This is a genomic window from Bacteroidota bacterium (genome assembly GCA_016720935.1).
Classification (GTDB): Bacteria; Bacteroidota; Bacteroidia; order AKYH767-A; family 2013-40CM-41-45; genus JADKJP01.
In genome coordinates this window covers 461371-519041 of sequence record JADKJP010000002.1, presented here as the reverse complement: position 1 = coordinate 519041, position 57671 = coordinate 461371, and the positions used below count along the sequence as shown (strand labels likewise).

58 protein-coding genes (2 of these 58 only partly in view) are annotated in these 57671 nt (G+C 40.1%); 26 read left to right on the top strand and 32 right to left on the bottom strand.

The features are described 5' to 3' along the window. The 3 genes from IPP86_02375 to IPP86_02365 all read left to right on the top strand — a co-directional run. Positions 1-347, top strand: partial view of an acyltransferase gene (locus IPP86_02375; GenBank protein ID MBL0137362.1) — the 3' end only. It extends 778 nt beyond the left edge of the window; 347 of the gene's 1125 nt are visible here — the last part of the coding sequence; its start codon lies off the left edge, out of view; it ends in the stop codon at positions 345-347. A gap of 233 nt (positions 348-580) precedes the next feature. Continuing rightward, positions 581-1072: a T9SS type A sorting domain-containing protein gene (locus IPP86_02370; GenBank protein MBL0137361.1), complete on the top strand. Its 492-nt coding sequence runs from the start codon at positions 581-583 to the stop codon at positions 1070-1072. A 1-nt stretch (position 1073) separates the two neighbouring features. After that, positions 1074-2126 (top strand): hypothetical protein, encoded by a 1053-nt coding sequence (locus IPP86_02365; GenBank protein MBL0137360.1) that lies wholly within the window; start codon positions 1074-1076, stop codon positions 2124-2126. A 74-nt stretch (positions 2127-2200) separates the two neighbouring features. Here IPP86_02365 and IPP86_02360 read toward each other — a convergent pair whose 3' ends face one another. From IPP86_02360 to IPP86_02305, 12 genes are all read right to left on the bottom strand, one after another. Next, positions 2201-2401 (bottom strand): general stress protein CsbD, encoded by a 201-nt coding sequence (locus IPP86_02360; GenBank protein ID MBL0137359.1) that lies wholly within the window; start codon positions 2399-2401, stop codon positions 2201-2203. Positions 2402-2530: 129 nt separating this feature from the next. Further along, a complete protein-coding gene (locus IPP86_02355) occupies positions 2531-2869 on the bottom strand; it encodes a cupin domain-containing protein (protein MBL0137358.1) in 339 nt (112 codons plus the stop codon). A 76-nt stretch (positions 2870-2945) separates the two neighbouring features. Further along, entirely contained in the window at positions 2946-3410 is a 465-nt protein-coding gene (locus IPP86_02350) for a hypothetical protein (GenBank protein ID MBL0137357.1), read from the bottom strand. Positions 3411-3470: 60 nt separating this feature from the next. Then, positions 3471-3656, bottom strand: a complete 186-nt coding sequence (locus IPP86_02345; GenBank protein MBL0137356.1) for a CsbD family protein — start codon at positions 3654-3656, stop codon at positions 3471-3473. A 274-nt stretch (positions 3657-3930) separates the two neighbouring features. After that, positions 3931-4473 (bottom strand): PorT family protein, encoded by a 543-nt coding sequence (locus IPP86_02340; GenBank protein ID MBL0137355.1) that lies wholly within the window; start codon positions 4471-4473, stop codon positions 3931-3933. Next, entirely contained in the window at positions 4368-4604 is a 237-nt protein-coding gene (locus IPP86_02335) for a hypothetical protein (GenBank protein MBL0137354.1), read from the bottom strand. The genes IPP86_02340 and IPP86_02335 overlap by 106 nt, the downstream gene beginning before the upstream one ends. Positions 4605-4700: 96 nt before the next feature. After that, positions 4701-4919 (bottom strand): hypothetical protein, encoded by a 219-nt coding sequence (locus IPP86_02330; GenBank protein MBL0137353.1) that lies wholly within the window; start codon positions 4917-4919, stop codon positions 4701-4703. Between the two features lie 72 nt (positions 4920-4991). Beyond that, complete coding sequence (locus IPP86_02325; GenBank protein ID MBL0137352.1) at positions 4992-5609, bottom strand: phosphatase PAP2 family protein; 618 nt, start codon at positions 5607-5609, stop codon at positions 4992-4994. A 234-nt stretch (positions 5610-5843) separates the two neighbouring features. Further along, positions 5844-6683: a phosphatase PAP2 family protein gene (locus IPP86_02320; protein ID MBL0137351.1), complete on the bottom strand. Its 840-nt coding sequence runs from the start codon at positions 6681-6683 to the stop codon at positions 5844-5846. Then, complete coding sequence (locus IPP86_02315; GenBank protein ID MBL0137350.1) at positions 6680-8203, bottom strand: DUF3943 domain-containing protein; 1524 nt, start codon at positions 8201-8203, stop codon at positions 6680-6682. The genes IPP86_02320 and IPP86_02315 overlap by 4 nt, the downstream gene beginning before the upstream one ends. 96 nt (positions 8204-8299) lie before the next feature. Then, positions 8300-8455 (bottom strand): lmo0937 family membrane protein, encoded by a 156-nt coding sequence (locus IPP86_02310; GenBank protein MBL0137349.1) that lies wholly within the window; start codon positions 8453-8455, stop codon positions 8300-8302. A gap of 359 nt (positions 8456-8814) precedes the next feature. After that, positions 8815-9375: a helix-turn-helix transcriptional regulator gene (locus tag IPP86_02305; protein MBL0137348.1), complete on the bottom strand. Its 561-nt coding sequence runs from the start codon at positions 9373-9375 to the stop codon at positions 8815-8817. Between the two features lie 274 nt (positions 9376-9649). Between IPP86_02305 and IPP86_02300 the strand changes: the two genes are divergently transcribed. The 9 genes from IPP86_02300 to IPP86_02260 all read left to right on the top strand — a co-directional run bounded on the left by IPP86_02300 (position 9650) and on the right by IPP86_02260 (position 19348). Further along, positions 9650-11104 (top strand): OmpA family protein, encoded by a 1455-nt coding sequence (locus IPP86_02300; protein MBL0137347.1) that lies wholly within the window; start codon positions 9650-9652, stop codon positions 11102-11104. Positions 11105-11328: 224 nt separating this feature from the next. Continuing rightward, positions 11329-12417 (top strand): AI-2E family transporter, encoded by a 1089-nt coding sequence (locus IPP86_02295; protein MBL0137346.1) that lies wholly within the window; start codon positions 11329-11331, stop codon positions 12415-12417. A gap of 1 nt (position 12418) precedes the next feature. Next, positions 12419-12904 (top strand): DNA starvation/stationary phase protection protein, encoded by a 486-nt coding sequence (locus IPP86_02290; protein ID MBL0137345.1) that lies wholly within the window; start codon positions 12419-12421, stop codon positions 12902-12904. A gap of 52 nt (positions 12905-12956) precedes the next feature. After that, a complete protein-coding gene (locus tag IPP86_02285; protein ID MBL0137344.1) occupies positions 12957-13793 on the top strand; it encodes an ABC transporter permease in 837 nt (278 codons plus the stop codon). A 26-nt stretch (positions 13794-13819) separates the two neighbouring features. Continuing rightward, a complete protein-coding gene (locus IPP86_02280; GenBank protein MBL0137343.1) occupies positions 13820-14578 on the top strand; it encodes an ATP-binding cassette domain-containing protein in 759 nt (252 codons plus the stop codon). A gap of 42 nt (positions 14579-14620) precedes the next feature. Continuing rightward, a complete protein-coding gene (locus IPP86_02275; protein ID MBL0137342.1) occupies positions 14621-15358 on the top strand; it encodes an MCE family protein in 738 nt (245 codons plus the stop codon). Between the two features lie 30 nt (positions 15359-15388). Continuing rightward, positions 15389-16228 carry an alpha/beta fold hydrolase gene (locus IPP86_02270; protein ID MBL0137341.1) on the top strand — a complete coding sequence of 280 codons (840 nt, stop codon included), beginning with the start codon at positions 15389-15391 and terminating at the stop codon, positions 16226-16228. A 274-nt stretch (positions 16229-16502) separates the two neighbouring features. Then, the gene (locus IPP86_02265; GenBank protein ID MBL0137340.1) at positions 16503-18344 is read left to right on the top strand and encodes a hypothetical protein; all 1842 of its coding nucleotides are present in this window, start codon (positions 16503-16505) and stop codon (positions 18342-18344) included. Positions 18345-18418: 74 nt separating this feature from the next. Then, complete coding sequence (locus IPP86_02260) at positions 18419-19348, top strand: YihY/virulence factor BrkB family protein (GenBank protein MBL0137339.1); 930 nt, start codon at positions 18419-18421, stop codon at positions 19346-19348. Positions 19349-19389: 41 nt separating this feature from the next. Here the strand turns inward: IPP86_02260 and IPP86_02255 are convergent, their stop codons facing one another. Continuing rightward, positions 19390-19845 (bottom strand): helix-turn-helix transcriptional regulator, encoded by a 456-nt coding sequence (locus tag IPP86_02255; GenBank protein ID MBL0137338.1) that lies wholly within the window; start codon positions 19843-19845, stop codon positions 19390-19392. Between the two features lie 408 nt (positions 19846-20253). On the opposite strand from IPP86_02255, the gene IPP86_02250 reads away from it, so the two are divergent. After that, positions 20254-22590: a DUF748 domain-containing protein gene (locus IPP86_02250; protein MBL0137337.1), complete on the top strand. Its 2337-nt coding sequence runs from the start codon at positions 20254-20256 to the stop codon at positions 22588-22590. Between the two features lie 20 nt (positions 22591-22610). On the opposite strand, the gene IPP86_02245 is transcribed toward IPP86_02250, so the two are convergent. From IPP86_02245 to IPP86_02225, 5 genes are all read right to left on the bottom strand, one after another. Next, positions 22611-24863: a glycosyltransferase gene (locus tag IPP86_02245; GenBank protein MBL0137336.1), complete on the bottom strand. Its 2253-nt coding sequence runs from the start codon at positions 24861-24863 to the stop codon at positions 22611-22613. Between the two features lie 94 nt (positions 24864-24957). Further along, positions 24958-26001, bottom strand: a complete 1044-nt coding sequence (locus IPP86_02240; protein MBL0137335.1) for a pesticidal protein Cry7Aa — start codon at positions 25999-26001, stop codon at positions 24958-24960. Between the two features lie 285 nt (positions 26002-26286). Continuing rightward, complete coding sequence (locus tag IPP86_02235) at positions 26287-27048, bottom strand: SDR family oxidoreductase (protein ID MBL0137334.1); 762 nt, start codon at positions 27046-27048, stop codon at positions 26287-26289. 131 nt (positions 27049-27179) lie between these two features. Further along, entirely contained in the window at positions 27180-27470 is a 291-nt protein-coding gene (locus IPP86_02230; protein MBL0137333.1) for a YtxH domain-containing protein, read from the bottom strand. A gap of 217 nt (positions 27471-27687) precedes the next feature. Then, entirely contained in the window at positions 27688-27927 is a 240-nt protein-coding gene (locus tag IPP86_02225; GenBank protein ID MBL0137332.1) for a hypothetical protein, read from the bottom strand. Positions 27928-28109: 182 nt separating this feature from the next. On the opposite strand from IPP86_02225, the gene IPP86_02220 reads away from it, so the two are divergent. Then, the gene (locus IPP86_02220) at positions 28110-29222 is read left to right on the top strand and encodes an Omp28-related outer membrane protein (protein ID MBL0137331.1); all 1113 of its coding nucleotides are present in this window, start codon (positions 28110-28112) and stop codon (positions 29220-29222) included. A gap of 100 nt (positions 29223-29322) precedes the next feature. Here the strand turns inward: IPP86_02220 and IPP86_02215 are convergent, their stop codons facing one another. From IPP86_02215 to IPP86_02185, 7 genes are all read right to left on the bottom strand, one after another. Next, entirely contained in the window at positions 29323-30243 is a 921-nt protein-coding gene (locus IPP86_02215; protein ID MBL0137330.1) for a TerC family protein, read from the bottom strand. 9 nt (positions 30244-30252) lie between these two features. Beyond that, a complete protein-coding gene (locus tag IPP86_02210) occupies positions 30253-30501 on the bottom strand; it encodes a zf-TFIIB domain-containing protein (GenBank protein ID MBL0137329.1) in 249 nt (82 codons plus the stop codon). An 8-nt stretch (positions 30502-30509) separates the two neighbouring features. Continuing rightward, positions 30510-31217: a carbonic anhydrase gene (locus IPP86_02205; GenBank protein MBL0137328.1), complete on the bottom strand. Its 708-nt coding sequence runs from the start codon at positions 31215-31217 to the stop codon at positions 30510-30512. Between the two features lie 100 nt (positions 31218-31317). Beyond that, on the bottom strand, positions 31318-31575 hold the full coding sequence (locus IPP86_02200; protein ID MBL0137327.1) for a sodium-dependent bicarbonate transport family permease: 258 nt from the start codon (positions 31573-31575) through the stop codon (positions 31318-31320). A 77-nt stretch (positions 31576-31652) separates the two neighbouring features. Next, entirely contained in the window at positions 31653-32405 is a 753-nt protein-coding gene (locus tag IPP86_02195; protein MBL0137326.1) for an Hsp20/alpha crystallin family protein, read from the bottom strand. A 155-nt stretch (positions 32406-32560) separates the two neighbouring features. Then, positions 32561-33928: a HAMP domain-containing histidine kinase gene (locus IPP86_02190; protein ID MBL0137325.1), complete on the bottom strand. Its 1368-nt coding sequence runs from the start codon at positions 33926-33928 to the stop codon at positions 32561-32563. An 80-nt stretch (positions 33929-34008) separates the two neighbouring features. Further along, entirely contained in the window at positions 34009-34701 is a 693-nt protein-coding gene (locus IPP86_02185) for a response regulator transcription factor (GenBank protein ID MBL0137324.1), read from the bottom strand. A 386-nt stretch (positions 34702-35087) separates the two neighbouring features. On the opposite strand from IPP86_02185, the gene IPP86_02180 reads away from it, so the two are divergent. The 12 genes from IPP86_02180 (at position 35088) to IPP86_02125 (ending at position 51546) form a co-directional block, all read left to right on the top strand. Continuing rightward, positions 35088-35735: a DUF47 domain-containing protein gene (locus IPP86_02180; GenBank protein MBL0137323.1), complete on the top strand. Its 648-nt coding sequence runs from the start codon at positions 35088-35090 to the stop codon at positions 35733-35735. Positions 35736-35765: 30 nt separating this feature from the next. Beyond that, entirely contained in the window at positions 35766-36755 is a 990-nt protein-coding gene (locus IPP86_02175) for an inorganic phosphate transporter (GenBank protein MBL0137322.1), read from the top strand. A gap of 281 nt (positions 36756-37036) precedes the next feature. Then, positions 37037-37273, top strand: coding sequence for an acyl carrier protein (locus IPP86_02170; GenBank protein MBL0137321.1), 237 nt, complete (start codon positions 37037-37039; stop codon positions 37271-37273). 116 nt (positions 37274-37389) lie between these two features. Beyond that, positions 37390-38640: a beta-ketoacyl-ACP synthase II gene (gene fabF, locus IPP86_02165; protein ID MBL0137320.1), complete on the top strand. Its 1251-nt coding sequence runs from the start codon at positions 37390-37392 to the stop codon at positions 38638-38640. A 45-nt stretch (positions 38641-38685) separates the two neighbouring features. Further along, on the top strand, positions 38686-39408 hold the full coding sequence (gene rnc / locus IPP86_02160; protein MBL0137319.1) for a ribonuclease III: 723 nt from the start codon (positions 38686-38688) through the stop codon (positions 39406-39408). A gap of 108 nt (positions 39409-39516) precedes the next feature. Further along, positions 39517-39939, top strand: a complete 423-nt coding sequence (locus IPP86_02155) for an IPExxxVDY family protein (GenBank protein ID MBL0137318.1) — start codon at positions 39517-39519, stop codon at positions 39937-39939. A gap of 79 nt (positions 39940-40018) precedes the next feature. Next, positions 40019-41446 (top strand): pyruvate kinase, encoded by a 1428-nt coding sequence (gene pyk, locus IPP86_02150; GenBank protein ID MBL0137317.1) that lies wholly within the window; start codon positions 40019-40021, stop codon positions 41444-41446. 99 nt (positions 41447-41545) lie between these two features. Beyond that, complete coding sequence (locus IPP86_02145) at positions 41546-42595, top strand: M42 family metallopeptidase (protein ID MBL0137316.1); 1050 nt, start codon at positions 41546-41548, stop codon at positions 42593-42595. A gap of 277 nt (positions 42596-42872) precedes the next feature. Further along, positions 42873-43961: a PAS domain S-box protein gene (locus IPP86_02140; GenBank protein MBL0137315.1), complete on the top strand. Its 1089-nt coding sequence runs from the start codon at positions 42873-42875 to the stop codon at positions 43959-43961. A 9-nt stretch (positions 43962-43970) separates the two neighbouring features. After that, entirely contained in the window at positions 43971-45080 is a 1110-nt protein-coding gene (locus tag IPP86_02135; GenBank protein MBL0137314.1) for a PAS domain-containing protein, read from the top strand. 388 nt (positions 45081-45468) lie between these two features. After that, positions 45469-45786, top strand: a complete 318-nt coding sequence (locus IPP86_02130) for a hypothetical protein (GenBank protein MBL0137313.1) — start codon at positions 45469-45471, stop codon at positions 45784-45786. 222 nt (positions 45787-46008) lie between these two features. Further along, a complete protein-coding gene (locus IPP86_02125; protein MBL0137312.1) occupies positions 46009-51546 on the top strand; it encodes a SprB repeat-containing protein in 5538 nt (1845 codons plus the stop codon). 105 nt (positions 51547-51651) lie between these two features. Here IPP86_02125 and IPP86_02120 read toward each other — a convergent pair whose 3' ends face one another. The 7 genes from IPP86_02120 to sufD all read right to left on the bottom strand — a co-directional run. Further along, complete coding sequence (locus IPP86_02120) at positions 51652-53028, bottom strand: iron-sulfur cluster-binding protein (protein ID MBL0137311.1); 1377 nt, start codon at positions 53026-53028, stop codon at positions 51652-51654. Positions 53029-53126: 98 nt separating this feature from the next. Further along, positions 53127-54359 carry a diaminopimelate decarboxylase gene (lysA, locus tag IPP86_02115; protein ID MBL0137310.1) on the bottom strand — a complete coding sequence of 411 codons (1233 nt, stop codon included), beginning with the start codon at positions 54357-54359 and terminating at the stop codon, positions 53127-53129. A gap of 99 nt (positions 54360-54458) precedes the next feature. Then, entirely contained in the window at positions 54459-54968 is a 510-nt protein-coding gene (locus tag IPP86_02110) for a DUF2480 family protein (protein ID MBL0137309.1), read from the bottom strand. A gap of 25 nt (positions 54969-54993) precedes the next feature. Continuing rightward, entirely contained in the window at positions 54994-55341 is a 348-nt protein-coding gene (locus IPP86_02105) for a DUF59 domain-containing protein (protein MBL0137308.1), read from the bottom strand. After that, complete coding sequence (locus tag IPP86_02100) at positions 55338-55763, bottom strand: SufE family protein (GenBank protein MBL0137307.1); 426 nt, start codon at positions 55761-55763, stop codon at positions 55338-55340. Before IPP86_02100 ends, IPP86_02105 begins: the two co-directional genes overlap by 4 nt. Positions 55764-55777: 14 nt before the next feature. After that, the gene (locus IPP86_02095) at positions 55778-57034 is read right to left on the bottom strand and encodes a cysteine desulfurase (GenBank protein ID MBL0137306.1); all 1257 of its coding nucleotides are present in this window, start codon (positions 57032-57034) and stop codon (positions 55778-55780) included. Positions 57035-57036: 2 nt separating this feature from the next. Further along, on the bottom strand, positions 57037-57671 hold the final stretch of the coding sequence (gene sufD / locus IPP86_02090; GenBank protein MBL0137305.1) for a Fe-S cluster assembly protein SufD. 679 nt of this gene lie beyond the right edge of the window; 635 of the gene's 1314 nt are visible here — the last part of the coding sequence; its start codon lies off the right edge, out of view; it ends in the stop codon at positions 57037-57039.

The window sequence follows — 57671 nt, the reverse complement described above, 5'->3', positions numbered from 1 at the left end:
ATTATGTCTTGCGAATTTTTGAAAGAATGTTTCTAGCTTTTGTTATATTACTGATCATCCTCGAGCAAACTTTCGCGCAACGTTCCTTTTTCAAAATGTCAAACTTTAAAGCCATTTCCAAACTTGGTACTCTAACCTACGGGATGTACTGTTTGCACTTTATCGGAATCCTCATCACCATCTCTATCACGAAACAATTATCGATAAACACACACTTATGGCAGGTGTTTTTTCTCGATACGCCCATGGCACTGGTTCTGACAATTATCATTAGCAAGTTGAGCTATACGTATTTTGAATCTCCTTTTTTGAAGCTGAAGGATAGATTTAGTATTATTACAAAATAACCAAATCTTCACAATGGAATTTGGTGACTTAAGCATACAATTTGTATGATTAAATCCAATTCTGAGTTGGCGACTTAGAAAATCATTAAAAAACATGTGTGTATAAGAATAAGGTAAAAGTCTTATATTTCACCATGAATTTCACCAGGCCATTCCTTCTCCTTTTCTATACCTTTCTCGAGCAAGATCGGGACTCTTTTATCAGTTCAAGATTTACTAAATTAAAATTGCGTGTGCATACTAAAGCACTAATTTTTAAAAAACTTGTTCTTCCCGCCTGCACTCTGGTTTTCTTGTCTCCTTGCTTAGCGCAATCCAATACAGTTTCAGCTGGAGGTGAAGCAACAGGAAGTTCCGGCAGCATCAGCTACTCCATCGGACAGGTAAATTATATCAATGTCTCCTCCGGCTCAGGTAAAATTTCGGAAGGCGTTCAACAGCCTATTGAAATATTGACTATCAATATTGAAGAATTGCCTAAGACATTTTCTGCTTCCATCTTTCCAAATCCTGCATCTGATCAGTTGATCATACAAATTAATAGCGAAAAAAATCAGGCATTGCATTCTATGCTCTATGATGTTCATGGCAATCTTTTGCTTAGTGATGTAATCCAAGGAAATCAACACAGCATTTCTCTTTCCGGGCTTTCTCCCGGGATTTACATTCTAAAAATTCGTAATGAAAAAGAGTCAATCACTTCTAAGATCATTAAATCAGAATAAAATGAAATCATTTTGTAAAATCCTCCTGTTCCTTTTGTTTTCCATTCAGCTCTTTGCCCAGGCACCTCAAAAAATGTCTTATCAGGCAGTGATTCGGGACAGCACAAACAGTCTGGTGATCAATCGCGCCATCGGGATGAAAGTTAGTATTCTGCGCGGATCAGCAAGTGGGACACCTGTGTTCGTGGAAACTCAGCATCCAACAACCAATCAAAACGGACTTGCAACATTCGCAATTGGAACCGGCACCGTAGTGACCGGTAATTTTTCAACCATTAATTGGAGTGATGGCCCCTATTTCATTAAAACGCAAAGCGATCTTCAGGGAGGAAATAACTATACAATTAGTGGAACAACCGAACTCTTAAGCGTTCCTTACGCATTGTATTCTGAAAACACGAATGCCAGTAATATTTCAGGATATTCAAATCTCTCTAGCACGAAAAACGGAACGATGATAGTCGTTTACACAAATTCCGATGCATATGGATTTACATTGTCTTCTTCCGGTAACCCAACCTGGTACTCTCAGGGAATGTCAGGGACTCCGCTGGGAGCAATTGCTACGGATAGTGTAATTGTCGTGTACACTTCAAATAATGCTTATGGGTTTTGTCTTTCCAGTTCAGGGGATCCAACATGGTATTCACAGGGCTTGTCGGGAACACCATCAGGTATTACTGCAAGTGGTAATACTATCGTAGTGTATACAACCACCGACACCTATGGTTTTACAAGATCAACTTCAGGCAATCCTACCTGGTATTCACAAGGAATGTCGGGTACTCCCGTAGGCTCAACTGTGAACGGAAAAGATTGTGTTGTTGTTTACACCAGCACAGATGCATATGGCTTTATGACCTCAGCTTCGGGTTCACCCACATGGTATTCACAGGGATTATCGGGTACCACCATTGGAGGTTCAGCGAGTGGAAACATGATTGTTGTTTACACTTCAAATTCGGCCTATGGATTTACAAGATCAGATACAGGCAACCCTACATGGTATTCCCAGGGGATATCCGGTACACCCACCGGTATAGTTCCAAAATAATTTCTTCAGGAAGAAAAAATAAATAAAAGCGCCGTGAATCATAATGATCCACGGCGCTTTAAATTTTCAATGAATTAAAGGGCAGCAATAATGGCAGCCAGTTCTTCTTTGGTTTTACCCAATTTGATTTGGATTTTATCCATCATTTCTTCCTTTTTACCATTCTCGTATTGGAGATCAGCATCGGTGAGTGTCGTAAATTTTGCTTTGAGTTTGGTTTTCTGTTCGCTCCAGTTTCCTTTGATCGGAACAGCTGTGGGTGTGATATTTGTCATTTCTTTAAGTATTAATTGTAATGAAATTATTACACCACAAAGTTCGGCACCTTACCTTTAAAACAATTACATCTAAATAAAAATAATTTACATCATTCACACCTTTTGGTGCATTTTTTCTTAAACGACTTATTCGTACCCGCTTTTAATAATTGTCATGATCATCTTGAACCTTCCGTTCGGAATGACTACATGTGAAGCATGAGCAGGGATAACAATTGATTGACCCGTTTGAAGCAAATGGGGCTCTCCGCTGATTACTAACTTAGCCGCTCCGTCAATTACCTGCACAAATGTGTCGAAGGGAGTTGTCTTTTCCGTCAATCCTTCTCCATTATCAAATGACATCACACTGATATTTCCGGTGGATTTCTTTAAAATAGTTTTTATCACCACAGAATTTGGTATATATTCAATGATCTCCACCGTAATATGCATTTTCGATTTCTCGAGTTCATTAGTATCCATGCCTTTAAGCTTTTCGAATCAGTCTGATACCTGATTTGGTAGGAGGCCGGAATTCATTTCCCTGTAAGGTACTCTATTAATTCTTATTATCTACCGTAAAATCCTTTATAGCCATTCCAAGCTCATCCATATCATGAGAAAATTCTCTTTTAAAAGTTTCCCAATTACTTTGATTTTTCTCGTATGCATCAATTCTGGATTTCATTTCCTGATTTTTCAATTCAAGAGCGTCAATACGTTTTTGATAAGCAGGATCAAGCAATTTGCCCGGCTTTTTAAGTTTAATTTTTAATTCAGCGATACGTTTCTCGTTATCTTCTATTTTCAATTGTGTTTCACTTTTAAATACTTTCCATTCTTCGGCACTCGCGGCTTTTTGAGCTTCGGCATTGGCATTCGCCTGCTCTGTATTAAGTTCCTGTTTTGCGTCCTGAACATTTTCGCGCGCATTGTCAACTTTTTGTTCCGGAGAATTACAACCGCTAAACACAGTCGCGGCTAAAAACGCCGGGATGACTACTAATTTTATTGAATTTTTCATATTTGATTTTGATTTAAATTAATGAACAATAATGAATGTGGGTGAAAATCGTACGAACGATTACAAATCCGCAATAATGCGTTCCACTTCTTCCTTTGATTTACCAAGCTTTATCTGAAGACGACCAAATAATTCATCGTGTTTTCCCTCGATAAGCAGTAAATCATCATCGGTGAGTTGGGCGTATTTTTGTTTTAATTTACCCTTTTGCTCATTCCAGTTTCCTTTTATTCCTAAAGTATTCATCGCTTGTAAATTTGATGGTTATATTTCGCAAAATTGCGTGTGATTGATATTATAAAGTTCCGCTTAATTCGCGCTATCCTTATTACACAATTAACAAAAAGAGTTACATGATTCACACATTGAAACACAAATCATCAATGAACATATCTACACGGATCAATCACTATTAAATTTCAATTCCATTGTAAAAGATAAATGTCAAAAAAAGCCCGAACCATGTTGATTCGGGCTTAACTCATGAACACTAACCCGGAATGAATCCGTTCGCAGCAGATTAAATCAAAATGGATAAGCCAATATACCCTGAGTATGTTTTTATTTTAGTCTTCTCGAGAATGTAATATGAATCAGTAGTTACGCTTTTACTGTTATCACTGATATCAACCAGTCCGAATACACCACGAAAACCGACACCCAACCGCACGGTTTTGGCAGCATTCAAACCAAAATCAAAACCTGCACCATAGGCCACACCAACATCACTTTTCTTCACAGCAAGAATTGCCTGAGAATGAACCGTACCATCACCGCCTGTTGTTGTCATTTTACTACCCACACTCAATCCCAACTGCGGACCGGCTACCATATTGAAATTAAACGATTTTGATTTACCGGTATTCAACGAAAGCAGAAGTGGAATATTCACATAATTCAATTTTACTTCTCTTTCAACATCAAACTCAGTGTATTTCTGAGAAATTCTGTTGTAGATTATTTCTGCCTGGACACCAACATGCTCAGAGAAATTAAATCCCAGAAACGCGCCGGCTCCAAAGCCGTAAGTAACATCCCCGAAATAGTGTTTCCTCCGGATGATTTTAAATCAAATGATGAAAATGTTGGCATTAAGCGAACACCGAATTCACCCTTTTGAGCATGCACCATTCCAACTGTACCAAACAAGGAAACAGTTAAGGCAACATACAATTTAATTTTTTGCGTTTTCATAATAATGTGTATTGACAATATTTTACACAAATGTCCATATCACACAAGCAACGCTGTTACATAACTTTCATAATATGTTACAACATTCACACTTTGTCATTTCCTGTCTTTATTGACGAATAAAAACACAACACCACCTGCAATCAGTAATCCTCCAACCCATGGCGACCACTGTACCGGGTGTTTTTGTTCTTTATTAATTTCAATCGGACCGATGTCCACAACTTTCTTTGTTGTAACATAACTGAATCCTGTATAGATCATCATAATAGCTCCGATTACGATCAGCAGCAAACCGATATTTTTTGTTTTCATTTTTTTTAGTTTAGGAAGTGAATAAATTTTAGATGATAAAATATCAGATCGGGGCAGTCTCTATGAATCCGCTTAATTGAACGAATAGGTAACTCCGAGCGGGTATATGGATGTAACATTAATTTTATGACGTTTCCCTTCGTGGAGATCCACTACCCAATTTCCTGTAAAATACCCGATCGCTGCCGCGAGAATTTCATCCGACAACCAGTGCTGATGCTGATAGATTCGTGAAAACATTGTAAAGCCAGCAGGAACATACGCGATAATTTTCAATGTTGTAGATCTTGCGTGTCTGGACATAACTGTTGATAAAGCAAAAGCGCTGGTGGTATGACCACTGGGCATGCTATGATAATTGTATTCAACAAGTGTAAACGGTTTGTATGAAAATGCATTTTCTGTCACAACCGGACGTTTCCGTCCAATGGCAATTTTGAGTACTGTAGTTACCAGTTCTGAATACAATCCGGCCTGCAATAATTCAATACTGATTTTTTTTGCTGCTGTGTCACCCGAGATCAAGCCAACTGCACCAAATACTCCAGCAACTCCACCAATTGAATACCACTCTCCATAAATTCGTCCGCCGACAATAGGTGCACTGTAATAATACCTTTGTTCACCCTGGGTTGAATTAGTTATCTGTTCATCAAAGGGCATAACTACAAATGTGGACGCAACTGCCACCCCGGTTTTTAACCAATCTCCTCCCGTCCACTTCGTTGGTTGCTTGACAAACAACTTTGTCTCATTCCAAAATTGTGGTAAACTATAGAGTCTTTTTGCCAGCTTTTTTTCGAGTTTTTTTTCCTTCGGGGTTTCTGGTGAAGTGACCTCCGGCTTTATCTGAGAGAAGACAGCCGTTTGAAAAAACAGGGAGAAAAAGATTAACAATAAAATTTTAAAATTATGCATTACGAATCAGTCAAGGGAAATTGTAAGGCCGAACGGATAGAGAGAACTAAGTTGAACACGGGATATAGTCTCCTCGTGATGCGATGTAACCCAGGTCGCTACAAAATAACCGAGAACAGCTCCCGGGAATACATCCGAAGCCCAATGTTCATCCTGATATATTCGGGAAACCACAGAGAGACCTGCCGGAATATAGACAAGTACTTTCAACCATGCTGAGTTTGTATTTCTTGCAAGTACAGTTGATAACGCGAAGGCAGCGTCTATATGCCCTGCCGGAAATGAATTGTGCGGACTGTCGAAAAAAGTAAATGGTTTATAATCTTTGGCACCTTTGTCGGTAAAGGGTCTGGAACGACCAACGCATCCTTTTGTGATAAAAGAAATTGTCTCAGAATACAATGCAGCCTGAGCAATCTCAAATCCAAGCTTTTTTGTTGTTGGATTTCGGGCCAACAATCCATGGGAATACAGCAACACGGCCGATACTGGAACAACTACAAATCCTCCCCACTGTTTTCCGATTTCCATAGGAACGCTCTTCGCATATTTTGGATTATCAAGAGAAGCCCGGCGTACATCTTCATCTGCAAACATGATTCCATAAGTGATGATTGCTGTTGCACCAAATTTTATCCAGTCATTCCCATTCCATTTTACAGGACTCTTAAAAAGCAAACCGGTTTCGTGTCTGAACTCAGAAAAATTGTATTTGTGATTCGCCGGATGAATTAAAGTATCTTGAGCCGATAAATCCAATACTCCGAAAAGCAGGACAACAATCAGTATCTTTAAAGGATTTACACCATTAAGTAAATTAACAGGATTTTTCTTTCTCCACTTCAATTGTAGTGCCCTCTCCGTTGTTTGTCTTCAAAATATAAAGATAAAAATATCTTCTGTTCTGTTCGTACTGAATGAATTGCCGGATAGTCACGCAAGTAACGGTCATTATAGTATACAAAATGTTCAAATCCGATACTTAGGTCTTTATAAAGGCAGACTGTAAGTTTCGGTTTCAAAATTCCTATAAAATTATTACCGGGCAACCCGATATATGTACGAATAACATAAAAATAATAGACCATTGAAAGAGAGGCGACTTTCCCCAGATTCAGAGTGCTTTCAAATTTTGCCTCTAAACCATCTCCGAAATTGTAATCCCTGAACTGGGAAGTATCGGGACCAAAATGTGTACTATTCCCCGCGAAAGGAACAATAGCTAAATGAATATTGGTATATAAATCAGACTTCTTACTCAATGGTAATTTCGAAAACAGACCACCCCCAAATGCAATTGCACCCAATTCAAATGTTTTGTTATCCCAATAATCATAGTATTGAAAAACTCCGGCAAGCAATGAATGCTTTTCATAGTTTCGGTTTTTCCCTATTAATATTCCATAGCCGGTAATATTATCAAGGATCTTTCTTCCAACACCAAAGTTCAGTTCTGTACGAAACTTAAAAAAATCAAATGGCTTTCTGTCCCGCACTTCAAAAGGGTTTCCGTAGTCAAACTGCACATTAATCAATTCGCTGTTTGTTCCTTTTGAAAATGACGGATTAATGGAGGAATTGATTTTGTGTAATCCTGCATAAAGTGTAACATTCAAAGGTTCTTTCTGATACACTTCTTTATTTGTAACCCGAAATGTTTTACCCTGCAGGATTCGGTTGAATCCCCGAACCGGATTTATTAAGCCGGCAAGAAGTTCACGAGAAACCCGCTTGAATCCACGCGTCCGGTCATCCAGTAAATTGGAACTCAAACGATATAGTATTTCCCCAAGAAAGGCCCCGTCAATAGGTGTGTTAATTATATCGTTGTAAGATGGTCTTGTGTTTTCACCGAAGTATTCCCAAATCAGACTGCCGGCTACAGCAAAGGAGAAGGAGGTCAGGTAAGGATATCCATTCGAACGACCGGCATTATAAGAAAGAGTCCCGGAGTAAGGATGACCAATGAAATTAATTCCAAATCGGTCGACATCCCATTCCCAACCGTTTTTAATATTGTATTTCCAGGTTGAAAAACTGATACGCGCATATTCCGCTTTCAAAAGATATCTGTCGCCTGCCCAGGTGATCGCATCTGATCCCAAAAATTCCAGAGCAGGAATCCAAATGGGATAACGTTTGCTATACGTGGTATCATCATTCAGCAAATCACCATACTTATTCTGAAGCGTCGTGTCCACCAAAGCGCTTTTCTTTGGTTCATTCCCTGCAGAGTCGGATAAGTGCTCTACTTTTTCATCTTTTATATTCTTCAATTGTTTTTCTGGTGCGCCTTTTCCCGGTACAATTGAATCAGAAGGTGCAACCTTTTGAATATTCTGTTGTACTGCCTTCTGAGCAGACAACGGGGAAATTCCCAGCCAAAAAATTATTAGCATCCATACCTTGTTCATAGAATGGTTAGTCTGCCTATAAAAACGACGAATGTCGAACAGACAATTTTATAAAGGTTTGCGTCCCTGAATTATTCTTAACAGAACAACTACAACAGCAATAACCAATAAGATGTGTATCAGACCACCTGTATGAAAACCAACAAAACCAATAAGCCAACCAATCACTAAAATTACGGCAATGATATAAAGCAGATTTCCCATGAGTTTGATTTTAAAATGTTCATTGAAATACACAAAACAAATTTTTGCTTTTCCAATACATCAAAAGTATCCATTATGAGATATTTTACTGTTACACAACTTTTACTATTTGTTATATAATTCACACATTTAAACATCAAGTAACATGAATCATAAAAAGCTAAATCAAAGGGCAACATGTATTAAAGACAATTATTCTGATGCTGATGACTTATAAATTAAATTACTCTAATGAACCTAATTAAAATAAGTCATTCAAATTACTATTCAGAGAATTAAGTACAAATCCTTTGCAAGCCTGCAGACTGGTTAAATAAAATAAACCTGAAAAAATACCGGCAAATTCTGCAAATCCATTATTAGATGTCCTCAAGCGACTTGCGCTTCTTGTGCACCAGGGATTTATAAAAAGAAGGCGTCAGTCCTGTTATTTTTTTAAACTGATTTGAAAGATGTGCCACACTACTGTAATGGAGCTTGTATGAAATTTCAGTTAAATTGAGTTCATCATATAAAATCAACTCCTTTACTTTTTCAATTTTATGGATAAGAATAAAATGTTCAATTGTTGTTCCTTCCGTTTCAGAAAAAAGATTTGACAAATACGTGTAATCGTAATCCAGCTTTTCACCCAGGTAATCAGAAAATTTAATTTTCGGTATTTCATCCGAATAGTGAATCATCTCAATAATTATATTCTTGATCTTTTCAATCAGAATGGATCGCTTATCATCCATCAACTCCAGACCGGATTTTGCCAATTCAGTTTTCAGGGCAACTCTTTGTTCATCAGAAATATGTTCCAGAACTTCCGCTTCACCGAGGACAACATTTGAATAATGCAAACCCATCCTTTTCAAAATATCCTTCACCAGCAATTTGCAGCGGATACTAACCATGAATTTGATATAGAGTTTCAAATGGCAGATGTTTAAGTTCGAAAAAACTGATGATCTCATATGCACCTATCCGCAATTTTTAAAATTTAATTTACGGACTCGATTCAATAATGTGATTTCAAAGGTACACAATTCATTTTATACTCTTTACCTTCAAAACAATTCATATCAATATTTGATAAGGGAAATCCTTAACATTTGAAAAGTGTGAATTGTGTAACAAATAAAATTTATAGTATAACTCGAAACAATCTAATAGAATGACCTTTGATGAAAATTTTACACAAAGATCATTATGAAAAAATTGTTACTCATTACATATTGCCTCCTGTTTTCAGGATTGATTTCTGCTCAGACGCAGGATAAAAAGTGGAACATTGGATTACACGGCGGAGCCGGACAATACAAAGGGGATTTGGGTAATGACTTTTATAAGACAGACATGTCCCTGTATGGTTTTGGAGGTATTTCCCTCTCGAGATATATAGGTAGTCACCTTGATATAAATTTACTGGCGACAAAAGGAGCAATTGGATTCAATCGCCCTGCGGGCAGATTCAGAAGGGATATGTCAACCGTGACAGTGAATTTTCGATTCAATATCCTGGGCCCTGCTTCACCTGTGCGTCCATATTTGTTTGTTGGAGGCGGTGCCATGCTGTTCGACAGAAATGTTGGCATCACTGAAAAGAAAGTTGATTTTATAGCACCATCGTTTGGTGCCGGAATAAATTTCCGAATGGGACCTTCTATCATGTTGAATGTTCAGGAAACTTTCCTTTACTCAACAGCTGATACAAGAGATGGTGTTACAGGTGCGGAAAATGACGCATATCTGCTTCACATGGTTGGATTGTCATTCAATCTGGGCAACAAAAAAGATGCGGATAAAGATGGTATAGCGGATCGTCTGGATAAATGCCCTGACACTCCACCCGGAGTCGCTGTAGATCCCACCGGTTGCCCTCTCGATAAAGACAAAGATGGAATAGCGGATTATATCGATGCTTGTCCGGATGTTGCCGGTCTTACAGAATTAAAAGGTTGTCCTGATACCGATGGAGATGGCATTACAGATAAAGATGATAAATGCCCGGCGCTTGCAGGCCTGGCCGCGTTAAACGGTTGCCCTGATGCCGATAAAGACGGAGTCGCTGATGGAGATGACAAATGCGCCGGAACAAAAGCGGGATATGTTGTGGATGCAAGTGGTTGTCCGCTTGACAATGATAAAGACGGTATTGTGAACGAAGAAGATGCCTGTGTTGATTTAGCGGGTACACTTGCTCTTAAAGGTTGCCCTGATACCGATGGCGATGGCGTGGCTGACAATGAAGACCGCTGTCCGGCTATCAAAGGTACTATAGCCAACAAGGGCTGTCCTGAAATTGCGAAGGAAGACATCAAAAAAATTACACAAATAGCCAGCAAAATTTTCTTTGAAACAAATTCTGATAAACTCAAAATCGCATCGCTGGTACAACTTGATGAGCTGGCCATTATTCTGAAACGATATGAAGCTGCGAATTTGATCATTGAAGGACATACAGATGACAGAGGAGAAGATGCTTATAACATGACTCTTTCACAAAAACGAACAGAATCTGTAAAAACTTACCTGATGGGAAAAGGAATTATGGAATCACGTCTCACTGCAACCGGATTTGGAGAAACCAAACCAATCGCCGATAATAAAACAAGTGTAGGAAGAGCAAAAAACAGAAGGGTAGAATTAAAAACAACGTACTAAGTTTGATTCCATGTTGAATTAGGATGAAGAGGGGGCCGTTGGATTCAACGGCTCTCTTCATTTTATATAAGCAGACACACATTTTTATCAATTAATGCACATTCCCGGACATGTGAATTATGTAACATAATCCGGAAGTTGTGTAACAGAGCTGCGGACCAAAAAAAGTAATTTAGCAGGTGCTAGAATGAACGCATTCCTCCTGCTTTCTTTCTTGTAAACAAATGAAAAGCACATTGAATTTTCCATTTTATGCTAAATATGCATTTATTGTTATTGGCGGAGTGGCAACAGTTTTTATTCTATTCATAGGCCAACAAATCATTTTGCCCCTTATTTATGCAACCATCATTGCGATCCTGCTAAATCCACTCGTGAATTTTCTCACAAAACACAGGCTCAATAGAATTTTCGCAATCTTCATATCAGTTTTTGTTACCATTTTATTTACCATTGGTTTAATCTGGTTTTTATCCGTTCAGATCAGTTTGTTGAGTGAAACATATCCTCAGTTAAAAGTTAAATTCAACCAAACCAGTGTTCAACTCATTCACTGGATCTCAGAAAAATTCAACATCAGAACATATAAGATCCATGCCTGGATAAATGCGACAAACGAGGATATTGTTCGAAATCTCGGTGGCAGTATCGGACAAACCGTTTCAACAATAAACAGTGTAATCATCATTGTTGTATTGCTTCCCGTATATCTCTTCATGATTCTGTATTACAAAAATTTATTGCTCCAGTTTGTAAATAAACTCTTCAAATCAAGTCAACAACCGGAAGTATATGAAGTGCTGATTAATTCTAAAAATATAATTCAGAGTTACCTGAGTGGATTATTGATAGAAGCGGCGATCATCGCGGTTCTGAATTCAACAGGTTTACTGATCTTAGGTATTGATTATGCCATAATTCTTGGTGTAACCGGTGCATTACTGAATGTAATACCCTACGTCGGAGGAGTAATCGCGATCGCCTTACCAATGATTATTGCCTTCATCACGAAAGATTCCATCACTGCTCCTCTCATGGTCATGGGCGTGTACCTCGCGATTCAATTTATAGACAATCACTTCATCATCCCGAGTATCGTTGCTGCTAAAGTGAAGATCAACGCGCTTGTCTCAGTGGTAGTGGTCCTCGTGGGTGCAGCGCTGTGGGGTATCCCGGGAATGTTTCTTTCCATTCCTTTAACTGCAATCCTGAAATTGATATTTGATCATATTGAACCTCTGAAACCCTGGGGATTTCTCCTGGGCAATGTGGTTCCTACAAGTAAATTAAATTTTGGTTTTATAAAAAAATAACATGAAAACAAAAAACAAACCCGGCATTGGTATTTCCGACAAAAATCTGGAAAACATCGTCACATTATTATCTACTTCTCTTTCAGATGAAATGGTATTATATATAAAGACAAGAAATTTTCACTGGAATGTGTCCGGAGAAAGTTTTATGGAATTACACAAACTATTTGAACAGCAGTATAAACAGCTGGAAGAGTACATTGATGAGCTCGCTGAACGCATTGGCAAACTCGGCTCAAAGACAATTGGCTCCATGAAAGAATTTTCTTCACACGCCACATTGAAAGAGTCTCACGGAAACCATTTGTCCCAGAATAAAATGCTGGAAGAACTTTTTAATGATCATGAATCCGTAATTCGGCAGCTGAGAAAGCAAATTGATCTTTGTGGTGATAAGTATGGCGATGCAGGCACCGCCGATCTTCTCACGGGATTAATGGAAGATCACGAAACCATTGCATGGATATTGAGAAGGTACATGAACTGACGCGCTCAATTGCCAAATTAAACAGAGAAATGAAGTACTAGAAATAATCATCATGCCAATCATTAAACCAGTCACCAAAATAAAAGGATTCGCGACAGAGCAAACCCTGAAGTTAAGTGATCAGGCACTCGCGAGAAAGTCTGCTATTAGTCTGTTTGCAACAAGTCTTGCGGATGGCTTTCTTTTTATTTGGGAAATAATCAAAGAAACATTTACACGTCACTTTGAATGGAAAGAACTGTTTCGTCAGTGTTTTCAAATCGGCTACAAATCACTTCCATTGATTTCCATCACCGGCGCGATCATGGGTCTCGTGCTAACGATTCAATCGCGTCCGGTGCTGGTTGATTTCGGAGCGGTGACAATGCTGCCCGGAATGGTAGCTGTTTCACTGATACGTGAAATGGGCCCTGTGATTACTGCTCTCATTTGCGCCGGCAAAATTGGTTCCGGAATGGGCGCTGAGCTTGGCTCAATGAAAGTTACAGAACAAATTGATGCTATGGAAGTCTCGTCCACAAATCCAATGAGGTTCCTTGTTGTGACACGTGTTATTGCAGCCACAATTATGATTCCTCTACTTATACTCTACGCTGATGCATGGGGAATGATCGGAAGCTGGCTTGGTACAAATCTCAAAGGAGATGTTTCATTTACCTTGTTCTTTTCTCAGGCATTCAGTCATGTTGAATTCCTCGACTTTTTTCCTGCTGTCATCAAATCATTCTTTTTTGGCGCGGTGATCGGGATCGTAGGTTGTTACAAAGGCTACAATGCCGGAAGAGGTACTGAAAGTGTTGGAGTCGCGGCAAATTCAGCCGTAGTACTCGGATCCCTGCTTGTTATTGTTGTGGATGTAATCGCTGTACAAATAACGGATATGCTCTGATGAACGATACGACACCCACAACGGAAATGAACATTCCTGCTTCATCAAACGAAAATCAGGAAACCGTTATAGAAATTAAAGACTTGAAAAAATCCTTTGGCAATCAGAAGGTCTTAAACGGAATTAATTTGAAAGTATTTACCGGTGAGAATCTCGTCGTTATCGGTAAATCAGGTTCAGGAAAATCGGTACTCATCAAATGCATAGCAAGACTAATCCCATCTGACTCCGGTTCCATTTCTGTTTTTAATGAAGATGTCCTCACAATGGAAAACAAAAAACTCAGTGAACTGAGAACAAAAATCGGTTTTCTTTTCCAAAGCGGGGCTTTGTATGATTCGATGACCGTTAAACAAAATCTGGAGTTCCCTCTGAGAAGGATCAAAAGAAACATGACAACATCCGAAGTGGATGAAAAAATCAACGAAGCACTCACCAATGTAGGTTTGGCTGATACACTGAATAAGATGCCCTCTCAATTATCAGGAGGAATGCGAAAGAGGATCAGTCTGGCACGTACCATTGTAGTTGATCCTTTGATCATGTTGTACGACGAGCCTACAACCGGACTTGACCCGGTGACTTCAGATGAAATCAGCGCATTGATTCTTGAGGTTCAGAAGAAATACAAAACAACATCAATCATCATCACACATGACATCGCTTGCGCGAAAACAACCGGCAACCGTATCGTCATGTTAAAAGATGGTGAAATGTATAAGGAAGGAAGCCTTCAGGAGTTTGAAAAATCTTCAGATCCGGAAATACACTCCTTTTTCAAATAATTTATCCCCTTGGTTAATACTGAAAAATACAATTAATTCATCATGGACACACACACTCAAAAATTCAAAATACGACTCGGGCTTTTTATCGCCGGAGGTCTTGCACTTTTTGTTCTCGCCATATTTATTATCGGGAAACAAAAAAACCTGTTTAATCCGGTATTCAAACTAACCAGTACTTTCTACAATGTGAGTGGTTTGCAGGTAGGAAACAATATTCGTTTTTCCGGTATTAATGTAGGTACTGTCGATAAGATCACTATCATCAACGATTCCACAGTTCGGGTAGACATGCTCGTAAAAAAAGAAGTAAAACAATTCATCAAATCCGATTGCGAGGTAGCGATCGGATCGGAAGGCCTTATTGGGGACCGATTGCTGATCATAACACAAGGTAGCGCGGATGCAAGCCTGGCAAAAGAGGGAGCTGAATTATCTTCCGCTGAGCCGGTGGAAACAGACGCGATTATGGCCAGTCTGCAGGTTACAGCCGGAAATGCGGAAATCATTTCCCAACAGCTGGCAGAAATCATGGTTAAAATAAACAATGGCAATGGAACCATTGGCAGGCTTATCCAGGACTCTACTTTCGCTGAAAACATGAACCAGACTTTGCTGAACCTGAAAAAAAGCACCAAAGGTCTGGATGAAAACATGCAGGCAGCTCAACACAATATTCTCCTGAGGGGATATTTCAATAAAAAACAAAAGGCCGCCGAAAAATTAAAAAAAGAACAGGAAGAAAAAAAAGCCAAAGAAGAAAAGAATAACAAGAAATAATCATTAAGGGCAATTCAAAATTTTTCAAAAATGAAAGATCAAATTATGAATACATCAACGGTAAATAAGGGTACAAATTTAAACATTCAATTACAGGATATAATTTTGAATTATGATGATTTGGGTGAAGGAAAACTACCCATCATTTTCATTCATGGATTTCCATTTGATAAATCAATGTGGCAACCGCAGATGGATTATTTCAGCAAAATAAACCGGGTCATATCCTTTGATATCAGGGGTTTTGGAAAATCAAGTGCAGGGAATACGAAAGCAAGTATGAGTCTCTTTGCGGACGATCTGATTCGAATGATGGATAGCCTCAAAATAGAAAAAGCAATTGTATGTGGCTTATCCATGGGTGGATATATTTTATTGAATGCGATTGCCCGCTTTCCTGAGCGCTTCGAAGCAATCGTTCTTTGTGATACCCAATGCTTAGCGGATTCACCTGAGGTTAAAGAAAAACGGGAGAAAACAATTCAACACATCCTTGAGAAAGGATATATGGATTTTGCTGAAAATTTTGTGAATTCAATTTTTTGCAGAAAATCATTGAATAACAACATTGGCTGGATAGAAAAAATGAAACACACGATTCTCTCTACACCACCGCTTACAATTACAGGAACTCTTAGCGCTTTGGCTCAACGCTGGGAAATGTGTTCCGGGCTGGGTCTTATTAAAGTCCCGACACTCATTCTCTGCGGATCTGAAGATTCCGTGGCACCGCCGGAGCAATCCAAATTCCTTCACGATCATATCGAAAATTCAACCTGGCATACGATTAACGATGCAGGACACATGTCAAATCTTGAACAATCTGAGCTATTCAACAGGCATTTGTCAGATTTTGTTTCTGAACTTTAATTTCATCAGAAACTTTACAGACTTAAAATCCGGATCATCAATAGCTAGATTACATGAACTTAATCTTGTGAAGAAGCGACGATTCAATAAAATGATTTATGTCATGGAATCAACAAAATATATAAATTCCAAGTTGAAATATTAGAATTCAGATATAAAATGTGATTTAAACAACCCGGGAATCCACAGGTGGAGTGAAATCATTTTTTTCAAATTCCATATCATTTTCATTCTTACTCACTAATTTTATAGTGCCAAAATAAAACTCAGACAAATGCAGCGAATTCATATCTCCCTGCTTGCATTTTGTACACTTTGTATGAGTGAATTTGTGATAGCACAAGGCAATCCTGACAAACCGGATTCAAATCGTGTTTACCGAAATATTGAATCCTATTCGAAACGTCACAAGCTGGCTAAATTGCTTTATCCACTGATATTTTCAGCGGATACAACAATACAACCGCCTGTGAAATCAAAAAAAGGTGCTTACAAAAGTCTCATTCAAAAATCCTACAGGCCTTTTGAAGGAAAAATAATCCGGAGTATTAATATACAAACACTCGATCCTTTTGGAAAATCCATAAGAGATACGGCAACAATAAATCATAACTATTTATTACGTGCCGGGAATACATTACACATTAAATCTCTTCACCTCACAATCCGCAATTTTCTTCTCTTTAAAGAAAATCAGGTCTTCGATTCCTTACTGGTGAGAGAATCGGAGCGATTGGTGCGCAAAAACGGCTTCGTACACGATGTTCTCTTTACAGTTTCTCCTGTTTCAAAAAATTCCGATTCAGTAGATATCTTTATTCGGGAGATGGACAAATGGAGTATCATTCCGAAAATTGGTATCAGCTCGAGCAAAGCCTCATTGAATGTTCTCGATAAGAATTTCGCCGGATTAGGTCACGAATTACAAATTGGTTATTCATGGAATCATAGCATCGGTGCTTATGCATACAATGCCAACTATTTCATTTCAAACATCAGAAATACCTATACGAATGCGACATTTCATTTTGACTCTGATGAACACAGAAGTTATATCCGGAATATAACCATTGATCGACCTTTCTTTTCAGCCTTCGCTAAATGGGCAGCGGGAATGAATTTCTCCCAGCAATTCAGGTCCGATTCGATTTTACTCGCCGATCAAAAGTACATTCAACAGGATTATAAATTCAACACACAGGATTATTGGGGTGGTTTTGCTTTGCAAATCTTTAAAGGCAATAGTGAAGAAGTTAGAACTACAAATTTCATAACAACAATGCGGTATCTGCGCATCCGATACCTTAACCGGCCGACTGAATTTTTGGATCCAAAAAGAGTTTATGCCAATGAGGATTTTTTTCTTGCAGGAATCGGTGTTGTTACCCGAAAATATTTTCAGGATAAATACATTTTTAAATATGGTACTACAGAAGATGTTCCGGTTGGACAAGTAGTTGGCCTGACGATTGGCCACCAAATCAGAAATAATGAAATCCGACAGTATGTTGGTGTTCGTTTCGCGCTTGGAAATTATTATTCCTGGGGATATCTCAGTTCAAGTTATGAATATGGCACTTTTATTAGAGGTTCAAAACCGGAACAAGGAATTATTTCTGCAGGCATCACCTATTTTACCGGATTGATGGAAATCGGAAATTGGAAAATGCGGCAATTTATAAAGCCGTCCTTCACTTTTGGACTGAACCGATTTTCCCATGACAGCCTGACGCTGAAAGACGGGTATGGTCTTGATGGCTTCAACAGTTCCGGCTTGTCAGGTACCCACAGAATGATCCTGACGATTCAAACCCAGTTTTACGCGCCGTGGAGTGTGCTTGGATTTCGTTTCGGCCCTTACCTCACCTACTCTGCCGCAATACTTGGCGCACAATCGAATGGCTTTAACAATAGCAGGATATATTCTCAAATAGGAATAGGAGTACTCATGCTGAACGAGAAACTTGTATTTAACACATTCCAGATTTCCATTGCTTTTTACCCGCTGATTCCGGGTAATGGCAGGGATGTCTTCAAAGTAAATACCTTTAAAACCTCAGATTTTGGTTTCCGGGATTTCATCATCGGAAAACCGGACTACATTGCATTTCAATAAATGGAAACATCCTTGATTTACTCCCCTATATAATCCGTTATATAAACAAAAATATATTTTAAAATTCACTGAAAATGAAATTGAAATTGAAAACCCGCTTAAAAAATGTCAAAACATTATTCAGTGATACGATGCTTGCTTTCATTGACGACAACGCGCTTAAATTAAGCGCGGCCCTTTCTTATTATACGATATTCTCTTTACCTCCCTTATTGATAGTAATCATCAGTATCAGTGGTGTTTTTTTTGGTGCCGATGCTGTTAAGGGGGAATTGTATGGACAGATCAATGGACTGGTTGGAAATACTGCAGCATTTCAAATTCAGGAAATGATTAAAAATATCACTCTTTCTACCAGCAGCACATTTGCAACCATTATCGGCATCATCATCCTGCTGGTTGGAGCATCCGGAGTCTTTGCCGAAATACAGGATTCACTTAATTTTATCTGGGGAATACAAGCAAAACCAAAACGCGGCTTATTTAAATTTATTAAAAATCGGCTGGTTTCATTTTCGATGATCGGAACTGTTGGATTCCTTCTAATGGTCGGATTGATTGTGAATTCACTAATGGATGTTTTGAATCACCAGCTTTCCGCTTTTTTCCCCAGAGATTCTATCTATTTCTTTTATATCATGAACCTCATAGTTGTATTTCTCATCATCGCATTGCTTTTCACTGTCATTTTCAAAACACTTCCCGACGGCAAAATCGCCTTGAAGGATTGTCTGATTGGAGCATCTTTTACTTCATTACTGTTTATGATAGGCAAATTCGCCATTGGTGCCTATTTAAGTACTTCTGAGATAGCGACAGTCTACGGAGCTGCAGGATCGGTAATATTAATCCTGATTTGGGTCTATTACTCGGCCATCATCCTCTACTTTGGCGCGGAATTCACAAAAGTCTATGCAATAAACCATGGTGAAAAAATAATTCCAAAAGAATATGCCGTAATCGTTGCCAAACAAAAAATAGAAATTCCTTCTCAGTCTGAATAAACAACAACACCTCGAATTTTGATTACTATAAATTCCTTGTACTACTTACCATAATCAAATGCTCTTTCGGGCAACACTGCTTTTCTGAATTTTGAAGAAGTTACTCCACTAATTTTTTTAAATTGATTGGAAAGATGGGCAACACTGCTATAGTTTAGTTTCGAAGCTATTTCAGTTAACGTTAATTTGTCCTTAGTAATTAACTTTTTCACTATTTCTATCTTGTGCATGAGAATAAAATGTTCAATGGTAATGGATTCGCTTTCAGAAAAAACGTTCGCCAGATAGGTGTAATTGTATTTGAGCTCCTCGCTCAGATATTTCGAAAAGCAAGTATCCGTGTTTGCATTTCGATAGTTGAGTTTTTTGACAATTGCAATTTTTATCCTGTTAACAATCCGTTTCCTCCTGGCCTTCCTTACTCTCATGGAAGAGAGTCCATTTTTTGGCTCACGCGACAACAATTTACTGACTGATTTTTTCTCCCTTGAAATCATTTAGGGTCCGGCTAAGATCTTCATGAAAGTAGATCAGATGTGGTGAAATTCTTTACATGATTTTGTATAAAAATTACATAGTTTACAGATTCAGTATGAAGCCTGGTTCAGGAGAAATGAAAAAATCCAACGCAGATATTGAGATAATCAAAACTTGAATTTATTGCATGCCTCGTTATTCATATTTTATTTTAACACTGAGGAAAATGTAGGAATTATGTAAGATTCCTTAAAAGTTGTGTAAGCAAAATCGTGCCGATTCTACAGACCTTAGTGGCGATTAATCATATTCAGGATTATTGATTCGCTACAAATTTCCGAACAATATTCCTCGCATTGAAAACCTGGTGGGACTGCAAAGTCACCGATTTGTACTTGACGCGGATTCTTCATCATAAAACACAAACAATGTCCATTATAAAAAAATCCTTTTTGATCGTGATAATCTCGATCATGACTGTGGTTATTTTAATTCTTGCATTTTGCTCGCCAATTACAAAATTCCTAATTCAGAAATATGACGAAAACTACCTGGGAAGGAAAATTACGTTAGATTGGGCTTACACCAATCCATTCACAGGTTATGTCCGCTTGAACAATGTCAAAGTATATGAAAAAAACAGTGACAGTGTATTTTTCTCGGCCAGATATTTAAGTTTAAATTTTTCATTGACCAAACTGTTTTCACAAACCTATGAAATCAGTGAAATGAACGTTGATCATCCGATAGGATATATCATCCAGGATAAAAAAGAATTGAATTTCAGTGATATTATCAGGCGTTTTGCCCCCGATACTACAATTCTAATCAAAAAAAAACCGGTCCATTTTAATCTTCTGAATTTTCAGGTTACACAAGGCGAGTTTCATTATCTCGAAAATGTTACTCCGGTTAACTACTTCATAAAAGAAGTGAATTATAAAAGCTCCGGAATCAGGTGGGATACCGATACAACAGCAGCTGAGTTTTCATTTTTAGCAGGAATTGGGACCGGTGAAATACACGGAAACTATACTATCAACATAAAAACAAACGACTACCGGCTGGCTTTTGATGCGCATCAATTTGATCTGACCATCATTGAACAATATATGAAAGCGCTTTCAAATTACGGAACTTTTTCCGCTTCCCTTGAAGCTTCAATAAATGCAACCGGAAACCTGGATGATGAAGAAAATCTGAATGCGAAAGGTTTCATTGAAGTGAATAAATTTCATTTCGGTAAGTCAAAGACCGAGGATTATGCGTCTTTCGAAAACTTAAAACTTTCCATTATTCAATTAAGTCCAAAAGGTCATAAATACTTGTTTGACTCTATTTCCATCTCCCATCCTTATTTCAAATATGAACGTTACGATATTCTGGATAACCTGGAAACGATGTTTGGTAAACAAGGCGGCAACATTACCACTGTTCAGGCGGATCCGGAACGATTCAATCTTATCCTTGAAATCGCCCGATATGTAAAAATTCTTGCCCGTAATTTTTTGCAAAGTGATTATTCCATCAACAATCTCGCGGTTACAAATGCCAGGCTGAAATTCAATGACTATTCAATCTCCGAAAAATTTTCGGCCACTCTTTCGCCTCTGACTATCCTGGCTGACTCTATCAACAACCAGCGCGATCGGGTGTATTTTAAGCTGAATACAGGTATTATTCCATATGGTGATATTAACGTTTCCCTGAGCATCAGTCCAAAAGACAGCGCGGATTTTGACATGAACTACCACTTCACAAAAATGGCTGCATCCATGTTTAATCCCTATACAATTTCCTATACATCTTTCCCTCTCGACCGGGGAACAATAGAATTGAATGGAATCTGGCATGTAAACAATGGAAATATACATAGCGAAAATCACCTCCTGATCATTGATCCAAGACTCACCAAACGACTTAGGAATAAAGACAATGAATGGCTACCTGTTCCTTTGATAATGGCGTTTGTACGCGAACGGGGGAATGTTATAGATTATGAAATACCTATTTCCGGGAATTTGAAAAATCCGAAATTTCATCTTCACGATGTCATTCTCGACCTGCTTGAAAACATATTTGTAAAGCCTTCAACTACACCCTATAGATTACAGGTAAAAAACACTGAAAAACAAATTGAAAAATCACTCACATTGAAATGGGAAATGCGTCAACATGAGGTAACCCACAAGCAGGAAATCTTTATTGAACGCATGGCAGAATTTCTGGATAAAAATCAGGAAGCGAGTATACAGGTTACTCCCATGACGTATTCTGATAAGGAAAAGGAGTACATCTTGTTTTATGAAGCAAAGAAGAAGTATTACTTAGCAATGAATGACCTTAAAAAGGGGAATTTCTCGGAATCGGATTCCGAAAAAGTAAATAAAATGTCAGTAAAGGATTCTCTCTTCGTTGACTATCTAAACAAACAAATCAACGACTCTATGGTATTTACCATCCAGGAAAAATGCACAAGATTGGTGAATCCTTCACTATTAAAAAGCAGTCTTAATACATTGCTAAGCGAAAGAGAATCAACATTTATGAATTACTTTAAGGAGAAAAATGTGGATAAGCGTGTTCGTTTATTATCTGCAAAAAACGAAATCCCCTACAATGGTTTTTCGTATTACAAAATTGAATATAAAGGAACAATTCCCGATTACCTGATGAAAGCCTATCAGCAAATGGTTGAATTCAATGAGAATGAACCGAGAAGTAAATTTCAAAAAGAAAGAAAAGAATCCAAAACAAAATTATAAAATCCGCTTCATTATATTTTTCATCTGTAAATTTGACTTGCTTCCAGTACCTTATTTACTTTCACATTTTGAAATGTCTTCTCCATCGTTAATCGCGCCATCAGATAACTTATCGTTGATTCAGCACCCTGATTCAGATTAACGTTTTCCGCTTCCAATCCGTCGTAACAACCTCCGGTACACGGATTGTATATTATCTGATTCAGATGATTCGCTCCAAGAAACCAGTTGAATGAAGTCAGCATCTTATTCAAATAACCCTCTTCATTTGTTACTTCGTAAAATTTAGCGAGCGCGATAATTGTATAGGCCACATCAATTGGCTGCTCACCACCCGGTGAGGTATGTTCAGCTTCCTCGCCTTTGTGTAACCAGTTTTTATTTGATATCACCTTGATTTTATCCTGGCGGAAAGTTTTTGACAATAAAAAATCAAAAGAGGATTTTGCAATTTCCTTATAAACGGGTTCACCTGTGGAAATCCAGGCACATAACAAAGCTTCCGGCAAAGTGCTGTTGGCGTAGGTCAGGTAACTTTCAAACCATTCCCATTCCACGTCAACTTCATGTCGGTACATTTGTACCAGACGGTTCGCCAATTCTTTTATTAACCATTGCTGCTCAATTGATTTTGTTACCGTAAAACTATAGTACAGGCCTTTTATCACAAAAGCCATTGCTCGAGTAGAATGAATCTTACTGACATTTAACAATGCTGCATTCATAATTTTCCCGGCAGCTGAAGAGATGCTTTCCGGAAGGATTTCTGTCAATGAAACAACAAAGCCAAGTGCCCAAATCGCACGGCCATTTGAATCCGCGAGATTGGTAGAGTTATTTTGCCCGGTAAATTCTACTTCTTCATTTACATAATTCAGGAAATATCCTTCCGGCTGAAAACAGTATTCAATAAAATTGAGATATACTTGAATCAAATCAAGATCTGATGCATCCCTTGTCAGTTCGTAATGCTGGCAAAGTGCAATGAGGGCCCTCGCATTATCATCAAGAGTATAACCGGAATCAATATCAGGATGATTGGTTTTAGAGAACTGAATCATACCGAATGATGTCGTCAGCTTTTTTACATGATCAAGGTTAATTGCCGGGAAATCATATTTCAGAGATAATTCCAGTTCACTCTTTTTCTGAATCAGTTGCGCATGCGCGATAGCTGTATTTTCCCAGGCTGTAGAAGCCATTCTGTGCAAGCCATTGGATCCAATATTGACCCTCCGCTCATCATCATTCAAGAGGCTTCGCACAGCATCGCTCAATTGATTTGCGTTTTCAAAATCTATTATAATCCCTGCATCACTACGCAAAACCTCCTGCGCGTGAGGAATGGGTGTTGAAATAACCGGACAACCGCAACTGATCGCATATGAAAATGTCCCACTGACAGCCTGGTTTGGATCCTTTGAAGTAAACAGATAAATGTCCGAGAGCTGCAGATAATCCAGCAATTCCGGGAGCGGTAAAAATTTGTTGATGAAAAGCACATACGGTTCCATTTTCAGTGAAACCACTTTCTCCTCCAGCATTTTCCTGTATTTTTCCCCTTCCTGTTTAACTACAGATGGATGAGTCTTCCCGATAATTAAAAATTTTACATTCGGATGCATTTTTACAATTTCAGGCAAAGCCTGCAGAGTTGTTTCAATACTTTTTCCTGAACTCAATAAACCAAATGTGGAGAGTACCTGCTTGCCGCTTAGATTGTATTTCTCTTTCAATACATTTTTATCGGCATGTTGCACCAGATGTGTCCCGTGCGGAATCACAGTAATTTTTTTTGCAGGAATGGCATACTCGCAAATCAGAATATTGGCTGACGAATTTGTCATGACAACCACGGAGGTTGCAAGCGATGCAATTTGTTTTACATTCTCCTTCAACATATCGTCAGGATTTGGAAGCACCGTGTGAAATACAATTACTACCGGTTTCTTTAAATCGAAAAGTAATTGCCTGAACTCCTTTTCTTTTTTTGCGTAAAATCCAAATTCATGTTGAATAAAAATCATTTGAATGTTCTCGTCCGCATTGATGGATTCCGCCAAACGGGGAAATGCACTCGGGTGGTCTGTATTCAGGATGTATTTAATATCTTCAGAATACGAATGCCTTTCAGAGCTTGATTCAAGAGGGCAGACTTTTATTGTAAATGATCGGCTGAATTTATTCCGTATTGCATTGATCAAATCCTGTGAATACGTAGCGATACCGCATTCGCGCGGCGGAAATGAACTGATGAATAACAATTCCGGCAATTTTGTTTTCCCAACAGGTATCACTTTACCTGTTCTGTTTACGAAAAGAGAAGGTTGACCCTCGATCGCCGGAAGTTTCTTATCAACAACAAATTCAAGCATCATTTTTTTTCTTATTAAGTAAAAGTTCCTTTATCAGTCCTGACACACTCACAGAGGCGCATGCGATTTGCTCGTCAGCTGCACCGTAATAAATATAAAGCGTATCCTGGTTTACAATTGCACCGGTTGGAAAACATACATTGTTCACTTCTCCTTTTAATTCCCAGTCGTATTCCGGCTTAAACAACGCATATGGAAGTCGTGCGATTTCCTTTTGTGGATTATTTAAATCCAGCAATGCGGCACATGCTGAATAAACATAACCACTAACTGTGTCATGAACACCATGATATATCAGCAACCATCCTTCATTTGTTTCAATAGGCGGACAACCTCCTCCTATATAGCTCACTTCATGTTTGTATTTTGGAGAAAGTAAAATGAACTCATTCATCCGAAGAAAATAATTTTGCCAGAATTCAGGTGTCAGCTCATTTAAATCATGCACGCAGGTAATTTGAATATCAGGACGAATTCGATGCAGAAAATACAATTTACCATTGATCCTTCGTGGAAAAAATATCACATTTTTGTCCCATAAATATGTAATAACGCCCTCCTTTCCATGAACTCGCAGATGTTCATTGAAACGAAGATATTTTTCGTTGATACTTCCTTTTGCCTCCGCAAGATGACTGAATTCAGAATAGGTCAATCTTGGAACGATGATTCCTTTCTTTTCAAAATTAATCAGGTCCTTTGATGTTGCCAGTGCTCCCAATGCATTGACACCATCATAAGCGGTATAGGTTAAGTAAAACAAATCATCAATCTTGACAATCCTTGGATCTTCCAATCCCTGAGACTCATAATCATTTTGAGGGAAAAGAACAGGCATATCATACCTCTCTTTTATGTTCATTGGACTATCCAGTTGGCAATATCCGATACTGGAATAATTACCTTTTCTTACTGCTCTGTAAAACAAATGAATCAATTCTTTCTCCTGGATTACTGCAGGATTCAGTACGCCTTCATTTTCAAAACCAAATTTTGTCTTCTTAAGCAGAACGCCTTCCTTCTTAACTTCTATCATGATTTTCCAAATTCAGTTCCAAAAATGTGCAGCTGAAAATTTCAGCCATATCCCCCCGGATCAAAACTCCGGATATGCAGAATCAGTTAAAGGTCATGATACTTTGGATACAAAACCTTACACTTCCGGGAGCAAAATTTACATGATTCACACATTTTGCATTTAGTTCTCTCAAACATTCATGCAAAGAATTGAAGGATTATAAACAATTGTATCAAATTTTCCGACACATGTCCCTTGCTGCTTGTATTTCACGGTATCTGCGATTTTACAGCGCTTACAGTTTTACTGAGCCAGATAACCTCCATCGATTTCCATTGCTGATCCGGTCATGAATGAACTTTCATCGGAGGCAAGAAATAAAAATCCGTTAGCGATCTCTTCTGATTTTCCAAAACGTTTCATCGGATGAAGGTCAATGATCATTTGTTTCACTTCAGCATGATCACTTATGCCACCCTTCACCAGAAGTGGAGTGTCGATGAAACCAGGACAGATGGCGTTAATACGAATACCGGATTGCCCGTATTCAATTGCAGCGGTTTGTGTTAGTCCGATGACTCCGTGTTTCGCGGCAACATAATGAGCGGAACTCGCAAAGCCTACCTGCCCAAGAATAGATGACATATTGATAATTGAGCCTGATTTTTGTTTTGACATTTGTGCAAGCTCATGTCTCATGGAATTAAAAACACCATTGAGATTTACGCCAATCACTTTCAACCAGGATGCTTCGCTCATCTCTCCGATTTTATTCGGCTCACCGCCAATACCGGCATTGTTAAGCGCGACATCAAGGCCTCCAAACGTAGCTACCGTTTTTTCAATAGCTGTTCCCACTTGTGCGAAGACAGAAACATCACATTCGATAAAAATCGCTTTGGGATTAACTTTACGAATTTCCTCCATTGATAAATCACCACCGGATGATTTCATATCTGCAATTGCAAGATTCGCGCCTTCGCTGGCGGCAAGAATTGCACATGCTTTTCCGATACCGGATAATCCACCTGTAATAAATACAGTTTTGTTGTCAAGCCTTTTCATAATCTCAGTTGTTTTTACAAAGTACATTTCATAAAACGAAAACGCCAAAACAACATCTTAAAATGCAAATGCTATCAATTGGAATTGATAAAATTGGCGTGCATCACTGGTTCATTCTAAAAAACCAGTAATCAACCAATGTTATTTTTCACTTCCTTTTTAATGGTGTCCCTGACATCTTCGTATTTCCCATTTGCCTTTGCAACCAGGTGATCTGTTGTACGAATAGTCTGGTCAACCTTTTCGCTTACTTTTTCAAGGAAATCATCAAATCTTTCCTCCATTGAATCCAACACATCTTCTCCCTTGTGTACAATTCTTCTCCTTGTTCGCGTACCTTTATCAGGAGCGAAAAGAATTCCTAACATTGCACCAGTGGCAAGTCCTGCCAACACTCCTAAAAATACTTTGCCCGTTTTCATAATAGATTTTGTTATAGGTTTTATTTTTCACTTTCAATCTCCTTTTTTCTTGAAAGCTTGTATAATAGCACGATAGAAATAAGCACAATCAGTATTTGAATTACATCAAATGGGTTGAATGCAATAAATCCAATGGTGGCAATTCCAACTTGAATAATTCCGATTGCGAGGAGCATGTTTCCCATCTGAGTATACTTTATAAACAAATACTAAATTTTCATTTTCTTGATTTAGTTTGAGGCGTTTTTGCTTCCGGAGTTTTGGTTTCGCGCAGATGTTCCCTTTCCTGAAGCTCTTTTTGAATGTCTTCTTTTGGAGCCTTTTCCTTTTCAGCGACAAGAGGTTTCACGGATGGAACGATTGTTTTCCCGGGAACAACTGATTTAATTGTTTCCTCATTTTTGTTTTTTACAGCCGGAATGGTACTGCTTTTCACGTTTTTTTGGTTGGTTTTCATGGCTGAATTATTAATGATGAACTACTTCTTTATTGATCAAAGTTCCGATTTACCATGCGTTATCACATTACACAATTCAGTCTAAGAGTTACATCATTCACACATTTTTTATTGTACTTATCTGATTTTACTATGCATGATGAGGGGAAATATATATCTTTGAAATACATAGTTCCATTCGTATGATCTACAGACTTCTTCTTCTGTGCTTGCTTTCAATCAGCTTACAATCCCGGGCTCAAACCGTTAGAAAAGTATTGGTAGAAGAATTTACCGGCGCCTGGTGTGGCGGCTGTCCGGATGCAGCCGTAAGAATCGAAAACCTGGAGGCGCTTCATCCCTTAAACACAATTGCACTATCATGGCACGAATGGGATGATCTTGAAATCACGGAATGGCCCGCTGTCCGCGATATGTTTGGAGTTGTAAGTTATCCTGCCGGCGCGGTGGATCGTTACAAATATCCCGGCAATGCCCACATTCATGTTTCCCATCTTACTTTTAATTCGCACTACAATGACCGGATGAATGTCGCGGCTATAGCAAGTATTTCATTACGTGATCCTTATTTTGACGGACAACAATATCATTTCAGTGTGGATATGAATTTCGACAGCGCGCCGATTTTGGGTGTACCGATAAAAATGAATGTATATATCACTGAAGATAGTATCCCGGCTACAGGCTCTTTGGAACAAACAAACTATCTGACCACGATCCAGAACGGAGCCAACCCTTTGGTAAACTGGTTCCATAATAAAACTGTCAGACGCGGATTAGCAGGTTCCTGGGGAATGGTCGGACCGCTTCCTCCGCAAGTAACACCTGGCGCAACCTATACACAAAACCTGAGTTTCATCCCTGATTCATCGTGGAATATTGCCAATCTAAATCTTGTCGCCTACCTCGCTTATGATGGAGATACATCATTAAATCAAAAACAAGTTATCAATGCAGAAACAGTTCGTTTAATGGATTGGTTGAATACTACTGGTCTTCCGAGATTACAAACAAGACAAATCGAACTCAAAGTATTCCCAAATCCTGCAAAATTGCAGGACAAGATTCGAATTGCCATAAATGCTCCGGAAAATGGTCGTTTAAAAATTGAAGTTCTCAACAGCCAGGGTATCTGTGTTTCTAATCCATACAGTAGCAATGAGATCGCGGGTCTCCATACATTTGAGTGGTCTTTCCTGGAAGCTAAACAACCTCTTTCACCGGGTTTGTACTATATACGGGTTACCGGAGAAAACGGGCATTCTCAATCTGCAGCCCTTTCGCTAATACACTAATTAGTGCCCTTGATGTTTTTTTCGATTATCACATAGGGAAGGAACGCTCCTTCTTGACTCATATGTTTTCGGTCAATAAATCGTTTTGAGCCACGAAGATTTAATCACTTGTCTTTTTTTTCAAAACCGAAAACAGAATACTCGTTATCAGAATGAGAGAGATAATGATCAGCGAATAGGAAATCGGTATTTTATAAAGATCCACCAGCATCATTTTAATACCGACAAAAACCAAAATTGCCGCCAGTCCGAAATGCAGGTATCGGAACAAATGGATGATGCCTGCCAAAGCGAAATACAATGAACGAAGACCAAGGATCGCAAAAACATTCGATGTATATACAATAAAAGTATCATCCGTAATGGCAAGAATTGCAGGAATGCTGTCAACAGCAAAAATCAAGTCGGTTGTCTCAATAAGAATCAGTACGATCATCAACGGTGTTGCAACCCATCGCGCATTTCTTTTTACAAAAAACCTGTCACCTTCATAATTTTCAGTGACGGGAATAAACTTCCTGAACAACCTCACAACAGGGTTCTTGTCCAGATCAGGCTTTTTATCTTTGTCTGTAAAAGCCATTTTCAATCCCGTACCAATCAGGAATGCACCGAATACGTAAATGATCCAATGAAATTTTGTAATCAAAGCGACACCTGCAAAAATAAATACGGCACGCATGAGCAAAGCTCCCAATACACCCCAAAACAATACCCGATGTTTATGGATTTCAGGAACCTTAAAAAAAGAAAAGATCAATACGAATACAAATATATTATCAATACTCAGAGCCTTCTCTATCAGATACCCGGTAAAGAACTCCACTCCTTTCTGTGGTCCCATATAGTGATAAACCCCTGCATTAAAAATTAATGCAAGGGTAATCCAAAGGAGACTCCAGGCAATCGCTTCCTTCACCGTAACCTGATGTGCCTTTCTATGAAAAACACCCAGGTCCAATGCAAGCATGAACAAGACAAAGAGATTGAACCCTACCCAAAGCAAAACCTGATTTTCCATGATCAACATTTAAAAATCGAACAAGTCTCCTAAAATGTTCTTTCGTTTGCGAAATTTAGGGTTTTTTTCCTCCGATCGATAAGCATCATCATCAAAAGAATCTCTCTTTCTATCAGTACTAAAAGATGTTGATCGCTCCAGTAGCTTATCAAGCTCTCCACGATCCAGCCATACGCCTCTGCAGGAAGGACAATAATCAATTTCGATGCCCATTCTTTCTGAGATGGCCAATTGTTGTTTGCAATTCGGACAGTTCATGAGTTCTATTAATTATATAAGTTCACAACTCCAGTTTCGAGATCATACATTCCGCCTACAATCATGATTTCTCCTTTTTCTTCCATGGCTTTCAAAATCGGGCTGCGTTGACGGATGTCGCTGATGGTTTGTAACACATTTTGTTTTGATACAGCCTCAACAAATTCATGGTTCTTAGAGTTTCGTTCACCAGGAATATTTTTTACAATTTCTGCTGAAGGCTTGATCTGATCAATCACGTTGCTGAGGTTTCCCATTTGAACATTGTCACAAGCCCCTTTCACAGCACCGCAATTCGTGTGTCCTAATACAACAATCAGCTTGGCTCCGGCGACCTTACAGGCAAACTCCATACTCCCAAGGATATCTGTGTTTTCGAAATTCCCCGCAATACGGGCATTAAACACATCCCCAAGACCCTGATCAAAAATCAATTCAGAAGATGTTCTGGAATCAAGACAACTGAGTATTACTGAATGAGGGTATTGGCCCTTTGCTGAACTTTTCACTAATTCGGGATAATCCCGTTTCAACATTCTATTTTCGACAAACCGGCGATTTCCATCCTTTAATTTCTCAAGCGCCTGACCCGGCTGGAGCGCGGCCTGAGCTTCTTTCGAAATAGTTTTGGAGGTAGATTCTTCCCCTGTTCTGAAAGACATGAAGGAAAGCACACACAATACAATCAAAGAGGATTTAAGGATTATAGTTTTCATAATTTATTATTTTATTAGAGTGTCATTTTAAGGTTTGACTGAGTAGATGATCTGAACTTATATTGATTGATAAAATAAATTCGTGAGATGATGATAAATACTAATACCGACGATGATATTGAAGGGGAATGTAATTCCCAAAGCGGCTGTCAGATAATAAGTGGGATTGGCAGCCGGAACAGCCATTTTCATAGCGGCCGGTCTTATACAATTCTATTCCTCCCTTGATCCCAATGGAGAGCAAAAGGTAAATACTGAGAATATTGTAAAACGAATCCGGAATTTTTAAATCTGATTTTGATATTCCTACAATTACGCCAAGAATAAAAAACAGAACAACCGGATCGAAAGATGACATATTGAGGTTTCTTTGTATTAAAACCCTGCCGGTTACAACCGGCAGGGTGCAGGGTAATTGCGTTAGAAATTAGATTTTCAGGCAAGCTGAGACTCCCTGGAAACTTCTTCCTTCCGAATTTCACTCAACTTCGGGAGAAACACATACAGTATCCCTTGCTGAACCGACCAGGACAGTTGACCATGATTTGTATTTTCAGGAAGTTCAAAACGACGAAGAAATTTATTCCTGAATGGAACTTCGATACGCCGATACTTCATTTCCTTAATGTATAAATTCAAGGATCGCTTTCCCCTTATTTCCAATTTTCCTTCCTGCGAATGAATGGAGACATCTTCATTTTTATATCCCGGAATTTCGAGACTGAGTTCAATATGATTTTCTGTCTCCACAATATTCGCGCGTGGGAAATACACAGAATCTTCCATGAAATTTTCGGGCAAAGCATTCTCCGTTTGTGGTTGAATTCCCTTCTCTGTCTTCCGTACGGTAATAAATAAAAATCCATTTTCAAGATCGATCTGGAGATCCTTTTTTGAAATCGGAATTTTCAAATCGTAGACCCAATGAAAATTGGCAATTCTTTCCACACTCAGGTGAAGTCGGGAACGCGAGGAATAATTTTCATTTCGACTACCTGAAATGAAAATTCTGCTTTGGATAAAATGGACAGAAATATCTTCCGGCTTGTAACCGGGAACCTCCAGTACCAGCTCTATCAAGTCATTTGTTTCAGCCACATTGGCAAGTGGAAATCCGGTGAGTTTATTATATCTTTCTTTTTTATTCATCAGGCCTTCTGTGGCGCTGATAGGATTATTTGTTTTCATCGTTTTCAGGATTTATTAATGCTTCAGTTTCCCTGTTGCCGGACGTATTCATTTTAAATACGTGCACAAAGGACGAGCAAACTCCTTAAAATGGAATTAAAGGGAGATTAAAAAAGGATTAAAATTGAACGAAAAAACCCTAAGGATTAAATCTACTATAGCAATGCAGGAAATGTAAGCAATACACGGGTTCCTTTGTCTATTTCCGATTCAACAGAAATTTTACCGTGATGCAGCTCTACAATCTTCTTAGCCAAAGCGAGACCCAGACCATGGCCCTGAATGTGTTTCACATTGCCGGCCCGTAAAAGTGGTGTAAATAATTTGTCCATATAATCGGCAGGAATTCCGATTCCGTGATCCAGGATACGGATAATTATATTTTGATTTTCAAAAGTAAGAATCACATCCGCAGTCTTATCCGGTGAATATTTACAGGCATTATCCATCAGATTGCGCAATGTGGATTTCAGCAAATGTTCCTTCCCGTGTAACATTAGCAACCGCTCGTTGTCCGGCAATTCTCCAATGTGGATGTTGATTTTATATTCCGGCTTTTTCTTTAACAACTCCCCTCTTGACTGCATGAGCAATTCATCCAGGCGTACTTCTGAAAATTTCATGAGTGAAACATCCCGACTGGCAAGCGTCAGATCAAAGAGACCCTCTGAAAGTTGGTTCATCTCCCGGATATCATCCAGTATCGATTGCATAACAAGTTTGTATTCCTCCACACTTCTTGTATTCATCAAGGTAACTTCCAGCTGGGCGGTTATGGCACTTAGAGGAGTACGTAATTCATGTGAAGCATTGGCGACAAAATTTCGTTGAAGCGCAAAACTGGTTTCCAACCTCTCCAATAATCGATTGAATGTGATGGAAAGATGAGCCAATTCATCTTCGCCATTCGCAATGTCGAGTCGCTTGTGAAGATTTGTAGCGGAAATCGCCTCCACTTCATTTACAATTTTTTCCACCGGGCCAAGAGCGGCGGCAGAAAAATATTTCCCTGAGAAATAAACAATACCAAGGCTCAGAATAAATCCTGAAATGAGAAATATTTTCAGAAGATTAAGCTCAACCAAATAATTGTTCTTCGAGGCAACTATTACAATATAGGAACCTCCTGCAGGAGAATAAGAAAATTTATGCAATAGATAATCATCAGCCAGGGGAACATACGAAGGTCCATCCGGTAATTGTTCCGGAGATCTGATCCAATTAAGCAATTGAGCATTATCAAAACTGTTGAATAACTCTTCTCCCGATTCCGTTGAAATAAAAATCTGCTCTCCCAACATTTCATTGATTTTTTGATTGCCGAGAGATTCAATCAAAACTAAATTAAGGCCATCGTTTTTAAGAAGCAAACCGGCCGTAAATTCCGCCTTCTTTTTTAACTCCATACTGAATTCCTTTTTCAGAAAAAAGGCGGATAGAAAATAAATCGAAAAACAAAAAAGCAGAAGGATGGCCCCAACCAGGATTGAAAACTGAAGAGTAAGTTGATTTTTTATTTGCATGCAAAAATTCTTTCTCAATATGAAATTGAATGTTCAACGAAATTCCAGCGGAAAAAGTGAATCATTATTTTCAAGATCAACTATTCTTCTTTCATGATATATCCAACTCCGATTTGGGTATGAATCAGTTTCTTGTTGAAATTTTTATCAATTTTTTTTCGAAGAAAATTGACATATACATCAATGACATTTGTTCCAGTGTCAAAAGAAATATCCCATATTTTCTCTGCAAGTTCTACCCTGCTAATGACTCTCTTTTTATTCCGCATAAAATATTCAAGCAATGCAAATTCTTTGGCTGTGAGATCAATTTTTTTACCGCCACGTTTAGCCGCGTGCAAATTCAAATCAAGTTCAATGTCCGCGAAACGCAGTAGGTCAGATACTGTATTGTCAGCATTCACTCTTTTCAACAAGGCCTTTACCCTTGCTAATAATTCCAGAAATTCAAACGGCTTTAAGAGGTAATCATCCGCCCCGGCATCAAAACCCAGCAACTTATCCTCCGTGCTCCCCAGGGCAGTAAGCATTAGCACCGGAGAGTTTTTATTTTGCTGACGAAGTTCTTTGCAAATTTCTATTCCGTTTTTGTACGGTAGATTCACGTCCAGAATGTATAAACTATAATTCCCGGATTTTGCCATCCTTGAGCCAAGTTCTCCATCATAAGATACATCTGTTTCCAAACCATTCTCTTCCAGTCCCCTCTTAATAAAGGCTGCCAGTTTGGGTTCGTCTTCTATCAGTAGAATTTTACCGGGTATTGTATTCATTCATGTATGCGTCAAAAAATGGGGAGAATCTATTATTAATTATTGTAAAGGCGCCTTTTCTTATAAAGAATGGATTCTAAACAACTATCGGGTTCTTAATGTTTTGGTGTCCGAAATTAATACTCGGACAATATTCCATTAAAGTTAGCCGGAAATCCTTTTAAAAAATCACTCTCTTCAGAACATATATTCATTTAAGGTATTCGCCAATACTTCATCCGAAGAGGTTTTATTCGAAGCTCCGGATTTGGAAGCTTTACTTTATGTCAAAATTTCGAAAAAATCGAATGAAATACAATAAAATTTCCCTGTGAAATTATCAACATTGAAATTTTTCCCACCTTAATTTCATTACTTTCGTCCATTCTTAAAATAATCTTCCAAACATGTCGGCGAATTCAATCTTCCAATACTTCGTTCCAAAAGACAGAAAATTCTATCCGCTTTTTGAACAGGCTTCTGCCAATCTTGTTGCCATCTCCAAACTGTTGTATGAGGCACTCACCACCACTTCTCCTGAAAAGAGAACAGCTTTTATCCGTCAGATCGAAAAACTGGAACATACAGGTGATGAAATAACCCACCAGATCTTTAATGAAGTTGCACGTACTTTTATCACTCCTTTCGATCGTGAAGACATCCAGCATTTGGCATCCGGGCTTGATGACATCATTGATTATATCCATGGCTCAGCTAAGAGAATAGAACTCTACAAAGTAGAAACCATTCACCCTTCGATGATTAAGCTGAGTGAACTTATCCTTCAATGTGCCGAAGAACTGAACAGTGCCATCCAAAGCCTGCGCAGCATGAACAACATGATCAAAATTCGTGAAGCATTGGTAAGAGTCAACAGCATTGAGAATCATGCGGATGATATTTTCGATAATGCCGTAGCCAGATTATTTGAAGAAGAAAAGGATGCAATACAGATCATCAAAATCAAAGAGGTCTTATCAGCACTCGAAACAGCAACCGATATGTGTGAAGATGTTGCGAATGTCATCGAATCTGTAATTGTGAAACACGCTTAAAATATACTATTTTCTGATAATAAGCACATTATGCAACTTATTACACTTGTAATCATCCTGGCACTGGTCTTTGACTTCATCAATGGTTTTCATGATGCTGCCAATTCGATTGCAACAGTGGTGTCCACAAAAGTTCTTTCTCCCCTCACCGCTGTAATTTGGGCTGCAGCCTTTAACTTTCTGGCTTACTGGATCTTTGAGCTGAAAGTGGCGGACACAGTAGCAAAAACCGTGAACAAAGAAAACGTCACATTATTGGTCGTTTTATCCGGTGTCATCGCAGCCATCATCTGGAATCTGGCCACATGGTGGGGCGGTATTCCTTCCAGTTCTTCACACACCCTGATCGGTGGATTTGCAGGTGCAGGTATTGCCAATGCCGGATCTTTTTCCGCTGTTCAGTACGAAAAAGTAATGCCAACAATATATTTTATTGTTCTCGCTCCGGTTATTGGTTTGGTGATGTCTTATATTATTTCTGTAATAACAATTAATATTTGTAAACGCTTCAATCCTTCGAAAGTGGATGTGGTGTTCCGAAGGCTCCAGCTACTTTCATCAGCTGCCTATAGTCTTGGTCACGGTGGTAATGACGCCCAAAAAGTTATGGGTATCATCGCCGCTGCAATGGTGTCGCAGGGAGTTATTGGGGATATAAAGGAATTACCCGAATGGGTACCTCTTGCCTGCTATACCGCGATTGCAGCCGGAACGATGATCGGCGGATGGAAAATCGTTAAAACAATGGGGCAAAAAGTTACCAAACTGACTCCATTTGAGGGATTTAGTGCTGAAACCGCGGGAGCTCTGACACTTTTCGGTACGCAGCATTTCAAAATACCGGTGAGCACTACACATACTATTACCGGTGCTATCATCGGAGTTGGAGTAACAAAACGGGTGAGTGCTGTACGTTGGGGTGTTACAATCCAACTCATCTGGGCATGGGTACTCACGATTCCGGTATCTGCTCTGCTGGCAGCCGGGATTTTCTACCTTCTGCGCATGTTCATGCATTAATTTTTGTCCTCCGAATGCAAATTCATAGTTTGAAAACGGAAACAATCAATATCAATAAAACGACATTTTAAACTCTTTCTTCCTTTTTCGAATAAATACTGCGGGAAATGAATATGAAAAGAGTAAAAATGATAGTATTTAATGAAAAATTGGAGTCATGAGTCTTTAAACCAGTGACTCTGAATAAGCTCCGAAAAGGCTAAAATCTCCATTTTGATTTTAAGTCGAATAAATTTTACTTTGCACAACATTTAATCTAAATCACCTAAAAGGACACAAACATGTCAGACATTGCATCAAAAGTGAAAGCCATCATCATCGACAAACTTGGTGTTGACGAAAAAGAAGTGACGACAGAAGCCAGCTTTACCAACGATTTGGGTGCTGATTCCCTTGACACCGTTGAGTTGATCATGGAATTCGAAAAAGAATTCAATATCGCTATTCCGGACGATCAGGCTGAAAAGATTTCTACAGTCGGCCAGGCGATCGATTATATCGAGAAGAACGCTAAATAATTTTCCATTTTCCCAACCAGATCCTTTAGCTGATTTTCAGCTCCCGGATCTGGTTGGTCTTTCATTAGGGTTACGAAGCGCCCTTTGTTTGATTCATCTCAAATTTTTATACCGGAATGCAACTGAAACGAGTCGTAGTTACAGGCCTTGGCGCACTTACTCCCCTTGGCAACTCCGTTGAATCGTATTGGAACGGACTCATTAACGGAGTCAGTGGCGCTGGTATGATTACCAAATTTGACGCTTCGAAATTCAAAACCCGTTTTGCCTGCGAAGTAAAAGGTTTTGACATCAACGACTATTTTGAGCGTAAAGAAGGCCGTAAGCTTGATGGATTTTCCCACTATGCACTGGTAGTTGCCGAACAGGCAATTGTCGATAGTGGTATTAACCTTGAAACGGTCAATCACGACAGAGTCGGAGTTATCTGGGGTTCCGGCATTGGGGGTTTAAAAACTTTCCAGGATGAAGTTTCCGCATTCGCCAAAGGTGACGGTACTCCACGCTTCAATCCATTTTTCATTCCTAAGATGATCGCGGATATCGCATCCGGACACATCTCCATCAAATACGGTTTTCGCGGACCGAATTTCACCACTGTATCCGCCTGTGCTTCTTCAACGAATGCACTGATTGACGCGTTTACCTATATCCGTTTAGGAAAAGCCAATATCATTATTTCAGGAGGTTCGGAATCAACAGTGAATGAAACCTGTGTTGGCGGATTCAACGCTTTGCAAGCTCTTTCACAACGGAACGATGACCCGACTACCGCTTCACGTCCTTTCGATCTTGATCGGGATGGTTTTGTGATGGGAGAAGGTGCCGGTTGCCTTGTTCTTGAAGAACTGGAACATGCAAAAGCAAGAGGTGCAAAAATCTATGCTGAATTAGTCGGTGGCGGTATGTCTGCCGATGCATATCACATGACGGCTCCGCATCCGGAAGGACTTGGTGCCGCGAATGTCATGAATGCTGCCCTTGAAGATGCAGGTATGTCGACCAAGGATATCGATTATGTCAACGTCCACGGAACCTCCACTCCAATTGGTGATCCTCAGGAAATAAAAGCAATCCAAACAGTTTTTGGTGAAGATGCCTATCGTATGAATATCAGTAGTACGAAATCAATGACCGGTCACCTGCTTGGTGCTGCAGGAGCAATCGAAGCCATTGCAAGTATTATGGCCGTTGTACATGGAATCATTCCTCCTACGATCAATCACTTCACCGACGATCCCGCGTTTGATCCGAAACTGAACCTGACCTTTAACAAAGCGCAGCACCGGACTGTTCGTGCAGCCCTGAGCAATACATTTGGTTTCGGCGGTCACAATGCTTCCGTTATCTTTCGCAAGTATTCCTGATCTCCCGGATTCAAACCGGCAGCCTGAATCCTAAAATTTCAGCGCTTGATTTTCACTTCTTACATCCGCAACCTCTTTTCCAAAGACAAGAAATTTGCCTCTTCTCTACGCAATCTCCTGGGTTTTTATCCGGGAAACACTGCCGTTTATCACCTTGCTTTTCGTCATCGCTCTACAGCCGAAGAACATCCCAGCGGAATAAAACTCAGTAACGAACGACTTGAATATTTAGGGGACGCAGTGCTGGGCGCTGTCATTGCTGAAATGCTCTTTAAAAAATTTCCATTTAAAGAAGAAGGCTTCCTCACAGAAATGAGAAGCCGTATCGTGAATCGTGAACATCTCAACCGCCTGGCGATGAAACTCGGTATCGACCACTTCATGACCGGCAACATTGATCCGGGCGCGAAAAACCGTTCCGCATATGGCGACGCGTTTGAGGCACTTATCGGCGCGGTGTATATCGACCAGGGTTATGATGTTACACGTAAATTGATTCTGAAAAGAATTGTCAAGCACCACATCGATTTGGATGAGATCGAACAACTCGACGCTAACTTTAAAAGCAAACTGATCAACTGGGCTCAACGCGAACGCAAAGCTGTTGAATTTGAATTACTGGAAGAAGTGGAAAACGGCGGAAAACGCCTGCTCCGTGTACGGTTGATGATCGATGGACAGGAACTCTCGCGCGGGGAGGATTATTCCAAAAAACGCGCTGAACAAATTGCCGCGGAGAAAGCCTGCACCAGCCTTGGGCTGTCCTGATTTCCTCCGCATTTCGCTGAAAAAGCAATTCCCGATTGAAAATGCTTAATGCTTTTGCTTTTCTGATCATTTTTGCATTTCAATTGTTATTTTCACAGGCGGAAAGCAATGGCAAAGACAATTATAAAACTTAAAGAAGAAGATAATTTTGATTTTCTTCTGATTGGTATCATTTGCCAACAAAAAGATTACAGACTTTGCAGGGAACTAAATTTGAAACTTGACATTCGTTTACAACGGGAAGAAGACTACAAAGTCTTCAACGGTAAAAGAATGGAAGATCAGGAATTTTCATTTTTTAAATACATCACACCTGAAGAGGATGAATATTATCTTGTCGCCAACAGGTCTTCAAAAGGCTTGTTGATTCCGGAACAAAAACAAATTGACTATTTTGTAATTGTAAGAAAAGGAATGTCCCGAATTGAAGAACCATTGATTCTTGCCGCGTTAAAAGAAATTCGAATGGTTCTTGGTGTTTACAAACTCGAAGCCAAAAATTTAAAATCAAAAGAAAATCTGGTTTTTTAATCCATCATCAGAACATTCGAAAACATTTTTACTCCTGCGAAATAATAATGATGTTTTCAATATCACTCCCAACAACTTTATGATCCCCTTTAACAAAACGAAAATTGTCGCGACTATCGGCCCCGCCTCTTCTTCCCCGGAAATGCTGAAACAATTGATGGAAGCCGGAGTGGATGTGTGCCGGCTGAATCTGTCTCATGGCGATTATTCCGTGCATCGAAAAGTTATCGAAGATATCCGTTCCATCAGTCGGGAATTGAATGCCAACATTTCTATCCTGGTCGATTTACAAGGGCCGAAACTCCGCATTGGAGAAGTGGAAAACAATGAAATGGTTCTCGAAGCAGGACAGGAGATTGTATTTACATCTCATGAATGTATCGGCAAAAACGGGAAACTGTATATGAATTATCAGCAGTTTCCGCAGGATGTGGCAATAGGAGATCTTGTACTCATTGATGATGGTAAAATTCAGTTGCGGGTAATCAGCACAAACCGTTTGGATGAAGTGCATGCTATCGCGGAAAGCCGCGGAAAAATTTCTTCCCGCAAAGGTGTCAACCTCCCTAGAACAAAAATTTCACTTCCCAGTCTGACAGCCAAAGATCTTGACGATCTGAGTTTTGCACTGGAGCAAAATGTTGACTGGATAGGACTTTCTTTTGTTCGGACTGCAAAGGACATAGTGGATCTCAAAGCGATGATCAAAAGAGCAGGAAAAAAAATTCGTGTTATCGCGAAGATTGAAAAACCGGAAGCCCTCAATGAAATTGATTTTATCATCCGTGAAACCGATGCATTAATGGTTGCACGCGGAGACCTTGGAGTCGAACTTCCGATGCAGGAGGTCCCCATCATCCAGAAGATGCTTGTGAACAAATGTATTCAGGCCGCCAAGCCGGTAATCATTGCAACACAGATGATGGAAACCATGATCACCAATTATGCTCCCACCCGTGCGGAAGTCAATGATGTCGCGAACTCAGTGATGGATGGCGCCGATGCCGTGATGCTGAGTGGAGAAACCTCCGTTGGACAATATCCTGTCAAAGTGGTGGAGTACATGCGAAACATCATTTCAACAGTGGAAGCAAAAGCTTACCACTACAACCGAGATATTAAACCCGATATCACCAGCAGTACTTTCATTTCCGATTCCGCGTGTTACAATGCATGTGTGATGGCTTCACAGGTGGCAGCAAAAGCGATTGTAGGAATGACCCGTTCCGGATATACCGCTTACAAAGTAGCCGCTCAACGACCTCTTGCAGATATCCTTATCTTTACAGACGTTCCGTCATTGCTCAATGTGCTGAGTCTTGTGTGGGGAGTTCGCGGATTCTACTATGATCATCGGGTATCAACTGATGAGACCATTGATGAGTTGCAACAGATTCTGAAAGATAAAGGCTATGTCACGAAGGGTGAAATAATTATTAACCTCGCAAGCATTCCTCTTTCCGAACAAGGCCGTACAAACATGATTAAACTCGGTCGGGTTAAATAATCTGGAAATAGTTGTTGTTATCTTGACCCGTTAATCAAAGTATCACTAACAACTAACAACTAAAATCTAAAATCTAAAATCTAAAATCCATAATCCATAATGTCCTTCAACCTCCCACTTCTGAAAGAAATCTGTGAAACAGCCGGTGCGCCGGGTTTCGAGAATCGGATTCGTGAAATCGTTTTGCGCGAAATCAAACCACTTGCAGATGAAGTTCACATTGACAAAATGGGCAACGTTACAGCCATCAAGAAAGGGAAAAATGATAAGCGGATAATGGTAGCGGCGCATATGGATGAAATTGGCTTCATGGTTACTCATATCGATGACAACGGATTCTTGCGCTTTCATACACTTGGAGGATTTGACCCCAAAACACTGACCGCACAACGTGTGATCGTACATGGCCGTAAAGATCTGGTCGGAGTCATGGGAAGTAAACCCATTCATATCATGACCGCGGAAGAGCGAAATAAATCAGCACAGATCACAGATTTCTTTATTGATCTGGGGATGTCAAAAAAAGAAGTAGAGAAATTTGTTCGTGTAGGTGACCCTATCACACGCGAACGCCAGTTGATTGAAATGGGCAATTGTGTCAACTGCAAATCCATAGATAACAGAGTATCTGTTTTTATTTTAATTGAAACATTTCGCAAATTGAAACAGGTTCCTTTTGATGTTTATGGTGTCTTTACCGTACAGGAAGAAGTAGGAATCCGTGGGGCGAATGTAGCGGCACACCACATTGAACCTGATTTCGGAATTGGGCTGGATACGACAATCGCCTATGATGTACCCGGGTCACAGCCGCATGAAAGAGTAACCGCATTGGGCAAAGGAGCTGCTATTAAAATCATGGACTCTTCCACTATTTGCGATGCAAGAATGGTTGAATTCATGAAAAAATCAGCGGATAAACACAAAATCAAATGGCAGCCTGAAATTCTGCAAGCCGGCGGAACAGATACTGCCGGAATCCAGCGAATGGGAAAAACAGGAGCTATTGCCGGAGCAATATCAATTCCAACCCGTCACATTCACCAGGTGATTGAAATGGCCGATAAAACGGATATCTCCTCCTGCATTGAATTGCTGGTCGTTTGTCTGAAAGAAATGGATAAACATACCTGGGATTTCAAAAATTAATAACACCCCAAAAAACCCTTCCCCTCTTCATTCACGGAATAAAATTTTTTTAATTCCGGATGATTTATATATTTGACCTTGAGATTACTGGGCTAGTATAAAATCTCATGCTGTTAAGGCAATTTGAATTGCTTGTTCAATTGAACAAAATGCATTGTTGGTTCTCTTTTAAAAAATAATTCCTGAATCTGATTCAGAGTCCAAAGACCATAATGTGAATTGCTATTGAAGGCAACGTTGCTTATTCAGTCAATGTCATTCAAATTAAATGTCCATCATGCGATCATTGTCCTCTTACATACAACATTCCATAGTTTTGTATGATTTGTCAAAAGATGGAATCATGGTAACCGGCCTTGACGGTAAAATTTTATATACCAATCCGGCAATTCGTGAGCTTTTTGGATATTCTATCGAACAGGTTAATGGAAAATTTTGTACGGAACTCCGCCACGACCCAAATTTCCGCTTTGATAAATTGTTAAGCGAACTTTCCGCGCAAGAGAACATTATTCGGGTAATCAGTTGCACCGGTAACAATGATAAGAACTTTACGGTTACCGTAAATTACACTTTGCTTCACAACCTCAACAATGAACCCATTGGAGTACTTTTTGTATTCAAGGAAAAAATTGATCTGGCAGAAGAGCGCATGCAACATTTTCACAATCAGATTAATTTATTGAAAGCTCTTGGTGACCGAACTGACGAATTAGTTACGGTTACCAATGTACAGGCAAGAACCACATTGTATGTATCGGATGCTCTTGAAAAAATAATCGGGTGGGATCCCCAAAAATTCATAGACAATGGTTGGGCTCTGGGGATTTCACTGACGCATCCCGAAGATGTAAAGAGACTCGTAGAAGAATTTCTGAAAGGCATTAGTCTGTGGAACAATGAGCCATTCATTCATGATCACAAACCGATTGTGTATGAATTCCGATGGAGACACCGTAATGGCAGCTGGCGCTGGTTACACGGTGAAAGTTACTTCCTGGAGCGCGATGAAAAAGACCAGGTATTATATACCATAGTCTTCACGCGTGATGTGACAGATGAAAAATCTGTAGACAAACAGTTGACAGAAAAGATTCTCAATCAATTGTTGAAACAAAACAATATTGATTCCTCTGCCGAATCTGAACAAATTCCTTCTTCAACTGTTTTTGGAATTAGTTTGTCACCACGTGAAATTCAATTGCTTCGTCATATCCGAATGGGTCATTCCGCAAAGGACATATCACGAATCCTGGGACTGCGCCTGAACACCATCAATTCTTATAAAAAAAATCTGTTTAAAAAACTGGACGCGAGAAATGCCGCGGATGCGATCAGGATCGCTACTGAATGGGGCCTGGAATAATTATTTTGTATGAAAAGTGTGCTCGATTTTATTAAACCATTACGGAGTGTATTTGATATAAATTCTGAGGGAATTTTAATTACAAATCTAAGCGGTAAAATCGCTTATTGTAACCCTATCCTCTCCAGGTTTCTAAAACAAGAAGTATCCTCCTTGAAGGGGCGAATGCTTACTTCTGTTTTTCCCGAGTTGAACTTTATCGAAATACATAAAAAAATCAGTCGCCGGCATTCATTCAAATGCACAATCACCGTTCTGACCGATAACAAGATCGATATCCCGGAAATTCCAGTTTCTGCATTTCATCTGGGTGATAATAATGATCCTGTGGGTGCTCAATTTATTTTTGAAAGTTTTGGTAAGCTAACCGATCAGGATAAATTCTCATCAAAAAATCAGTCCATTCTGAAAGTAATGGACAACCGACCGGATATCGGTTGGATCGTATCAGACATACAGACCGGCAAAAATCACTTCGCAAGTTCAGGCCTGGAAGAAATTACCGGGTGGACAAAAGAAGACTTTCTGAACGGAGGCTGGGCATTTGGTCTTGCCAATATACACAAGGAAGATCTGGGGAGTATCATGGAAATTTATCAGCAGAACATTGAAAAAAGAATCAACCAGCCATTTGTACACGATCACCTGAATTGGGAAACACATTTTCGATACAAAAGAAAAAATAAAGGCTACGTTAAAATCAAATGTATTACCGGTGTGTTGGAACGAGACGCAAATCAGCAAATTAAATTTCTGATCGTATCTTTTACTCCCCGCACAAAAAATACTGCCACCAACAAACTAATAACTGAAGAAGAAAATCAACACGATTCCATTCGCATTATTGATGGTAAACCCTATATCAATCTTGAGTTTTTACAAAACCTTCGTAAGAACAAATTGAATCATGACCATAAAGATGATATGCCGGATATCAGCGAAAGAGAAATGGAAGTTCTTTTATTGATGTCGGAAGGCTTGTCTTCCGAAAAAATCGCTTCAAAGCTCCATGTAAGTGCGCACACCATCAAAACCCATCGAAAAGCGCTAATGAAGAAACTGGACGCAAAAAATGCAGCTGAACTAATACGGAAGGCTGAAAAAATGGGCTTTTTTTGAAAAATACCTGATCACTACCCCAATAATAGGGTATTAATTACCCTATATGGGGTATTTCCCACTCTAATAAATAAGTCCACATTTGTGAGACTTTTCACACTAGCTCCAAATTATTCTAGCTTTTCTGAAGCCCGGGGGACGCAGCCTCCGGGCTTTATTTTTTTCAAGATATTGCCAATTAGTCCTTTAAAGGCCTTTATTGGGGAATAAATGAAGTTTCAGGCCCACCAACATGAATTATTGTCTTTAAAAAATACAAGAGTAGGAGCTCCTTTCCGTCATTCACCCAGATAAATCGACCTTTTGATATTGAATAATACCAGGTTTACCAATATTGATTGACCTCCTGCTTTCCTGAAGCTACTTTGCGTTCATAATCAACATCCCCATGACAGCAATCGAAATCCAAGACTTCATACATGTGTACAGCATGTTCTCTTTTCGAAATGGAACAAAAGAGCCGGGAATCATTATCAATAAATACAATCTGATACTTTCTGAAATTGAATATTACTTTATCCCTCAGTTACATATGCAGGCTTACAAGACTGCTTTTGAGAAATACGATAAAGAAACATGTGCACGCCTGAGCGTAAAAACCAATCTGGATGACATTCTGAATATTCGTCCGGTGTCCCTGAGCGATTATAAAATTATCATGCAATTGCTCGAAGAAAGAAATCAGCGACTCAACACGAACAAATAAAAATTGGCTATATTTTTATGAGGTGATAAATCCCCCACGGCTATGGGGGATTTTTTATTTACCATGTTTTTCTATCATTTTACCAAGTACGATTTTATAGTTTATTAACCTGCAGATAATGTGATTTTGAGTGTTTTTTTGTTACTTTGTTTCCCTGCTGGAAGCCAGCGTTTATAAGGCTTTCCGCGTTTTATCAACAGTGAAACACTTAACAACAAATACATGACAACACACTACAAACCATTCGCAAATCCCCCTGTAAATTTTGTTCAATGGTGCACTTGGATGATGTTTTTATTCTTCATCAACATTTCCATTTTCTCATTTGCGCAAACAGCGCCGGCTGTACAAACACTTCCGTACACGCAAAATTTCGGAACAACGACATTTACCACCATGCCGACGGGTACTGCTGCGTGGAACGGACTAAGTGGAGGAACTATCAGTTCCCAAGCCGCCGCTGAAGCCAGTGCTCCATCCGGAAATGCAACTGTCGCAGTGGCTACAGCTGCACAGACTGGTGGAGGTTGTTATGGATTTATGACTGGCGCGAACGCGCGATTTTATATCCAGACCAGTAGTAACGCTACAAATGGTGTGAACCAACTTGTCACTTCTGTAAATACTACCGGTAAAACAAATATCACCGTAGCATACACCGTTGAAATTATCAGCGCTCAACCACGTACTGTTGGTGTGGTGATGCAGTACCGTATCGGAAATAGCGGCGCATGGGCGACGGTTGTAGGTACAGGAAATCCTGCCAGCCAGGCCGGCGGAACAGCCGGAGTAATAGCTACTCCTTCTCTTACCCTTCCCTCTATAGCTGACAACAAACCTGAGGTTCAAATCCGTTGGGCCACATGGCGTGGAACCCAAACAGGAAACAGCTCAGGTGCTGCGATTGATGATATCAACATTCAGGGATCAACCGCTCCTCCTACTATTACCACTTCAACTGCCAGCCTCCCTTCTTTCGGAAACGTTCTCGTTGGCTCTACTTCTTCTGAACAATCTTATACATTTCAGGGATCAAATCTGACTGACCCGATTGTTGTAACTGCACCAACTGATTATGAAGTTTCCCTAACCAGTGGTAGTGGATTTACAACTTCATTTTCAGTTACGCCAACATCAGGAACTGTTGCAACTACAACAGTTTTTGTTCATTACAAACCAACTTCTGCCGGCTTAAACAGCAACTCCATCAATCATACTTCAATCGGAGCAACACCTGTTACTGTATCCGTTTCCGGAACCGGAACAACCTGTTCTTCTCCAACGATCACAGCAGGCGGACCAACATCGTTTTGTACCGGTGGGTCAGTTGTTCTCACATCCAGTGCCGGTGCATCCTATTTATGGTCAAATTCGGAAACTACTCAAAGTATAACTGTTACCAGCGCCGGCTCTTATACAGTAACAGTTGATGACGGAGCGGGTTGTACCGCAACATCAACACCTACAGTTGTTACAGTAAATTCATTTGGGGTTACCGGCACTTTGTTTTCAGAAAATGTGGGCACACCACTTGCAACTACAGTGGTGAACTCCTACACCGGCTGGCAAAATCAGGGGATCTATTCCTATAGTAGTTCTTCAACTCCCCAGGCCGATGTTCGTACAACTACCGCATCAAGCGGTTATAGCGGTGCAAGTGGTGGTGGAAATATCTTTTTAGGTTTCAGCACCCTGCCTGTTTCGAGTGTACGCGATATTACTATTGCCGGCATCAACACTCTTCATTATACCGGACTTACATTATCTTTTGGTATGTTGAGAACACCTGCTACTGATCCTTTGACGGTTGAAGTAAGTGATGATGGAATCAACTGGACACCACTTAGCTTTACACAACCACCTACCACCGGTTGGACACTTATTACACCTACAGGGACAATCCCTGCTACTGCTAACCTGAGAATCCGTTTCTCCAAAGCACAAAACGCGACACAATTCCGTCTCGATGACATCACATTAACCGGTTCAGCAAATCAACTGGAAATTACAGCTACTACACCAACAACTTTTTGTGACGGACAATTCGCTGTGCTTGTTTCAAATATCCCAACCGGTAACTCCTGGTCACCGGATCCTGCTTTCACCCAGGCGATAAATGTATACACAGCGAACTCATTCTATACCACTGTGACAGATGGAAATGGTTGTACTGCCGTTTCAAACGTTATCACCACTGCCGTGAATCCGGCACCAACTGTTTTTGCAACCACTACATCACCTTCATGTTGGATGGGATCTGATGGAACTGCAACCGCTTTTGGAAGTGGCGGAACTGCTCCTCTGACTTATTCATGGAACACCAGTCCGGTTCAAACGACTTCAGCTATCACCGGATTGCTTGCAGGTGATTATACTGTCACCGTCACTGATGCAACAGGTTGTACAGGAACAGCTGTTGGTTCAGTAATTGACGGAGCACAGATCACGAGCACGACTTCTGCAACGGATGCATCATGTTATGGTGTATTGGACGGGACGGTTACCGCTTCAGGAACCAGTGGTGTTGCGCCATATACTTATGAATGGGATGTGAATAACCTTTCCGGTTTACCTTTCTCTGTTACTGTTACCCCTAAGACTGCAGCACATCCTTATTTCGGTATAGGTCATCCGAGCGGATATGTGATTGACGGCGTTGAAGGAAAAGAATTGACTCTTGTACGCGGAATCACTTATTACTTTGATGTGAATGCTACCGGATTCCCATTCATGATCACAACAAGTCCGACGGGAGGTGATACACTCAGCATCATCAATTCCGGCGTGACCAATAACAAACTTCAGGCGGGAATGCTCACCTTCACCCCTTCTGCTTCTTTGCCTTCAGTTGTTTATTACAATTGCACCAACCAATTGAATGTAGGTTACAAAATTAATCTGATCAATGGACCAACCGGAGCAACTCTCACAGGTCTTGGCGCTGGTACATATAACGTAAAAATTACCGATGCCAATGGATGCACCGGTGTGAATACAGCAACGGTTAATCAGCCGGGTCTTATCGAAGTAACAACTTATCTTCCTTCAACATCCGGATTTGTGGGTGATGTCATTCAGGTAATTGGAAGTGGATTCACTACAGTGACAGACGTACTGTTCAATGGAGTATCTTCCCCTTCATTTACCGTAGATAACTATTTCCAAATTACAGCAGAAGTTCCGGTTGGCGCTACAACCGGACAAGTTACTGTCGTAATCGGTGGATGTTCGGGTGTTTCAACAACCCCGTTCACGATTATTACCTGTCCGGCTCCAACAATTACGCCAAGCGGACCAACAACCTTTTGTGCACCCGGCTCAGTGACACTCTCATCTTCAGCCGCAGTTTCATACCTCTGGTCAAATAGTGAAACAACACAGGATATCGTTGTTACCACAAGTGGTACATATTATGTAACCACAACAAACGGGGTTGGTTGTACTGCTTCAAGCACTCCTGTTACAGTGGTTGTGAATTCTTATACCGGTTATGCAGGACCTGCATTTTCTGAAAACATCGGAGTTCCAACAGGCACCCAGCTGGTGAGTATTTATACTGGTTGGCAGAATAATGGCACATATTCTTATTCAAGTACTTCGGCGAATCTTTGTGACGTGAGAACAACATCTGCCTCTACAGGCTATCTTGGTGCTAGTGGCGGAGGTAATGTATTCTTCGGAACTGCGACTACAAATCCGAGAACATTCGTCATCAGCGGTATCAACACTCAAAACTATACCGGCCTTTCACTTCAGTTTGGATTGTTAAGAGCCAATGTCGCTGCATGTACTACCGAAGTGATGACTGTTGAAGTTAGTTCCGATGGCATCAACTGGACTCCACTCACTTACACACAACCACTTTTGAATGTCTGGACCCTGGTTACTGCAAGCGGTACAATCCCTGCGGTTCCAAATCTGAGCATTCGCTTCTCTAAAACCACTTGTGCCCAGTTCCGTCTGGATGATGTTAAAATTCTCGGAACTACAAGTAGTGTTTCTATCAATGCTACCGGTGCAACAAATATTTGTAGCGGACAAAGTGTTCGCCTTATTTCAAGCATTCCTTCAGGAAACACATGGTCGCCGGGTGGTCAAACAACAATACATGTAAGTGCTAATGCAAGTGGAACTTATTTTACAACTGTTTCGGATGTAAACGGATGTACTGCTGTTTCAAATTCCATTGTTGTGAATGTGAGCCCCGCGATTTCGGTTACAACAACTCCTACAAATGTACTTTGTTTTGGAGATGCTAACGGTTCAGCACTGGCAGTTGCCACCGGCGGAACTGCACCACTTTCTTATTCATGGAATACTGTACCGGTTCAAACAGTTGACAATGCAACCAACCTTATTGCCGGAACTTATATAGTCACTGCTACAGATGCATACGGATGTACAAGTACAGCATCTGCTATTATTACGCAGCCTGCTGTCCTCGCATTATCAACTACACAGGTAAACGTGAGTTGCAATGGAGGAAGCAATGGATCGATTGACCTCACTGTTTCCGGTGGTACTTCTCCATATACATATGCATGGGGAGGTGGACAAACAACTGAAGATATCGGCACTTTAAATGCAGGTACCTATACTGTAACAGTAACAGATGCAAATGGCTGTATTGCTACAACCTCAGCAACGATTACTGAACCAACTGCATTGAATTTATCAACCACACAAGTGAACGTAACATGCAATGGCGGATCTGATGGCTCCATCGATCTCACTGTATCAGGCGGTGTTTCTCCATATTCATATACCTGGAGTAATTCAGCTTTAACAGAAGATATTTCAGGACTCGTTGCAGGTACTTATTCTGTAAACGTTGTGGATGCGAACTTCTGTACTGCCAGCACTTCTGTTTCTATTACTGAACCGGCAGCGATAGTAATCAGCGGCTTCACTCCGGGATCAGGAAGCATTGGAACTCCTGTTACAATTTCCGGAAGCGGATTTACAAGTATCACAGATGTTCAATTCAACGGAATCAGCGCAACATTCACTGTTGATAACGTAAACCAGATCAGTACCACTGTACCTGCTGGTGCAACTACAGGATTCATCACAGTCATTGCGGGTGCTTGTACAGGTACTTCTTCTACTCAATTTGTTGTAACCGCCGGAAGCGTGACACTGAATATCACAGCCATGCTCCAGGGATACTTTGATATCAACACATCACAAATGAATCCTGTATGGGCTAACCATCAGCGTACAGATTTAGGAAACGGAAATCCGGGTACTCCAACAGGATCAGAATGTGACCTTGTATTTGTACAACTCTTTGATGCAGCCAATTCCCCGGCTTATTCTGATTCAGTCATGTTGGATATGACAGGAAATGGTACAATGACACTTCCTGCCGCTGCTGATGGAAATTCTTACTACATCCTGATCTCACACCGCTCACATGTTCATACCCGCAGTGCAGGAATGGTATTGATGAGCTCAACAACTTCTTACGATTTCACTACGGCTTCTACACAGGTTGATGAATCAGCCGGTTACGGTGGTCCGATGATGATGGAAGTTGAACCCGGCGTTTGGGCATTCTTTGCCGGAGATGTAACTCAGGATGGATTTATCGGTGGAGATGATGTGGGACTCATCGATAATGATAATATCAACGGTGTAACCAGTTTTGATTACGGTTATATCACCAATGATATTAACGGTGACGGATTCGTTGGTGGAGATGATGTGGGTATCGTCGACAACAACAACATCACCGGTGTCTTTTATTTATACCCATGATGAAAGCATCTCGTCAACTTTTACAAAGTTGACGAGATCCAAATAAGCATAAAAAAAGAGCGCGAAGATTAAAATCTTCGCGCTCTTTTTTTTTCTGGTCACTCGTTATTTATGCATTTCTCTCCAGATCTCATTAAACGATTTCGGAGCCATCTTTGGAAGTTCTCTTCGATCGCCCCAGGCTTTTCTGAAAAAATTCTTTAATACAAAATTCTTTACCCGGGAGCCACCCATATTTAAAAGTATTCTGTTGAGCATCGCTTTTTTCCAAAATGAAAAAATCCATCGCTCACTGCCGGGGTTCAAATTCTGATCTACCGCGTCACGACGATTATACAGTAAAAGTTTGTGCAATTCAATTCTCACCGGACAAACATCCGTACACTTTCCACAAAGTGATGAAGCATAACTCAGATGTTTGAATTCCTTCATGCCATCATAATGAGGAGTGATCACAGAACCAATTGGGCCGCTGTAGGTACTTCCATATGCGTGACCACCGACTCCTTTGTAGATCGGACAGCCATTCAAACAAGCCCCGCAACGAATACAGGATAAAGCCTGACGCTGTTCCTGTTGCGCCAGCAAATTTGTACGTCCATTGTCCAGTAAAACAACATACATTTCAACAGGACCATCCGTTTCATCCTGCTGTCTGGGTCCGGTCATCACGGAATTGTAAACCGTAATATTTTGTCCGGTACCATGAGTTGCAAGCAATGGCCAGAAAAGATCAAGATCCGTAAGCGAAGGAATTATTTTTTCAATGCCGGCGATCGCGATATGAATTTTTGGAAATGCTACTGACATCAGTGCATTTCCTTCATTTTCTGTAACCGCAACACCACCTGTATCCGCGATTAAAAAATTCGCACCGGTGATACCCACATCCGCGTGCTGGTATTTCGTACGTAAACGCTCACGCACAAAAGCGGTAATTTCTTTTGGGGTACTTTTTAAGGGTAAATTGTACTTCTCATGAAAAGTCTTAGCAACATCTTCTTTACTAAGATGCATCGCCGGTGTCACGATATGATATGGATGCTCATTTCTAAGCTGAACTATAAATTCACCCAAATCCGTTTCAATCGATTCAATACCTTCCTTTTCAAGCGCCGCGTTCACATGAATTTCCTCAGTGGTCATGGATTTTGATTTCACGACTGTGCGGGCATTCGCGTTCTTCATGATCTTGATAATCTCGGTCATGGCTTCTTCCCCATCCTGAGCCCAGATTACTTTCCCTCCGCGTTTAATAAAGTTCGCTTCAAATTCGATCAGGTATTTATCCAGATTTTCTGTGATCCTCCATTTCAAGGTTGATGCACGATGGCGCGCTGTGTCAAAATCAGCAAACTGGTGCTTCCCTTCCTCAACCTTTTTATCGTATTGAAGAATGTTGAACGCGAGCTTACGACGGTGTTCTTTGTCGAACACCTTCGATTCCGCATCATATAAAAACTGCTCCGACTGAAGTGACATAGTTTAAAAAACGTTTTCAAAATTAAGCAATCGCTTTCAATCAAGGATGCTTTCTGATCTTTTATCAGTTTCTTTATTCAATCTAAATAATTTGATAATCAAATATCTAAGATCACCTGATTTTTGAGAAGATCATCCAGGGTTTCTCGCTTACGAATCAAATGTGCCTTGCCTTCATGGATTAAGACCTCTGCAGGACGCAAACGGGAATTATAATTGTTACTCATTGTGTATCCGTAAGCTCCGGCATTTTTAATCGCAAGAATATCCCCTTCCCTCACTTCATTTAATTTCCGGTCCCAACCGAATGTATCCGTTTCACATATATAACCCACCACAGTATAGATTCGTGGTTTACCGGTCGGATTCGAGAGGTTCACGATTTCATGATAGGCATCGTAGAACATTGGCCTGATCAAATGATTTTGACCTGAATTTACTCCAACAAAAACAGTGGCCATTGTTTGCTTGATTATGTTGACATGAACGAGCAACAAACCGGCTTCGCTCACCAGAAATTTTCCGGGCTCAAACCATAACTCCAGGTTTCTTCCATATTGTTTGCAAAAGGAATTAAAACGCTCCGTCAACTCCTGACCTAACTCTTCAATATCAGTTGTTACATCGCCTTCCTTATACGCTACTTTGAATCCACTGCCAAAGTCGATGAACTTCAAATCCGGAAATTGTTGCGCCGCGTCAAACATTAATTCCGCCGCTCGAAGAAACACTGATGAATCAAGAATTTCAGAACCGGTATGAATATGCAATCCTTCCACCCTGATATTACAGGATTTTACAACACGCTCGATATGGCGAAGCTGATACACAGAAATTCCAAACTTAGAATCAACATGGCCTGTTTGAATATGTTGATTCCCTCCCGCTGCGATGTGCGGATTCATGCGAATGCAACATGGCACAGTGTTTCCATATTCATTCCCAAATTGCTCAAGAATAGAAATATTATCAATATTAATAATGAGCCCCAATTCCACACCCTTCTTGATTTCTTCAAAAGAAACACCATTTGGAGTGAATAAAATTTCCCCGGCCTGAAAACCGGCTCTCAGGCCAAGTTCCGCTTCTTCGATAGAAACCGCGTCCAGACCAGCGCCTAGCTTTTTCATGTATTTCAGAATCGACTGATTGGAAAGTGCTTTGCATGCATATTTCAATTTTAGTTGTACGCCACCAAAAGCATTCTGAACACGCTGATATTGCCGCTGGATAATTTGCGTATCGTAAACATACACAGGGGTTCCAAATTCCTCAGCGATGTTTAAAAGATCAAGTCTGCCAGATTTGTATCGGTTATTTTCCAGATTCATAGTTTGATTATTTCCCGCAAAAATGTCCCGGGTATTCCTGGGGTTAGAGTGGTTCACAAAGGAAATTATGAATCAGAGGTTTTGCGCTCCGGCAGGGAATTATTTCTCCACCCTTTTATAAACGGGTACCGTTGAACATGGTTCTCCGTACATAATACTCTTTACCAGAGGCCGCAGAAAAGCGGTCAATTCTACATAAGCGGAAACCGGGACATCTTTTTTAGAACACCCTTTAATAACTACCCGCTGATCCTTGTAATCCTCAGGGTTCATTGCAGCAACCTGCTCGTGAAAAAGTGTTTCTTCCAGTTTATTCAAATCCCCAAAAAACACACGACTTGCAAAAGGCGCCAGTTTGGATGCGACAAGCATAAAAGCCCATGTCGGAACAATCGCATCAGCCGTGCAGGTTAAAGCAACCAGTTTGTCCTTATAATTTTCCCAGGGATGATTTTTGATCTGTTCACGAAAGTCCTTTTCTTTCAAAATCAACTCCTCAAAAAGCCAGGACGTAATATCAAAAAGCACACGTTCTCCGGGAATATAAAATTCCTCAAGATCGACAGTGAGCAATCCGCTTTCTGAAACTTTATTTACTATTTCATCCATTGACAATTCAAAAACAATTTTCTGTTTACCACATTCCCAACTCCAGCCTGGCTTCTTCGCTCATCATATCCTTCTCCCAGGGTGGCTCAAAGGTGATTTCAACTTTCGCGTTATTTACATCCGGAATATTCCTAACTTTTTGTTCTACATCAGGCGGTAAGGTTTCCGCAACCGGACAAGCCGGAGAAGTAAGTGTCATTTTAATGTAGACATCATTGCCCGGATCCACGCGCACTTCATAGATGAGTCCCAACTCGTAAATGTCCACCGGAATCTCGGGATCATAACAGGTTTTCAATACTTCGATGACTCTGTCACGAAGTGGCCTTACATATTCGGTATCCGTTTTGGATGTTGTAGTCGCGTCTGTCATGCTGTCTGCCGGCTTTGATGTGCCAATGCGTAGAGTTTCATTTGTTTAATCATGGAAGCGAGTCCGTTTGCACGTGTAAGCGCAAGGTGCTGTCGCAAACCAATCTGATCGATAAATCCTAATTGTGCGTCGATAATGTCCTGCGCCTTCTGTCCGGAAAGCACCCGGATCAGTAAACCGATCTCACCCTTAACAAAGGTGGAATCGCTATCCGCTTCAAAATAAATCTTACCCTCTTTCTCAGAGGAGTGTAACCACACTGAACTCTGGCATCCTTTTATTTTATTTTCTTCCAATTTATATCGTGCATCAAGTGGAGGGAGTTTTTGTCCCAGCTCAATGATGTATTCATATTTTTCTGTCCATTCATCGAACAGTTCAAATTCGGAAATTATTTCACTTTCTATTTCAGCGATGCTCACGGATTCCGGTTTTATCATTTCAACAATGCAATGGCCTTCTTCACTCCTTCTATCAGCTGTTCAACTTCCTGGTAGGTATTGTAAAACATAAAGGATGCTCGTATAGTCCCGGGAATTCCAAATCTGTCCATCACCGGCTCCGTGCAATGGTGTCCGGTACGCACAGCGATTCCCATAGTATCAAGATACATTCCTACATCAAGTGCATTCAACCCATCAATGACAAATGAAACAACACTTGCCTTTTCCGGAGCTGTTCCAATAAGTCTCACTCCTTCTATTTCGTCCAATTTCAAGGAAGCGTATTCCATTAGACCAAGCTCATGATTCAACGCAGCCGCACGATCCATCCCCGACAAATAATCAATTGCAGTTCCAAGTGCGATGACATCCGCGATATTGGGAGTTCCGGCTTCGAACTTATAAGGGACTTCATTATAGGTAGTCTTTTCAAAACTCACCGAATGAATCATCTCTCCTCCGCCCTGGTAAGGCGGCATGGATTCCAGATGATTCAGTTTACCATACAATATTCCAACACCTGTTGGCCCAAGCATTTTGTGCCCGGAAAAGGTGAGAAAATCACAGTCAAGCTCCTGAACATTTAATGGCTCGTGAACAACAGCCTGAGCTGCATCCACCAGCACAGGAATTCCTTTCTGATGTGCCAGACGTATAATTTCTTTTATCGGGTTGATGGTCCCAAGTGAATTTGAAGTATGCACAACAGAAACCAATTTCGTTTTTTCCGTCAACAAAGAAAAATAGACATCCATATTCAGCACACCCGAATCATCCATGGGTATGACTTTCAATTTTGCCTTCTTCTCTTCGCAAAGAATTTGCCAGGGAACGATATTGCTGTGATGCTCCATTGCCGTGATGATGATTTCATCACCGGCATGAATATTCATTCTACCAAAAGTGGCGGCAACGAGGTTGATACCTTCGGTTGTCCCACGAACAAAGATGATTTCCTTCTCTGATGCAGCGTGAATAAAGTGCTGCACCTTTACCCTTACATCATCAAAAGCCTGTGACGCTTTCTGACTCAGGTAATGAACTCCGCGATGAATGTTCGCGTTGTATGTTGAATAATATTCCGTTAAAGCATGTATTACCGACAGCGGTTTCTGCGACGTCGCGGCATTGTCAAAATAGACCAAAGGTTTGCCGTAAGCTTTTTGATTCAAAACAGGAAAATCCTTTCGCGTTTCGTGTACATCAAATGCACGATGTTTGTGAGACGCGGTTACGGTAGCGGATTTCATGATTAATTACCTTGTTGGAGTTTACTTTCAATCAATGGCATAAGCCTGTCACGTAAATTTTCAATGGAGATATTCTTAATAACATCAGCGGCGAATGCAATGTTGAGAAATGCTTTCGCGGCATTCTCACCGATTCCTCTCGAACGTAAATAAAATAAAGCTTCCGCATCGAGCTGTCCTGTTGTTGCTCCATGCGAGCACTTCACATCATCCGCGAAAATTTCCAGCTGAGGTTTGGTATTCATGGTAGCCTCATCGCTAAGCAAAATATTCTTGTTGGATTGATAGGCATTGGTTTTCTGGGCATCCTGACGAACAAAAACCTTTCCGTTGAAAACACCCTGAGATTTTCCACCAAGTACACCTTTGTACAACTCATTGCTCTCGCAATTCGGCTTTGCATGGTCAACCAATGTATGATTGTCGACGAGCTGATTGCCATCCGTGATATACAGACCATACAAATGAGCGGTGCTGTTAACATCGTCAAGAACAATGTGGAGGTTGTTGCGAACAATTGCTCCGCCAAGAGTAATTGTGCTGATGTTAAAAACAGAATCACGTGCCTGTACCGCTTCCGTATGACTGATATGGTAGGTAGTATTATTTTCGTTTTGAATTTTTATGAATTCTACAT

Coding starts and splice junctions, on each gene's coding strand:
- IPP86_02265 (MBL0137340.1), top strand. CDS start 16,503: ATGCAGCGAATTCATATCTCCCTGCTTGCATTTTGTACACTTTGTATG.
- IPP86_02365 (MBL0137360.1), top strand. CDS start 1,074: ATGAAATCATTTTGTAAAATCCTCCTGTTCCTTTTGTTTTCCATTCAG.
- IPP86_02290 (MBL0137345.1), top strand. CDS start 12,419: ATGAAAACAAAAAACAAACCCGGCATTGGTATTTCCGACAAAAATCTG.
- IPP86_02285 (MBL0137344.1), top strand. CDS start 12,957: ATGCCAATCATTAAACCAGTCACCAAAATAAAAGGATTCGCGACAGAG.
- IPP86_02140 (MBL0137315.1), top strand. CDS start 42,873: ATGCGATCATTGTCCTCTTACATACAACATTCCATAGTTTTGTATGAT.
- IPP86_02295 (MBL0137346.1), top strand. CDS start 11,329: ATGAAAAGCACATTGAATTTTCCATTTTATGCTAAATATGCATTTATT.
- IPP86_02215 (MBL0137330.1), bottom strand. CDS start 30,243: ATGGAAAATCAGGTTTTGCTTTGGGTAGGGTTCAATCTCTTTGTCTTG.
- IPP86_02270 (MBL0137341.1), top strand. CDS start 15,389: ATGAAAGATCAAATTATGAATACATCAACGGTAAATAAGGGTACAAAT.
- IPP86_02210 (MBL0137329.1), bottom strand. CDS start 30,501: ATGAACTGTCCGAATTGCAAACAACAATTGGCCATCTCAGAAAGAATG.
- IPP86_02235 (MBL0137334.1), bottom strand. CDS start 27,048: ATGAAAAGGCTTGACAACAAAACTGTATTTATTACAGGTGGATTATCC.
- IPP86_02135 (MBL0137314.1), top strand. CDS start 43,971: ATGAAAAGTGTGCTCGATTTTATTAAACCATTACGGAGTGTATTTGAT.
- IPP86_02360 (MBL0137359.1), bottom strand. CDS start 2,401: ATGACAAATATCACACCCACAGCTGTTCCGATCAAAGGAAACTGGAGC.
- IPP86_02200 (MBL0137327.1), bottom strand. CDS start 31,575: ATGTCATCTTTCGATCCGGTTGTTCTGTTTTTTATTCTTGGCGTAATT.
- IPP86_02275 (MBL0137342.1), top strand. CDS start 14,621: ATGGACACACACACTCAAAAATTCAAAATACGACTCGGGCTTTTTATC.
- IPP86_02240 (MBL0137335.1), bottom strand. CDS start 26,001: ATGATAGAAGTTAAGAAGGAAGGCGTTCTGCTTAAGAAGACAAAATTT.
- IPP86_02125 (MBL0137312.1), top strand. CDS start 46,009: ATGACAACACACTACAAACCATTCGCAAATCCCCCTGTAAATTTTGTT.
- IPP86_02250 (MBL0137337.1), top strand. CDS start 20,254: ATGTCCATTATAAAAAAATCCTTTTTGATCGTGATAATCTCGATCATG.
- IPP86_02120 (MBL0137311.1), bottom strand. CDS start 53,028: ATGTCACTTCAGTCGGAGCAGTTTTTATATGATGCGGAATCGAAGGTG.
- IPP86_02185 (MBL0137324.1), bottom strand. CDS start 34,701: ATGAATACAATACCCGGTAAAATTCTACTGATAGAAGACGAACCCAAA.
- IPP86_02170 (MBL0137321.1), top strand. CDS start 37,037: ATGTCAGACATTGCATCAAAAGTGAAAGCCATCATCATCGACAAACTT.
- IPP86_02230 (MBL0137333.1), bottom strand. CDS start 27,470: ATGAAAACGGGCAAAGTATTTTTAGGAGTGTTGGCAGGACTTGCCACT.
- IPP86_02175 (MBL0137322.1), top strand. CDS start 35,766: ATGCAACTTATTACACTTGTAATCATCCTGGCACTGGTCTTTGACTTC.
- IPP86_02345 (MBL0137356.1), bottom strand. CDS start 3,656: ATGAATACTTTAGGAATAAAAGGAAACTGGAATGAGCAAAAGGGTAAA.
- IPP86_02335 (MBL0137354.1), bottom strand. CDS start 4,604: ATGAAAACGCAAAAAATTAAATTGTATGTTGCCTTAACTGTTTCCTTG.
- IPP86_02155 (MBL0137318.1), top strand. CDS start 39,517: ATGGCAAAGACAATTATAAAACTTAAAGAAGAAGATAATTTTGATTTT.
- IPP86_02255 (MBL0137338.1), bottom strand. CDS start 19,845: ATGATTTCAAGGGAGAAAAAATCAGTCAGTAAATTGTTGTCGCGTGAG.
- IPP86_02205 (MBL0137328.1), bottom strand. CDS start 31,217: ATGAAAACTATAATCCTTAAATCCTCTTTGATTGTATTGTGTGTGCTT.
- lysA (MBL0137310.1), bottom strand. CDS start 54,359: ATGAATCTGGAAAATAACCGATACAAATCTGGCAGACTTGATCTTTTA.
- pyk (MBL0137317.1), top strand. CDS start 40,019: ATGATCCCCTTTAACAAAACGAAAATTGTCGCGACTATCGGCCCCGCC.
- IPP86_02190 (MBL0137325.1), bottom strand. CDS start 33,928: ATGCAAATAAAAAATCAACTTACTCTTCAGTTTTCAATCCTGGTTGGG.
- IPP86_02095 (MBL0137306.1), bottom strand. CDS start 57,034: ATGAAATCCGCTACCGTAACCGCGTCTCACAAACATCGTGCATTTGAT.
- fabF (MBL0137320.1), top strand. CDS start 37,390: ATGCAACTGAAACGAGTCGTAGTTACAGGCCTTGGCGCACTTACTCCC.
- IPP86_02180 (MBL0137323.1), top strand. CDS start 35,088: ATGTCGGCGAATTCAATCTTCCAATACTTCGTTCCAAAAGACAGAAAA.
- IPP86_02350 (MBL0137357.1), bottom strand. CDS start 3,410: ATGAAAAATTCAATAAAATTAGTAGTCATCCCGGCGTTTTTAGCCGCG.
- IPP86_02330 (MBL0137353.1), bottom strand. CDS start 4,919: ATGAAAACAAAAAATATCGGTTTGCTGCTGATCGTAATCGGAGCTATT.
- IPP86_02105 (MBL0137308.1), bottom strand. CDS start 55,341: ATGACAGACGCGACTACAACATCCAAAACGGATACCGAATATGTAAGG.
- IPP86_02220 (MBL0137331.1), top strand. CDS start 28,110: ATGATCTACAGACTTCTTCTTCTGTGCTTGCTTTCAATCAGCTTACAA.
- IPP86_02260 (MBL0137339.1), top strand. CDS start 18,419: ATGAAATTGAAATTGAAAACCCGCTTAAAAAATGTCAAAACATTATTC.
- IPP86_02145 (MBL0137316.1), top strand. CDS start 41,546: ATGTCCTTCAACCTCCCACTTCTGAAAGAAATCTGTGAAACAGCCGGT.
- IPP86_02110 (MBL0137309.1), bottom strand. CDS start 54,968: ATGGATGAAATAGTAAATAAAGTTTCAGAAAGCGGATTGCTCACTGTC.
- IPP86_02280 (MBL0137343.1), top strand. CDS start 13,820: ATGAACATTCCTGCTTCATCAAACGAAAATCAGGAAACCGTTATAGAA.
- IPP86_02300 (MBL0137347.1), top strand. CDS start 9,650: ATGAAAAAATTGTTACTCATTACATATTGCCTCCTGTTTTCAGGATTG.
- IPP86_02310 (MBL0137349.1), bottom strand. CDS start 8,455: ATGGGAAATCTGCTTTATATCATTGCCGTAATTTTAGTGATTGGTTGG.
- IPP86_02355 (MBL0137358.1), bottom strand. CDS start 2,869: ATGGATACTAATGAACTCGAGAAATCGAAAATGCATATTACGGTGGAG.
- IPP86_02130 (MBL0137313.1), top strand. CDS start 45,469: ATGACAGCAATCGAAATCCAAGACTTCATACATGTGTACAGCATGTTC.
- IPP86_02195 (MBL0137326.1), bottom strand. CDS start 32,405: ATGAAAACAAATAATCCTATCAGCGCCACAGAAGGCCTGATGAATAAA.
- IPP86_02225 (MBL0137332.1), bottom strand. CDS start 27,927: ATGAAAACCAACCAAAAAAACGTGAAAAGCAGTACCATTCCGGCTGTA.